At 67.4% G+C, this 40,769-nt stretch carries 25 protein-coding genes and 3 pseudogenes; 15 read left to right on the top strand and 13 right to left on the bottom strand.

What is annotated here, in order from left to right:
• The 3 genes from FV222_RS00005 to FV222_RS00015 all read right to left on the bottom strand — a co-directional run.
• On the bottom strand, nt 1-3,465 hold a 3,465-nt coding region (locus FV222_RS00005; protein ID WP_210248413.1), incomplete at its 3' end, for a cadherin-like domain-containing protein.
• Nucleotides 3,466-3,578: 113 nt separating this feature from the next.
• A complete protein-coding gene (locus tag FV222_RS00010; RefSeq protein ID WP_147812509.1) occupies nt 3,579-5,306 on the bottom strand; it encodes a type I secretion system permease/ATPase in 1,728 nt (575 codons plus the stop codon).
• Nucleotides 5,307-5,366: 60 nt separating this feature from the next.
• The gene (locus tag FV222_RS00015) at nt 5,367-14,837 is read right to left on the bottom strand and encodes a peroxidase family protein (RefSeq protein WP_147812510.1); all 9,471 of its coding nucleotides are present in this window, start codon (nt 14,835-14,837) and stop codon (nt 5,367-5,369) included.
• A gap of 653 nt (nt 14,838-15,490) precedes the next feature.
• On the opposite strand from FV222_RS00015, the gene FV222_RS00020 reads away from it, so the two are divergent.
• The 7 genes and pseudogenes from FV222_RS00020 to FV222_RS30855 form a co-directional block, all read left to right on the top strand.
• Nucleotides 15,491-16,501: an HWE histidine kinase domain-containing protein gene (locus FV222_RS00020; RefSeq protein WP_210248414.1), complete on the top strand. Its 1,011-nt coding sequence runs from the start codon at nt 15,491-15,493 to the stop codon at nt 16,499-16,501.
• Nucleotides 16,502-16,602: 101 nt separating this feature from the next.
• Nucleotides 16,603-18,546 carry a GAF domain-containing protein gene (locus FV222_RS00025; RefSeq protein WP_246685247.1) on the top strand — a complete coding sequence of 648 codons (1,944 nt, stop codon included), beginning with the start codon at nt 16,603-16,605 and terminating at the stop codon, nt 18,544-18,546.
• Between the two features lie 88 nt (nt 18,547-18,634).
• Nucleotides 18,635-18,952, top strand: a complete 318-nt coding sequence (locus tag FV222_RS00030) for a helix-turn-helix domain-containing protein (RefSeq protein ID WP_246685248.1) — start codon at nt 18,635-18,637, stop codon at nt 18,950-18,952.
• A gap of 40 nt (nt 18,953-18,992) precedes the next feature.
• Nucleotides 18,993-19,199: a hypothetical protein gene (locus FV222_RS00035; RefSeq protein WP_147812514.1), complete on the top strand. Its 207-nt coding sequence runs from the start codon at nt 18,993-18,995 to the stop codon at nt 19,197-19,199.
• 565 nt (nt 19,200-19,764) lie between these two features.
• Nucleotides 19,765-19,959, top strand: a complete 195-nt coding sequence (locus FV222_RS00040; protein ID WP_147812515.1) for a type II toxin-antitoxin system ParD family antitoxin — start codon at nt 19,765-19,767, stop codon at nt 19,957-19,959.
• Between the two features lie 4 nt (nt 19,960-19,963).
• A pseudogene (locus FV222_RS30850) lies at nt 19,964-20,800 on the top strand (PAS domain-containing protein); the annotation flags it as partial.
• Between the two features lie 42 nt (nt 20,801-20,842).
• Nucleotides 20,843-22,424: pseudogene (locus FV222_RS30855) on the top strand (ATP-binding protein); the annotation flags it as partial.
• Nucleotides 22,425-22,628: 204 nt separating this feature from the next.
• Here the strand turns inward: FV222_RS30855 and FV222_RS00050 are convergent.
• From FV222_RS00050 to FV222_RS00080, 7 genes are all read right to left on the bottom strand, one after another.
• Nucleotides 22,629-23,186 carry a hypothetical protein gene (locus tag FV222_RS00050; RefSeq protein ID WP_147812516.1) on the bottom strand — a complete coding sequence of 186 codons (558 nt, stop codon included), beginning with the start codon at nt 23,184-23,186 and terminating at the stop codon, nt 22,629-22,631.
• Nucleotides 23,187-23,616: 430 nt separating this feature from the next.
• Nucleotides 23,617-24,684, bottom strand: a complete 1,068-nt coding sequence (gene cax, locus FV222_RS00055) for a calcium/proton exchanger (protein WP_147812517.1) — start codon at nt 24,682-24,684, stop codon at nt 23,617-23,619.
• A 65-nt stretch (nt 24,685-24,749) separates the two neighbouring features.
• A complete protein-coding gene (locus tag FV222_RS00060; protein ID WP_147812518.1) occupies nt 24,750-26,003 on the bottom strand; it encodes a sodium:proton antiporter in 1,254 nt (417 codons plus the stop codon).
• 55 nt (nt 26,004-26,058) lie between these two features.
• The gene (locus FV222_RS00065; protein ID WP_147812519.1) at nt 26,059-27,126 is read right to left on the bottom strand and encodes an endonuclease/exonuclease/phosphatase family protein; all 1,068 of its coding nucleotides are present in this window, start codon (nt 27,124-27,126) and stop codon (nt 26,059-26,061) included.
• Nucleotides 27,123-27,659 (bottom strand): YetF domain-containing protein, encoded by a 537-nt coding sequence (locus tag FV222_RS00070; RefSeq protein ID WP_147812520.1) that lies wholly within the window; start codon nt 27,657-27,659, stop codon nt 27,123-27,125. Before FV222_RS00070 ends, FV222_RS00065 begins: the two co-directional genes overlap by 4 nt.
• Nucleotides 27,660-27,754: 95 nt before the next feature.
• Complete coding sequence (locus FV222_RS00075; protein ID WP_147812521.1) at nt 27,755-28,024, bottom strand: hypothetical protein; 270 nt, start codon at nt 28,022-28,024, stop codon at nt 27,755-27,757.
• Nucleotides 28,025-28,279: 255 nt separating this feature from the next.
• Nucleotides 28,280-28,831 carry a fasciclin domain-containing protein gene (locus tag FV222_RS00080; RefSeq protein WP_147812522.1) on the bottom strand — a complete coding sequence of 184 codons (552 nt, stop codon included), beginning with the start codon at nt 28,829-28,831 and terminating at the stop codon, nt 28,280-28,282.
• Nucleotides 28,832-29,212: 381 nt separating this feature from the next.
• On the opposite strand from FV222_RS00080, the gene FV222_RS00085 reads away from it, so the two are divergent.
• The 5 genes from FV222_RS00085 to FV222_RS00105 all read left to right on the top strand — a co-directional run bounded on the left by FV222_RS00085 (nt 29,213) and on the right by FV222_RS00105 (nt 32,651).
• Nucleotides 29,213-29,677 (top strand): PRC-barrel domain-containing protein, encoded by a 465-nt coding sequence (locus FV222_RS00085; RefSeq protein WP_238273200.1) that lies wholly within the window; start codon nt 29,213-29,215, stop codon nt 29,675-29,677.
• Between the two features lie 26 nt (nt 29,678-29,703).
• Entirely contained in the window at nt 29,704-29,955 is a 252-nt protein-coding gene (locus tag FV222_RS00090) for a hypothetical protein (protein ID WP_147812524.1), read from the top strand.
• A 109-nt stretch (nt 29,956-30,064) separates the two neighbouring features.
• Nucleotides 30,065-31,045: a mechanosensitive ion channel family protein gene (locus tag FV222_RS00095; protein WP_147812525.1), complete on the top strand. Its 981-nt coding sequence runs from the start codon at nt 30,065-30,067 to the stop codon at nt 31,043-31,045.
• Entirely contained in the window at nt 31,042-32,340 is a 1,299-nt protein-coding gene (locus tag FV222_RS00100; protein ID WP_147812526.1) for a DUF2254 domain-containing protein, read from the top strand. The genes FV222_RS00095 and FV222_RS00100 overlap by 4 nt, the downstream gene beginning before the upstream one ends.
• Nucleotides 32,341-32,399: 59 nt before the next feature.
• Nucleotides 32,400-32,651, top strand: coding sequence for a hypothetical protein (locus FV222_RS00105; protein WP_147812527.1), 252 nt, complete (start codon nt 32,400-32,402; stop codon nt 32,649-32,651).
• A 146-nt stretch (nt 32,652-32,797) separates the two neighbouring features.
• Here FV222_RS00105 and FV222_RS00110 read toward each other — a convergent pair whose 3' ends face one another.
• The 3 genes from FV222_RS00110 to FV222_RS00120 form a co-directional block, all read right to left on the bottom strand.
• Nucleotides 32,798-34,282: an SLC13 family permease gene (locus FV222_RS00110; protein ID WP_147812528.1), complete on the bottom strand. Its 1,485-nt coding sequence runs from the start codon at nt 34,280-34,282 to the stop codon at nt 32,798-32,800.
• Nucleotides 34,283-34,370: 88 nt separating this feature from the next.
• Nucleotides 34,371-34,676, bottom strand: a complete 306-nt coding sequence (locus FV222_RS00115; RefSeq protein WP_147812529.1) for a DUF3862 domain-containing protein — start codon at nt 34,674-34,676, stop codon at nt 34,371-34,373.
• Between the two features lie 73 nt (nt 34,677-34,749).
• On the bottom strand, nt 34,750-35,961 hold the full coding sequence (locus tag FV222_RS00120; protein WP_147812530.1) for an efflux RND transporter periplasmic adaptor subunit: 1,212 nt from the start codon (nt 35,959-35,961) through the stop codon (nt 34,750-34,752).
• A gap of 129 nt (nt 35,962-36,090) precedes the next feature.
• Here FV222_RS00120 and FV222_RS00125 point away from each other — a divergent pair, with 129 nt between their 5' ends.
• The 3 genes and pseudogenes from FV222_RS00125 to FV222_RS00135 form a co-directional block, all read left to right on the top strand.
• On the top strand, nt 36,091-39,249 hold the full coding sequence (locus tag FV222_RS00125) for an efflux RND transporter permease subunit (protein ID WP_147812531.1): 3,159 nt from the start codon (nt 36,091-36,093) through the stop codon (nt 39,247-39,249).
• A gap of 458 nt (nt 39,250-39,707) precedes the next feature.
• Entirely contained in the window at nt 39,708-40,439 is a 732-nt protein-coding gene (locus FV222_RS00130; protein ID WP_147812532.1) for a hypothetical protein, read from the top strand.
• An 18-nt stretch (nt 40,440-40,457) separates the two neighbouring features.
• Nucleotides 40,458-40,769, top strand: a pseudogene (locus FV222_RS00135) (transposase); the annotation flags it as partial.

Raw genomic sequence — 40,769 nt, forward strand, 5'->3', positions numbered from 1 at the left:
GGTGGGGGTCGATGCGGCTTGGTGGGACGGGACATCGATGAAGAGCAGGGTGTGTCGACCGTCGAGGACGATGGTCGTCTCGAACGAGTCGTCACGGTCGAGATCGGCAGAGATGACGGTCACGTCGCCTCCGTCGAGGACGGCCGACCTGTATCGGATGCCCGATACCGTGCCGTCATTGCGCTCCATCGCATCCGCCAGGGAATTGCCTGCGGTACCGGGGCCATCCTCGAAGAGCGACCAGTTCAGGAGGTCGACGTGGTCCCCGACCGAGAAATCGGTGATCTCGACCGCCCGCGTCGGTTCACGCGTCCCGGGCCGCATAAGGAACTCGTAGGCGTCGTTCCCGCCCCCGCCCGTGAGCACGACGTCGTCGTCCCCGATGACGAAGCGGTCGTGACCCGAACCAGTCACGATGCGCTCCACCGATTCAACCTGGTCCTCGCCGAGGTCGGTGCCCGACACCACCTCGTTGACGAGGTCTACGAGCAGGTCCGCGGTCGCGCCGCCGAGATCGAGGGTATCGGAGCCCTCCCCACCGTCGATCAGGTCGCCATCGCCGTCCATGGCAAGGACGATCCGGTCATCCCCCGCGCCGGAGCGGACGATATCGCGCCCGGTTCCGTCGAGGATCGTGTCCCGACCCGCTCCGCCTTCGAGGACGTCGTCCCCCGAACGCCCTACGAGGCGGTCGTCGCCGTCGCCTCCCGACAGGCTGACGCCACCAGTGCCGCCCGAGAGGTCATCGGCCCCGTGTCCGCCGACCACCGCCTCCACGCCCGAGACGTGATCCCGGCCCGTCTCGGCGCTGATTAAGGTGCCGAGGATGAGGTTGACGGTCACCCCGGCATGCGTCGCCGACAGGTCGAGCGTGTCCCGGCCCTCCCCACCGTCGAAGCGGTCGGCCTCGCCATCGGACGATGCCGTGATGACGTCGTCGCCGGCTCCGCCCAGCACGACGTCCGATCCGGCCCCGTCTGAGAGCGCATCGGCATCGCCGCCGCCGTCGAGGGCATCGTTTCCGGCTCCGCCCGCAATGTGATCCTGCCCGGCACCGCCGGAAAGGCCATCCGCCCCCGCGCCGCCGATGATGACGTCAGCGCCCGAGCCGCCTTGGATGGCCTCGACGGATGCCACGACGTCGTATCCGGTCTCGACCCCAACCGCGGTGCCGGCCGCGAGATCGACGACGACGCCTGCCGTCGTGGCGGTCAGGTCGAGGGTATCCTCGCCGGCGCCCCCATCGAAGCTGTCGGCCTCACCGTCGAGGGCGGCGGACAGGACGTCGTCGTCGGCGCCACCGAGAACGGCGTCCGAGCCGGTCCCGTCATAGAGAGCATCGGTGCCCGACCCGCCATCGAGGCGGTCGCCACCGGCACCGCCGGATATGCGGTCCTGCCCGACGCCGCCCACAAGCGAGTCCCCGCCGGAGCTTCCAGAGAGCACGTCGTCGCCCGAACCACCCAGCACCACCTCGACCGATGCGACGGCGTCCGTGCCGATGTCCCGCCCGACCGCGGTCCCGGCCATCAGGTCGACCGCGACGCCCGAGGTCATGGCGGTGAGGTCGAGGGTGTCTTCGCCGCCCCCCCCGTCGAAGCGGTCGGCCTCGGCATCGGACGCGACGACCAAGACGTCGTCGCCGCTGCCCCCCAGGACCATGTCGGACCCGGCGCCGTCCGACAGGGTGTCGGAATCGGCGCCGCCGTCGAGGAAATCGTTTCCGGCGCCTCCCGCAAGACGATCCCGCCCTGCGCCCCCGGAGAGGTCGTTGGGGCCGGCATCGCCGGTGATCACGTCCGCCCCCGATCCACCGCGCACTACCTCGACGGAAGCGAGTTGGTCACGCCCGATCTCCGAACCGACCGCAGTGCCGGCGGCCAGGTCGACCGTGACGCCCGAGGTCGTGGCGGTGAGATCGAGCGTATCCCGACCAGGCCCGCCATCGAAAAGGTCGTGCTCCCCGTCCAGCGCGGCGACGATGACGTCGTCCCCTTCCTGTCCCAGGACAAGGTCGCGCCCGGCCTCGTCCGAGAGGACGTCGTCGCCTTCCCCGCCTTCCAGGCGGTCGTCGCCGGCGCCTCCGGCCACCACGTCCCGACCAAGGCCGCCGAAAGCCAGGTCGTTGCCTTCGCCGCCATCGATCCGGTCGTTGCCGGCATCGCCGAAAATCATGTCGCTCCCGGTCGAGCTCGTCAGGATGTCGTTTCCGTCCCCACCTTCCAGGAGGTCGTCGCCGGCATCGCCGAAGAGGATGTCGTCGCCTTCCTCCCCGAAGATGCGGTCGTTTCCGGTCCCTCCGGAGACCACGTCCGCGCCCGAACCGGCGAAGATGACGTCGTCTCCGGCCCCGCCGAGGATGGTGTCGTCACCGGCGCCCCCGACGATGTGGTCGTCGCCCAGGCCACCATCGATCAGGTCTGAACCGGCACGGGCGTCGATGATGTCGTTGCCGGCACCCCCGTCGATTGCGTCCGCGCAGAGGGTGCCGAGGATGATGTCGTCGCCGCTCGAACCGGTCACCTGGTTGCGCTCGACGACGTTGAAGCTGGCCGTCTGGGTGATCGAGAGCTCGCCGTCCGTCACCTCGTAGGTAATGGTGACCGGACCGACCGCGTCGCCGTCGAAGACCCATCCGTCCCCGTCCGGGGACAGCGCCCCCGAGGAGACCGAGACGTTGCGGACCGACAGTACGTCGCCGTCCGGATCCCGGACGTTGCGGAGGAGGTCCGTCATCGCGATGGCGAGGAGGGCGCAACCCGTCGTGTTCGCCAGGAGAACGGGCCCCGACGAGATCGGGGCGCGGTTGCGTCGCCCGTCCGTTCCACCCGTTGCATCCTCCAGCGGCAGGTTGTCGTTGGGGGGAACGGTACCGCCACCACCCGTATTGCGGGGTTCGTCGGCAGGCCGGCCTACGCCACCGGCGGGATTCGCCGCATCTTCCCGGCCGGCATCCCGCCCAGGTCCGGTGGAATGCTCGGATGTGGGTGAGCCGACCCCCTCGGTGGACGATACGGGTGCGTCGACGCCGTTCTCCGAACGCGGACCGTCTTCGTCTTGCCCGGCATCCGATGGCCTTTCGTCCCGGCCGCCACCACCACCGCCACCGCCACCGCCACCGCCGGAGGCAGCGCCGCCGTTGTCGTTCTCCGGCGTCGGAATGACCGGGGATGCCTTGAAGTCGTTGAGGTTCGGTTGGGGATCGGGCTTGGCGAACTGCAGGGTCTTGGTGCGGAGGAAGGCCGGGGAGTCGTACTCCGAGGCCGGCGCCTCGGACCGGGGTGCCACCCCGGACGTTCCGGCGGGGCGGCCATCGGGCTCCCTGGCAGCCGGGTCCTGTTCCGAAGGTGTCAGGGCGACCAGCTTCGGGCCGGGCCTCGGCTGCGGGGCGACCTCCTCCGCCTCGGCCTCGGCATGTACCGGGGAGTTGAACAGCGACTTCAGGTACGCGGCCAGCGAGGCCACGGCGAGCGCCAGGTAGTACGGCGTCCCCGACTTCGCGTTGGCGCCTTGGGCATCGTATTTCGTGGCCTCGTCCGAACGGGATGTCCCGGTCTTCGTGCCCTTCGTCTCGATCATCATGCCGTCACCCGCTCCACGGAGGAGCGCTCCCTTGCAGCCTTGCCGAGGATGGCCTCCTTGGGCCCGAATGCGGTGAGCTTGCCGTCCTGGATGACCGCGACGACGTCGACGGCGGCGAGCACGCTCGGACGGTGGGCGATGACCACGGCGATGCCGCCCCGGGCGCGGACGCCGAGGATCGCGGCCGCCAGCGCCGCCTCGCCCTCGCCGTCGAGGTTGGAGTTCGGCTCGTCGAGCACGAGCAGGAAGGGATTGCCGTACAGGGCCCGGGCGAGGCCGATGCGCTGGCGCTGGCCGCCCGACAGCGAGGTGCCGAATGGGCCGAGCTCGGTACGGTAACCGTCGGGCATCCGCAGGATCATCTCGTGGACCCCCGCGGCGCGGGCGGCCGCCACCACGAGGGCGGGCTCGGGGTTCTCCGCCAGCCGGGAGATGTTCTCCTCGACCGTCGCGTCCATCAGGCAGACCTCCTGGGGAAGGTAGCCGATGATGCGGCCCAGGCTCTCCTCGTCCCATTGGGGCAGGTCGGCGCCGTCGAGGCGGACGCCGCCGCGCAGCACCGGCCAGATGCCGGTGAGCGCCCGGCTGAGGGTGGTCTTGCCGCCGCCGCTCGGGCCGATGACGCCGAGCGCCTGGCCGGCGTTGAGCTCGAAACCGACGTCGGACAGCAGCACCCGCCCCGATCCGGGCGCCGCGACGGTGACCGAATTGACCCGCAGGGACGATTGCGGCATCGGCAGCGGCATCGGCCGATCGACGCCTGAGAGGGCGACGAGCGTCTCCCTGAGCCGCCCGAAGGCGGTGCGGGCCACCGAGATGGCCTTCCAGTTGCCCACGGTCTGGTCGATGGGCGCCAGGGCGCGGGCCGAGGTGATCGAGGCCGCGATGATGGCGCCGGCCGAGAGCTCCCCGCCGATGACGAGGTAGGCGCCGAGCCCGAGCACGGCCGACTGCAGGATCATGCGCAGGACGCGGGAGATCGCGCCGAACGTGCCCGCGATATCCGTTGTCCGGGTCTGGAGTTCGAGGTGCTCGTTGTTGGCCAGGCGATACCGGTCCACCGCACGCTCCGAGAACCCCATCGCCTTCAGGACGTCGGCGTTGCGGGCGTTCGAGTCGCCGATGGCGTTGCGCGCCACCACGGCCTGCATCGTCGCCCCGGTCCACCGCCGGGTCATCAGTTCAGTCAGGATGGTGAGGAACGTGAGCAGGACGGCGCCGGCGATGGTCAGCATGCCGAGCCAGGGGTGCAGCATGTAGACGAAGACGAGGAAGACCGGCGTCCAGGGCAGGTCGAAGAGCGCCACTAAGCCCGGGCTTCCGAGGAAGCCGCGCACCGTATCGACGTCGCGGCTGCGTTCCATCGACTCGGCCGCCGAGAACCCGAAGCGCGGCATGTCGATGGAGACCCGCTGGGCGAGCGGGGCGATGCGGCGGTCGAGCTGCGCCCCGATCCGGACGAGGATCTGCTGGCGCAGGACGTCGAACATGCCCTGGAACAGATAGAGGCCGATGGCGAGCGTCGACAGGCCGACGAGGGTCGGCAGGCTGCCGCTCGGCAGGGCGCGGTCGTAGACCTGCAGCATGTAGAACGACCCGGTCAGCGCCAGGACGTTGATGATGCCCGACATCCCGAAGAGGAAGACGAACGGTAGCCCGAAATGCCGGGTGAGCCGCTCGGTGCTTCGCTTCTTGGCAAGTTGCTTCTGGTCCTTGGTGCGCATGTCGAGGTCCCCTGGCGGCCGGGTGGACGGATCGGGCCCCTACGCGGGGCCCGACCGACGTCAGAGCGCGAAGTCCGCCGCCGTGGCGGCCGGCGTCCCCTTGATCGCGAACTTGAACTCGGGTGCCGCATCGCCCCCCGTGTTCCCCGCGACGACGGTGTAGTCCCCGTCGGCCCGGCTCTCCTGGGTGACGAGCAACTGCCCGACCCCCGTGAAGGCCGCCCCGGTCGCGAGCGTGAACGCCTGGTTCCCGGCCGCGCCCTGGTTCGCGTCGATGCCGCTGAGATCGACCCTGTCGCCGGGCTGGAAGCTCGCGATGGTGTCGCCGTTGGCCGCGGCCGCCGACTGGAAGTGGTAGGTGTCGGCCCCGAGGCCACCATCCATCACGTTCGTCGCATCGCTCGCCGTGATGTGGTCGGCGCCCGATCCGGTCACGACGTTCTCGACGCCCCAGAGTGTATCGGACCCGGATTGGCCGCTGGCGACGCTGCCGCGCCCGGCTAGCCCGGTGCCGAGGTTGGCCGTGATGTTGGCGGTGATGGCCGACATGTCGAGCGTGTCGCTGCCGGTGCCGCCGCCGACCTCGTCGCCCCAGTAGCTGTCGTCGCCATCCCCGACCTCGGCGACGAACAGGTCGTTGCCGTCGCCGCCGATGACGGCATCGTTGCCGGCGCCCGCGGTCACGAGGTCGTTGCCGGCCCCGGCGAGGATGCGGTCCGCGCCGCCGTCGCCGTAGACCATGTCGTCGCCGCCGCCCGCGAGGATATCGTCCGCGCCCGCTCCGCCGAAGACCACGTCGCGGCCGCCGCCGGCGTCGACGAAGTCGTTCCCGTCGCCGCCCCGGACCACGTCAGCCCCCTCGCCGGACAGGACGTTGTCGTCGCCGCCGAGCCCGAGGACCGTGTCGGCTCCGTCGGTGCCGACCAGGACGTCGTCGTTGGCGGTGCCCGCAACGAGACGGGGGGTCGTCTCGGGAACGACCGGAGGGATCGTCCCGCCCCCCGTTCCATCCCCGCCCGCGGTCCCGCCTCCGGTCGTACCGCCTCCCGGCGTGACGGTGCCTTCGCCTTCGTCGTCACCGGAATCCTCCGTGCCGGTTGGGCCATCGTCGTCATTGTCTGCGACCGTGTCGTCGTCCTCGTCATCGCTGTCGTCGTCGCCGACGTCTGGCGTCCCTCCCGTCCCGGCTCCAGCCCCCGAGCCGGTGCCCGATCCACCCCCGGTCGTCCCACCGGAACCCGTCCCGGTCCCGCCGGTGCCGTTCCCCGTGCCGGACCGAGGACCATCGTCCACTTCCGCGTCCGCATCGCCCTCACCGTCATCGGTGTCGTCGCCGCCACCGGTCGGCGTCCCTCCCGTGCCGGTCCCCGCACCTGTCTCGTCATCGGTGTCGACGGAGCCCGTGGTATCGTCGTCGTCGTCTTCGCCGGCGTCGTCGTCATCGTCGACCGTATCGCCAGGAACGCCGCCGACCGTGCCGCCGTCGCCGCTTGCGTCGGGCTGGTCCTCGTCGCTGACCGCGAAGATGTCCTCCTGCAAGCCGGTCAGGCCTGTGTTGCGGGCGACGATGTCCGAGAAGTTCTGACCGTCCACGATGTTCTGGTAGAAATCGAAATTGTCGAACCGGTCGGTGTAATAGAACCGGTCGCCTTCCTGCAGTCGGTCGAACTGCTCGTGCAACACGACCCAGAAGGTCTGGCTCACCACTCCGCCGTTGACATGCTGCTCGGCCAAGCCGCCGACCCAGAGGTCGATGCGGTCGATGCCCGACACGTATTCCTTGCCGTCCGCCCGCTGGTGGATCTCGATATCCGGATTGGCGGCAACGAAGGCCGTGCGTTCCGTAGGCGTCACAAGCACGAGGTCAGGGTAGGCCTGCTTGAACTGTGCGATGACCGTGTCGCTCAGGCCATTTCGAGCCTGGAAGTCCGCCCAGGACGTGTAAGGGCTGAGGTCGCCGGCGAAGCCCACCGCCTCGTGGATGTAGGGATCGGCCGACGCCTGCAGGTCGGCCCGGACCTGGTTCAGGGTACCCAGTCCGACGTCGCGACCGCGCGCCACGTTGAAGGCGAAGAGGTCGGCGTTGATCCGCACCAGGTCGTTGCGCACGGCATCGACGATGTTGAAGTCGACCTCCTCGGCCGGCTGCGTCGCGACGCCCGCCAGGATGGCGTTGGCACCAAGCTGGGCGTAGCCCGGCTGCGGCACGTAACTGGGGGGTAGGGGCGCCGTGAAGACGTCCGGGGCATTCGAGGGATTGAGGAAGGCGTCGAACAGCGCGACCTGCCGCGGCTGACCGTCGGATCCGATGACCGTCAGGGTCTCGCCGATCAGCGAGTGCCCGACGCGATAAACCGCGGAGGCGAACTCGTGCGAGATCCGTGCGTCGACGTCCGGGTTGTAACCGCTGTGGCCGTGCGTGCCACCTCCCTTCATGCCGCCGATGAGCTGATCCGCGAACTCGTCGAAGACCACGCGCTGGTACTCGGCCTCGTTGATCATCTTGGCAGCCTGGAACACCTCCTCCGGCGTGCCCTGGAAGCCGGCCTCCACGAGGTTCTCGACGTGGAAGTTGTGGTTGCGCGCCCAGATCGTGTGCATGGCGGTCAGGGACACGTTCTCGTTCGCACGGCCATCGCCGGCCACGTAGTGGTCGAGCAGGCTGACGAAGGGGTTCGTGTCGAGCAGCAGTGCGTTGCCGCTTCCCATGAAGTTCGATGCGAAGGCGCTCACCGCCTCCGGGTCGTACGCGCCGGCCGCGTTGAACAGGGAGCCGGTCTTGGTGTCGGAGATGGGGAAATTCGAGAAGTAGGTGCGGAAGCTGACCGCTCCGCCCGGGAGCGAGGCATCGTGGAAGATCGTGTCCGCGTCCCAGTGGTGCTGGATGAGCTCCCGCAGCGTCGGCAGCAGGTTGAACGCGGGGTTCGACGGGTCGGGTACGCCTGCGAGGAGATGCACGCCGACGCCCTGGTTGCCGTCGCTCTCCCGCAGGAACTGGCCCACGAGGGCATGCGAGCCGTAGGCCTGGTTCTGGTCGACGTAGGGCGAGGTCTTGTTGAGGTGCTGGGGGACCCCGTCGACGATGGACGAGACCTCTCCCCGGGTCAGGTCGGCCGGGTTGTTGGTCCCGGGAGCGCGCCCGGAGCCGGGCTGATCGATCAGGACTGTCCCGTTGGTTGCGCTCTTAGGCAGGAAGTCGAGGCCATGGTCGAAATACTGCCCGAACGCCATGAAGAAGATGTTCGAACCGTTGGCCTCGTGCGGCAGGTCGGCCTCCTGCGTCCCAAGCACGTTGCTGATGGCGCGCGGATCGAGGCCGGCATAGAGCGGGTTCAAGGCGTTGTTGCCCGTGGCCGGATCATAGGCGCCGTAATGGGCGTCGGTGAGCCGGATGAAGGGCTGGTCGGCCGCCCCGAACTCAGGGTTATCGAGGTTGTTGCCGGCCCCTGACAGGCTGCGAACGCCAGCAGCGTCCTCGGTGTCGTCGTCGCCGTCGACCGCGGGCCGTCCCTGGACGAGGTTCTCGATCCCGGCGAGGTCCGCCGCGGTGAGCATGAACGCGCCGACCACGCCGGTCCCGCCTCCAGCCCCGCCTGCGGCAGGCGCGGGGACCGTCGCGAAGGTGGGCGTACCCGAGCTCGCGAAGGTGATGGCGTGGGTACCGTTCGACAGGGTCGTCATGCCGTTTACGGTTGTCGAGGCGTAATCCCCGACCGTCGCCCCCGGGGCGAGCTCGATGACGTCCTGCTCCCGCAGCGTCCCCACCACGGTGTCATTGCCGCCGTTGGAGCGGAACACGATGCGGTGGGCCGAGGTCAGCCCGGTGATGTCGACGGTGTCGTTCCCGGATGTACCCTCCACCGTGATGGTGCTCAGGGCCAGGCTGGTGCCGGTGAAGTCGCCATGGACCTCGACGATGTCCCCCGCAGGCGTGCTTCCGTTCGTCGGGGGCGTACCCTGGGTCAGGGGACGCAGGCCCACCACGAGTTCCTCGATGTCGCGTAGCTCCGCGATGACGCTGGTGCCATCGGCGAGGGTCGACCGGGTGACGACGATCTCCGTTGACGCGTTGAGCCCGCCGAGGCCGTTACCGGCCGCTCCCCAGGCCGCGCGGGTGTAGATCGCGAAGGTCTCCGTCACGCCCGCCTGGCCGTTGACGACGAACGTGTCCCCGCTCGCCCCGTCGAGGCCGCCGTCGACCACGTCGCGTCCATCCCCCGTATTCCAGATTACGGTGTCCGAGCCGCCGTTGCCGAAGACGAAGTCGTTGCCAGCCCCGCCCGCGAGCGACGTACCGTTGCCGTTGCCGATGACGATGTCGGCGTCAGCCGAGCCGTTGTTGCCGGTGAGGAGGTTGAGGATCGCGCCGCCGTCGTCCTGGAACAGCTCGACGTTCGTGACGATGTCGCGGCCGTCCCCTTCCAAACCGAGGTCGTCGGTGACAGTGATGGTGTTGGCCGTACGTACGAAATGATAGGAACCGACATCGCCGGAAGCCAACATGGCGTCGGCGACGCCCGCGCCACCGTCGATGATGTCGTCGCCGTGGCCACCCGAGAGTTCGTCGTCCCCGGCCCCGCCGTCGAGGGTGTTGTTCCCGGTCCGCCCGATCAGGATATCGGCTCCGGCGTTGCCGAACAGGGCATCGTCGCCCGCACCGCCGTCGAGGCGGTCGTCGCCGCCACCGCCGAGGAGGCGGTCGTTCCCGTTGTCGCCCGCAATGTCGTCGTCGCCGGCGCGTCCTACCATCACGTTCGATGACGTCGACCCGTCGATGTCCTCGTCATTCACGGTCCCGACGAACGCCGTCCTTACGGATGCCGTGGTCTGCTCGCTAGACCCGAGGGTACCGGTGGTCGTCCACTTCGCGAGTACACGGATCTCCGCACTTGCCGCGAGTGGATCCGGGGTGAAGGTGTTCCCGGTCGCATTCGGAACGTCCGACCACTCGCCGTTGGCGTCGAGGGTCTGCCACTGCAGCGTCACGGCGCGGTTGGGCGCCGGGTTCACCAGGGTTGCCAGCAACGTGCCGGAATTCCCGGTCGCGTCGCTCTCCGTGATGGTCAGCGCGTCGAAGGGCTGGTTGCGCACGAGCGCAACGCTGACCGGACCATCCGCGAACCTCAGCGTCTCGATGTTGCGTAGGGTGTCGGTGCCGTCGTCGACGGCTGGGTCCGTGAATGTGACGTGCTCCACCCTGAGGGCGTTGCCCACGCGGGTGATGCTGTAGTTCCCCCGTACGTCGTTGAAGACGGCCGTATCGACGTCGTCCGTCGCCGCGCCCGTGGTCACGACCTCGCGCACGATCTGCATCTGGTCGGGCCGGATGGTGCGTGCCACCATCAACTCGAAGAGGGACTTGCCCTCCCAGGCGGACGGGATGGGCTGGTCCTGCGAGTCGAGTTCTCCGGCCGCGAAGACGTGCTTCAGGCTGTCGACGGTCGCGATCTCCTGCCCGTTGCCGTTGGCCCCCCCACGGATGCTGATGCGGACGTTGAGCCAGCGGTCGCCGTCGAGGATGTCGTCGCCGCCGTTGCCCTGGAGCAGGTCGCTCCCGGCCCCACCGAGCAGGATGTTGCCCGCCTCGAACACGCCGTTCGCGCCGACGGAGACGATCTGGCCGAGGCCCGCGATCCGGTTAATGCCGGCCTGGTCGAGCCCGTCGTTGAAGAACACGCCCTCGTTGGCGGCCACGGTGGCCCCGCCCGGCTCCTCGGCCAGCCCGTCCGCCGCGGTACGGCTGTCGCCGATCAGCGTGTCGTCGTTCTCCCAGCCTGACAGCGCCTCGGTCGAGTCGAAGCGGTTGCGCAGGATGTCCGCCTCCTCGGTCGTGAAGATCGGGATGTTCATGTCGGCGTGCGCGTCGCGGGCGTTGCCCTTGAAGATGGCCCAGTCGAAGCCGAACATGCCCTCGTTGCGCATGACGCTCTCGCCCTGCACCATGATGTCGTCGCCGGACTCCCCGTCGAAGTCGTGCTCGTCGCCGCCGGCGAACATGACGTCGTGGCCCTTGATGGCGGAGTTGAAGAACAGCTCCGAGTTGTCGCCCGCCGTGGTGTCGAAGCCTCCGCCCGCCTCCAGCCAGTCGTCTCCCTCGTTGCCCATCAGCAGGTCGGTGCCGTCGCCGCCGAGCACGAAATCGTCTCCCGCCCCCGCGAACACCTCGGTGGCGTCCACGCCGACGAAGACGACGTCCTTGCCGGTGCCGCCCATCAGGATGTCGACGCCGTTGGAGTTGGCGATGACGTCGTTGCCGCCCTCGCCCTTGAGGAAGTCCCCGGTGTCGCCCGAGTCGGTGATGATGTCGTCGCCGTCCCCGCCGTTCACGAGGTCGACGCCCGCGCCGGATTCGATGCGGTCGTTCCCGGCATCGCCCCAGATCGCATCGTCGCCGAAGTCGGTGACGATGGTGTCGTTGCCGTTGGTGCCGCCCGCGAGGACGTGCTCGCCGCCGGTGAAGCGGAGGTAGTTCACCTCCGTGCCGGGCGTGCCCGGATCGCCGCGCATGACCTTGCCGAGGCCCATCGCCTCCAGCACTAGATCATTGCCCGTCGGGTCGATGCCGGCTGCACCTCCGTTCTGGTCGGCCTGGTTGGCGGCGTTGACCTCCAGCTCGAAGTCGTAGTCCGCGAAGGCGTCGATGCCGATGTGGCGCGTTACGATGTCGTCCCCCGTTCCGCGGATGCCGTCGGGTCCGGGCTGCGAGAGGCTGGTGTTGGCCAGCATCAGCTTCGAGAACGAGTTCTGCTCCAGCTGGACGAGGAAGTTCTGCCCCTGCGTACGCGTCAGGTAGTAGAACCGGTCCGCGTCCTGCAGGTTCTCCATCTGCGCCTCGAACACGGCGTTGAAGGTCGACCCGAGGAGGCCACCGAAGGGCATCTGCTTCTCGGCCAGGCCACCGACCCAAAGGTCGATGTTGTCGAGGCCGCCGTGGGAGTCGTCGCCCATTCCCCCGCCATCGGGGGCATAGGCTCCGGTCGCGTTGAGGAAGTCGAGGCGGTCATCGGGCGCCCCGACCCCGCCGAACACGAGCGCCATGGCCGCGTCGCGCCTGGCTTCGGACGTCTCGGCCCCCGTGATCGTCCCGTGGGTCCCGTAGGCGGCGATGAAGTTGACCACCGACATCGAGTTCTTGAGGTTGGCCGCTAACTCCACCCAGTTCGCGTACGGCGTGAGGAAGGTCGAGCCGGTGGCGGCGTAGAGTTGCTCGCGGGCCTCGTTAAGTGTGGGCGTGCCGGTGTCCCGGCCGCGCGCGATGTTGATCGCGGCGAGGTCGAGCGGCAGGCCCAGCAGGTTGTTGCGCACGGCGCCGACGATGAACTCGTCGATCTCGCTGCCGCGCTCGACCGTCATGCCCCGGATGATGGCGGCGGCGGCCTCGTCGTCGCTGAGGTCGGCCGCCCCCGCGGCGGCGTTGTCGCCGGGATCGGTGAAGAGAACGGGGTTGAGGAAGGCCTCGATCAGGCCGAGCTTGCCGTCGATCGCCTGCCCGTCGGCCCCGACGCGCGGCATGTTCTCCGTCAGCATCGAATGGCCGAAGCGGTAGACCGTGTTGGCGAACTCAGCGAAGATCGCCGGGTTGATCTCCGTCACGGAGTTGAACACGAACACGTCGATCTGAGGCTGGACCTTGCGGGCGAATTCCTCGAACACGAGGTGCTGGTACTGCATCTCGGTCGCAAAGCGCCCGGCCTGGAACAGGCGCTCGCCGTTCCAGTTCAGCTCGACGCCGGCGATGCCGGTCTGCGCGTTTCCGTCCTCAAGGCTGGCGACGACGGCGTCCTGGCCGATGACCGCATTCAGGCTGGCCTTGATCGAACCGAGCGTGGCCTCGGTGATGGGGGCGTCCAGCCACTGGTTCACGAAGGCGAGATCGCCGTCCCTCAGGATAGTCAGCTTGTGGGCGTCGACCTGCCGGTTGTGCTCCGAGTGGAAGATGTGGTGGACGGCCGTGAGGCCGATGTTCTCGTTGCCGCGCCCGTCACCGGTCGCATAGTGACGGTCGAGGAGTTCGTTGTCGTAGGCAAGGTTGCGGCCTGTCTGCTGGTTCACCCCGACCGCGTTGCCGGTATCCGTGTCCACGTCGGGCACGAGGACGCCGCCGGTGAGGACGGGCACGGCGTTATGGGCGATGTCGTCCAGGAACGCGTTGAAGGTGCGCGCCGCCCCGACCGTCTCGCCGGCCTCGATGGTGTTCGGCACGCCGCCCGCGCCCATGACCACCGTGCCGGGCGGCAGTTGGATGGCCGACAGCACGAGCGGCGCGGCCAGGGTGCCGCTCGCGTAGACCGGTGAGCCGTCGACGCCGATGCCGGCCATGACCTGCGGCAGGCCGTCGACGCCGGGCACGAACGCGCCGTAGGGGTCGGTGAGCAGTTGGGGGACGGCCGAGACGTCCGAATCCCGCAGGTCGATGCCGAGGATCGACCTTGCCTGCTCCTTGACGTCGGCCCAGGTGGCGAGGCCGTCGTTCGCTCCGCCGAGCAGCCGGCCTGTGGCGACGGGACGGCCGTCTTCCAACGCGTACTCGCGCAGGAACACCTGATGCGACGGGTTCGAGGTGTAGGTCTGGTTCTGATCGACGAAGGGTGTCGTCACGTTGCGCTGCGAGCCGTCGACGGGCGTCGAACGGGTCAGCACCATGAACTGCTGCTGCGGCCCGACCTCGTCGCCCGAGCCCGCGATCCCGTCTGCGCCATGGGTCACGAGCGGATCGTCGGCCGCAAGCGGGATGTAGACCGTGCCGTTCCCGCCCTTGGAGATCAGGTCGAGCCCGTGGTCGAAGAACTGCCCGAAGAACGTCATCCAGGCATTGAACGGCTTCGACAAGCCCTCGTCGGGGGCGACGTTCAGGTTGTCGATGGACCCGTCGGTGACGGTGATGCCCTTCAGGTCCAGCAGGGTGCCGAGTGCGGTCCGGCGGGTTGCCAACTCGACCGCCTGCTCCGGGGTCGGATCGGCAACCTCCACGGCTCTCAGAGCCTCGTAGGCCGCCGTGATGGCTCGCTGGTCGTCGATGACGGTCTCCGAGCCCGCGAGGCGCAGGGCCGCGGCGATGGCCGCCGGATTGCCGAGTGAGGCGTCGACGACGAGGTTCGAGATCAGGCGCGGATCGGCGTCGACGACGCTCTGGCCGGACCCATAGTCGTTGTTGTCAACGATGCCCCCTGGCCCGGGACCGTTCGCGTCGAAGGGTACGTCATCCCGTTCGTTGACGAAGGTCCGATCCAGGAGCTGCGGCATCGGCTGGCCGGCCGAGCCCCACGTCTCGCGGCCCGGCACGATGTTGTTGAAGGTGCCGTCCACCGTGCGCAGGCCGTAGGGCGTGTGCGGGTCCGGGATGGCTTGCGGTGCCGCAGGATCGCCCGTCCAGACGCCGCCGGCATCGTAGAGGTTGCGGTCCGACAGCAGGTTGCCGGTGGCGGGGTCGACGCGGAGTTCGGTCAGGTCGATCCCGCTGGCATGGGCCTCGGCGATCCGGATCTGCCTCAGGATGAAGCTCAGGTCCTGCTGATTGAGTTGAACCGCCATGACAGCCTCCGCTCGCGACTTCGGTGGCCGGGGCCATCCGTGGTCTGTAGTGAGGACCCCATGTTTTTGGGTGGCATCCCCGGCTGGCGCGAAGCTTTCATCAAAGTTCGGCCCGAGGAAGAGTTTAAAAACCCTTATGGACCTAGGAAATTCCCTTGTGCAAAGGTTTTACCCTCAGAGCAGCCCGATGATAGTAGTGGATCAGCGTATGAGGGGCCCAAACAGGGCCGACAGGAGCTGCTGGGATTTTCTGATATTTTTCAATAGCCTCGCCATTCGTTATGCCAAAAAATCGAACTGCCGGGTGTGAATCCTGGTGATTGAATGATGCCGCACTCATCGTACATGGCCGCGCAGCACCATGACAGAGAAGCGTTCATTTGGGTCGTAAATCACTACGACCTTCTGGAAAGCGGTGATTTGCGTCATTTATTCTTCTCGATGAATGATTGTTTGTAAAATATACACAGCCAAGTTATGGTTCGGTACTGATCCTCTTGCCGGACGAAGAGCGTGCGCCCGGGGGCGTCCCAGTGACGTTACGATTGGTTGGTCTCGACCTTTAAAACGGTCGCGGCATCGCTACGCCGTGCCGTGGCGACCGGTCGGACTGGCACGGCAACACGGCGGCGGAGCAAAGGACGTGCATGCCGATGTTCGTCGATACGCCCGATGCGTCCGCCGCCAAGAACTGGCTGGCCGCCATCGTCGAATCGTCCGACGACGCCATCGTTTCCAAGACCCTCGAAGGCCGCATCTCGACCTGGAACGCCGCCGCCGAGCGACTTTTCGGTTACAGCGGGCTGGAGGCGATGGGGCAGCCCATCGCGATGCTGGTGCCGGAGTGCCGACGGGATGAGATGCCACGCATCCTCGACCGCATCCGTCACGGTGACCGCGTCGAAGCCTACGATACCCAGCGCCGGCACAAGGACGGGCACGTCGTCGACATCCTCCTTCGCGTGTCGCCGATACGGGATGGCGACGGCAGGGTCATCGGCGCCTCCAAGATCGCACGCGACATCTCCGACCGCCGGGCGGCCGAGCGGCAACAACGGCGGCTCAAGGACGAGTTGAACCACCGGGTGAAGAACACCCTGATGACCGTGCAATCGCTCGTCAGCCAGACCCTGCGCAGCTCGCCCGACCCGGCCGCGTTCAAGGAAGCGTTCGAGACGCGGCTGATCGCGTTGTCGCGCGCGCATGACCTCCTGGAGCGGGGGCAATGGGAGGGGGTCGAGCTTCGCGACCTCATCGCGCGCAACCTGGCGCCCTTCGCCGAGCCCGACCGCATCGGGATGGGGGGACCGACGGTCCGGCTCGGCCCCGAGGCCACCGTGTCGCTTGGGCTCGCGTTCAACGAGCTGACCCTGAACGCGTTGACCGTCGGGGCGTTGGCCGGCATCGACGGTCGCCTCTCCGTCACCTGGGAGACGGCCGATTTCGGCGACGGGCGAGGCCCGTGCCTTCGGCTCGACTGGGTCGAGCGTCATGATCGCATGGTTGGGATACCGACCCGCAGGGGGTTCGGGCGCCGCTTCCTGGAGGATGCACTCGGGCGACAACTCGATGGCAGCGTCACGTTGGCCTTCGGTGCCGACGGCGTCCATTGCCATCTCGACCTGAGGCTGGCGGCGCTTCATGCCTCGGCGTTCACGCCATGAGCCCGCCGGCCGGAGATGGTTGCGGCCGGGACGTAAACGGGGAGTGCGTCGGACACGCCTCGGGACGGAACGGCTTCGACGATACCGAGCGCCTCGCCACGTTGGTCCGGTACGGCATCCTCGATACGCCCGGCGAGGAGGCCTTCGACGGTATCGTGCGCCTGGCGACCAAGCTCTGCGGCACGCCGGTCGGCATGATCACCCTCGTCACATCCAAGCGACAGTGGTTCAAGGCACGCGTCGGCCTCGAAGAGATGGAGACGCCGCTGGACCGGTCGATCTGCGTCCATGCCCTGCCCGAGCCCACCTTGTTCGTCATACCGGACCTGACCCGGGACGCGCGCACGATGGCGAACCCCGCCGTCACGGGCCCTTCCGCGATGCGCTTCTATGCGGCGGCGCCCCTGCGTACCGCTTCCGGCCATGGGCTCGGGACGCTGTGCGTCATCGACCGCGAGCCTCGCGAGACCGGTCTTACGCTGTCCCAGGCCGAGATCCTGACTGCCTTGGGCGACCAGGTCATGAGCCTGTTCGAGGCCCGCCGCGCCGCGCTCGCCGAGAAGGAGACCGCGTTGAGGCTTCGGTCGAGCGAGGCGTTGATCCAGGGCGTCCTGACCGCGTCGCCCGATTGCATCATGGTGCTCGACCTCGACGGCAACCTCGTCTTCATGAACGAACCGGGCATGAACCTCATGGGGATCGACGACTTCGCCGCCATCGCCGGGTCCCCCTGGCATCGGTCATGGACGGGGGCCGACGGCGCCAAGGCCCGTCAGGCGGTGTCGACGGCAAGGGCGGGAACCCCCGCCCGTTTCGAGGGGTGGGCCGACACCAAGCGCGGTGTATCCAAGTATTGGCACGTGATGGTCACCCCCATCGCCGGTTCGGACGGTCGGCCGGACCGACTGCTGGCCGTTTCCCGGGACCAGACGGAGGCGAGGCGGGATGCGGCGCGTCAGGTCGAGCTCACGACCCTGGGCGAACGTCTGTTAGGCATCGCCGACCCCTCGGAGGTCGGTGCCCGGGTCGCCGAGATGGCCGGGCGCGCCCTCGACCTGTCGCGGGCGGCTTACGGGACCATCGACCCGTCAGGAAGGATCATCGCCTTCGAGCGGGATTGGACGCGCCCCGGTCAGCGCAGCGTCGCAGGGCGTCATCCCTTCATGTGTTACGGCGCCTACGCCGACGACCTGCGCCGCGGCGAGGCCGTGGTCATCCCCGACGTCCGCACGGACCCCCGGACGGCGTCGAAGGCGACGGAACTCGGCCTTCACGGCATCGCCTCGCTCCTCGACGTGCCCGCAATGATGGAAGGGCGCCTCGTCGGCGTCCTGTGCCTGCACGACGCCGATCCGCGCGACTGGACGGACCGGGACATCGTCTTCGCGCGAGCCGCAGCGGAGCGAGGGCGCGCCGAACTGGCCCGGATCGCGGCGGAGGAGCAGCAACAGCTCCGGACACGCGAGGTCGGCCACCGCTTCAAGAACCTGCTCGCGATGGTCCAGGCCATCGCTACCCAGACGATGCGTTCGACCGACGACGTGAAGGTCGCGAGCGACATCCTCGCCGGGCGTCTCGCCGCGCTGGGCCAATCCCATGACCTACTCCTTGATGGTGGCATGGGAAGCGGTCCAATCCTCGACGTGGTGCGGCGCGCGCTCGACATGCATCTCGATGCGGCTGAGCGTTTCGACATCTCGGGGCCCGAGGTGCGGATCGGTGCCAAGGTCGCGCTGTCGCTGTCGCTGATGCTGCACGAACTCGCGACGAACGCCGTCAAGTACGGCGCGCTCTCGAACCTCTCCGGCCGGGTCACCCTCGGCTGGCAGGTCAGGGGCACCGTCGGAGAACCGAGGCTTCGCCTGACCTGGATCGAGGAGGGGGGCCCGCCGGTCGTCCCGCCGACGCGCAAGGGGTTCGGCAGCCGTCTGATCGAGCGCGGGCTCGCCGGCCAGGTCGGGGGCGTGGTCGAGCTGTCGTACCCGTCGACGGGGTTCGCATTCCTGATCGAGGCACCTCTGGCGGCATTCCAAGTCGAGATCTGACCGATACCCTCGATTCGACCGGAGCGTTCATGTGGTTCAAGGCAGGAAGTACGACACCGCGTCGGACGGTCGAATGCCGTGCCCGCTCATGGCGGAGCTGCATGAGCGGGCCGGCTACGAGCTTGATCTCGTCAACCACCACATGAACCTGCTCTCCTGTCTCACAGCGGAGGAGAAGGTCGCGGGCTTCCCGCTCGGCCTGCGCGGGCGCTACGCCCGCATAGGGCGGACCTCCGTGACCCTGGCTCTGCCGATGGGTCGCCATGACATCGCCGACCATCCCGGCCTCACGATCGAGACGGTCGGCCGGCTGCTGACGCGGCTCGACCGCGAAAGGGCGTTGCTGGTCGTGCCGGGCGGGGTGCGCCTGCTCGACTGCGACCGTCTGGAAGACCCAGCCGCCTAGTGCGAACTCGCCGGCTTTCCCTCGCAAGGACCGCGCAGACATGCCCACCCGCCACGACTTCCTCCTGAAGATAGCCGGCATCCTCGACTGCTCTGTGAAGGCGTTGCAGGGGGAGGAACCGCCCCCGGCCCACCTCGCGGACGCCGGGGAACTCATGAAGCTCTGGCACGCGTTGGAGCGGCCGGAGGATCGTGCCCTTCTGATCGCGGTCGCCCGGACAGTGGCCAGGCATCATCGGAACGCTTGAGGAGTTAAGGTACGCTGCGATCCCTCTCGTCGCCCTTACCCTCACGCAAGTGGCCCACCTCAGCGCAATTTGCCCTTGGTCAGGCAATCGGGTTCAGCGCCTCTACCGGATCGAGCCGAAACCCGGCGTTCCCCGCAACGGCTCAATTTCAGCCTCGATGAGGTGTAATTAGTAAACCTAGAGTTTTTTAAAACGGAACTTTGGTCCTCAAAGCGGATCATTGCACCGGAGAACACTGAGAACAGCAGCATGCGCCCTGAGTGGATGCTGCATTGTCGATCCCAATCAGAAACTTGATGTCGAGCTTGAGCGCCAACGGTCGCTGAATTTTTTGCATCTCATCAATCTTCGAAAAAGCGTCTGCTTTTCATATATTCCGGCCGAAAGCAGACAGGCAGGAATCCACCCCGAGCAGCCTTTCGGCTCGCGACTCATTCAAGGCGTCAGACTGACGTATCAGGTTCCAGGAGCCGTGTGGGATACCCTCCCTGGAACATCGACAGGCCGGTCCGCATGCGGAGAAGCCATGCTGTAAGCAGGTGTCATAGTCTGGTAGTAGTCGGAGATGGCCGTACGAAAAACCATCACCGTCTCGGTGACACCTGAGCAACACGCGTTTCTGGGCGAGCGCGTGCATTCCGGGCAATACGGCAGCGTGAGCGAGGTCGTCCGGGCGGCCTTGAGAATGCTCGAACGGAGCGAACCGGACTTCCTGCTGAAGGAACAGGCTCGCCTTGCCATCGGGCACAAGGTCCGCTGACCCTATGCCGATTGGACACGAAACCCATGGCGTCGGGGATGGCGACGCCCAAGCATCCGGCCAACCCGCGCCCGAGCACATTGAGATCGCCCGCGCGGCGACCCGGGCAAGCAAAGACCGCTTATCCCTTGCCGTCGACATCGCAAAGCTGGGCATCTTCGAGTGGGACACCGTCACCGGTGCGGTCGAGATGGATGCGAGGAGCCGTGAGATTTTCGGGCTCGCCGCGGACGGGCCGGTTCATCAGGACGAGGTGTTTACACGACTGGAAAAAATCGATGTTGAGCGCGCCTATGCGTTGACCGAGGTTGCCCGCGCGAACGGTACCGAGGTCGTGGCCGACTATCGGGTCACGCGCCCTGACGGCACGATCCGGATCGTGCGTAGCTCCAACAAGCCAATACAGGACGACGGCCACCTCCGGATGGTCGGCGTCTTCCACGACGTCACCGAGTTGAGGCAAGCCGAGGCCGACTTGCACGCCGTGAACGCAGACCTCGAACGCCGGGTCATCGAGCGCACACAGGTGCGGGGTCGGACCTGGGCCCTTTCCCCCGACCTCATGGGCGGACTGAACGAGCACGGCTACTTCGAGACGTCGAACCCGGCTTGGGAAACCCTGCTGGGATGGTCGGAATCCGAGGTCGCTCGTACGCCGATCTGGGATCTTCTGCATCCCGATGACCTCGAACGCACCCGAACCAATTTCCGGGAGGTCCTGCAGGAACAACGGCTCGCCAGGGAGGCGAACCGCTACCGGTGCAAGGACGGGTCCTATCGTTGGATCTCGTGGATCGGCGTGCCGGAGGATGGCCTCGTCTACTGCAGCGGACGCGACATTACGGCCGAGAAGCAGCGGGAGGCCGAACTCGCCTCCAGAACCGCTGAGCGCAACCTGCTCGCGACCATCGTCGAGAGTACCGACGTGATGATGATGGCCTGCGACCTCGACTACGGCATCCTCGCCCTGAACAAGGCCAACGCCGACGAGTTCGAGCGCGTCTACGGCATCCGGCCGAAGGTCGGCGACAACCTGCTGGCGTTGCTGGCCGACCAGCCGGAGCAACTCGAACAGGTCAAGCTAGGCTGGGGGCGTGGCCTCGCCGGGGAGGAAACTACCTTCGTCGAGGATTTCGGCGACCCGAACCGGGAGCGCCCGTACTACGAGGTCAGCTTCCGCACGTTGCAGAACCAGCATAGCGAGCGCATCGGCTGCTACCAGTTCGTAACGGACGTGACCGAGCGGCTGCGCGAGCAATCCATCCTTGCCAAGACGCAGGAGCACCTCCGGCAGTCGCAGAAGATGGAGGCTGTCGGCCAACTGACCGGCGGCGTTGCGCACGACTTCAACAACCTGCTGACCGTGATCAAGTCGTCCACCGACCTCCTGAAGCGACCGAACCTCCCGGAGGAGCGCCGCGTCCGGTACATCGGGGCGATCTCCGACACGGTCGCCCGGGCCGCGAAGCTCACCGGTCAGCTCCTCGCCTTCGCCCGTCGCCAAGCTCTCAAGCCGGAGGTCTTCGACGTCAGTCAGAGCGTCAAGGCCATCGCCGAGATGCTCGGAACGCTGATGGGCGCGCGCATCGCGATCACCACGGAGCTTCCCGACGAAGCCTGTCTCGCCGACGCCGACCCGAGCCAATTCGACACGGCGCTGGTGAACATGGCGGTCAATGCGCGCGATGCGATGGGCGGCGAGGGCCGTCTCGTCATCCGCATCCAGTCGGTCGACGCAATACCGGCCGGCGGATTGCGCCCCCCCCCTTCCTGGCCGGTTCGTCGCCGTTTCCGTCTCCGACACCGGCACGGGCATCCCGGCCGATCGCCTGGAGCAGATCTTCGAGCCGTTCTTCACCACGAAGGCCGTTGGCCAGGGAACGGGACTGGGGCTGTCGCAGGTGTTCGGCTTCGTCAAGCAAACCGGAGGCGAGGTTCTCGTCGACAGCGAGATAGGTCTCGGCACGACCTTCACCCTATACCTGCCGAGGGTGGACGGCGAAGCACGGGTCCCTGACACGGCGGAACCCGAGCCTCTGGTCGATGGTCATGGCACCCGCGTGCTCGTCGTCGAGGACAACATCGCGGTCGGATCCTTCGCCACCCAGACGCTGGCGGAGCTCGGGTACCTCACGGTCTGGGCTTCGGACGCGGAGCAGGCACTGGCCGAGCTGGGATCGGACGCCGACAGGTTCGACGTCGTGTTCTCTGACGTGGTCATGCCCGGCATGGACGGCATCGACCTCGCTCGCGAGATCCACAGACGGCATGGTGACCTGCCGGTGCTGTTGGCCTCCGGTTACAGCCACGTGCTCGCCGACAAGGGTACGAAGGGCTTCGAACTCCTTCACAAGCCGTACTCGGTCGAGGCACTTTCTCGCGCCCTCCGAAAGGTCGTGGCCCGGCGGCGCAGGAAACGGAAGCCTTCGAGGTTGGAAGAATCTGTGGCACCGCCTCCGCGTTAGGTCGTAGCCGCCATCCTTCATGCGTTCGAGGATTGACGCGCGAGTCCGGCGTCAGCTTTTTTGGCAATCGCATCCAAAGCAGACTGACAGAAATCCACCCGTTTCGGCCGTAGATCTCTGTCTTGACGAGCGGAACGCAAGCGGACGTTCCCGAAAAAGAAAGGGCCGCCCGAAGGCGACCCCAATATCAATTTGGTTTGGAGGTCAGTACCCGCAGCCGTAGGGCGAATACCCGTAGCCGCCGCCGTAGCCGTAGCCGACTGGCTGGCCGTAGCCATAGCCACCACCATAACCACCGCCGTAGCCGTAGCCGACCGGACGAGCGTAGCCGTATCCGCCGTAACCATATCCACCGTAGGCGTTCGATGCGATGGCACCCGCTGCGAGACCGGCGATGCCAAGCCCGATCACCGCACCCGGTCCGATACCCCGGCGCCCGTAGCCGCCACCGTAGTATCCGCGGCCATACCCACCGCGGTACCCGCCATAGCCACGACCATAACCGCCGCCGAAGCCGACGCCCCTGTATCCGCCGAAACCGCGACCGAACCCTCCGCGTCCGAAACCGACTCCCCTGTACCCGCCGCCGAAGCCACGACCGAACCCGCCGTGACCGAACCCACCACGGCCAAAACCGCCACCGTGACCGAACCCACCGTGGCCGAAGCCACCACCATGACCGAAGCCACGAGCCTCAGCGGATGGCGATGCTAATACGCCAAGGCCCAAGGCTGCCGTCGCAACAAGAGCAATCTTATTCATGCGCAAAGAATTTCCGGAGATGTTTTGCATAATTTAAGAACGGCGTTGGAACTACGACAGTTCCATATTCGTCGGGCTAAAACACTACGTAACAGACCATGCAGTCACTGCCCTCGGTTTGTACCGGTATAGAATGACTACGCGAAGCACGATGCTTGAGGTGAACGCATTACGCATTCAGACGGCGGGTCGTGATGCGGATACGCGGCCTAACGACCGTGGAGACGGCTTGACAGGGCGGCATCAACTACGGTGGCGGAGCGCATCGGCGATGGCCAGGATCACGGGCGCACGCTGTCGCCGGCATCCCGACGCCGCGTAGGCAGCACTCCATTCGCCGGCAAGGCCACCAGCGCCGTCATGGGAATGGTGACGCCGGTCGACCTTGCGCCCCCCTCGCTACCTTGGATGGCGCGGTGCCATACTGGGGTCAGGCCGGGCTCGCGAAGAAGAAGGCCAGGCCGAACAGGACGTAGACCCCGAGCAGCAGGAGGCCTTCGAACCACGTGGTTTCGCCGTCGCGAGCGATGGCGTTGACGATGAAGGCGGTGCTCGCGATGCCGAAGAGGTGCAGCGGGTTCGAGAACACCAGCGACATCGGGTGGCCGAGCGCCCATGAGATGATCACGAGCAGCGGTGCCAGCACCAGCGCCACCTGGATGGCCGAACCGATGCAGATGTTTAGCACGAGGCCCATGCGATCCTCATGGGCGAACCACGCCGCCGCGAACAGGTCGCCGGCCGTGCCGACCAGGGCCAGCACGATCACGCCGAGAAACATAGGCGAGAGGTGCAGGCTCCCGGCAGCCTCAGTGATCGTCCCCGAGAGCATCTCGGACTCGAAGGCGATGGCGACCGTCGCGGCGATCAGGACCCCGATGGCGAACGACAGGCTCCAGTCCGCCTCACCGCTACCCTTGTCGTTCGAGAACACGTCGCGGTGGGTGACCAGCGTGAACGCGAGGTTGGCGAGGTAGAGCAGCAGCAGAACGACTGAGACGCCGAGGCTGACCTCCTCGTCGGTGATGCTCAGCGTTTTGCCCTGGCCGGACATGCGTCCGCTCAAGTCGAACACGGCCGGCAGCAGCAGGGCGATGACGACAAGGATCAGCAGGGTCGACAGCAAGCCGGCGCGCTCCGCGCTGAACTTCTGCCGCTCCCGCGTCGCCCCGCCGACGATGATGGCGAGACCGAGCCCGAACAGGCTGGTCCCCATGATCGAGCCGGCGATCTGCGCCTGCACCACCGCGGCCTCGCCGCGCAGGAGCACGAACAGAGCGAGGACGAGCTCGGCGATGCTGCCAAAGCTGACGGTGAGCAGGCCGCCGATGGCAGGCCCGACCCGGTCGGCAAGCTGGTCGGTGGCGCGTCGGACCCACTCCGCCAGGACGGCGATGGCCAGCGCGCTGGAGGCGAACACCAAGAGCGGCGAGGCCCCGACGAGGTACTTCAGCGCCGCCGAGATCGGGATGAGGACGAGGAGGACGGTGAAGACCATGTGGGGTTACGATATCCGATGGAGGTGTACCGGCCGACGCGGGCCGGTGCCGTAGGCGTCGTCTCTCAGCCGACGCGCAGCGTGCGCCGTGCCACAATGCCGAGCGTCGAGCCCTGGACGATGATGGTGAAGAGCACCACCGCGTAGGTCGCCGCCAGGATCGCGGGCTTTGCGTCGCTCTCCGGGATGGAAAGCACCAGCGCCACCGAGATGCCGCCGCGCACCCCCGCCCAAGTGAGGAACGGCACGTTGCGCGGCGAGAGGTTGCCGCCCCAGCGGAACATGAGAAGCGGGGTCGAGACGGCCACCAGCCGGGCGACGAGGACGATGGGCACCGCACAGGCTGCGAGCGCCAGCCCACCGAGCTCGAAGCGCAGCACCAGCACCTCCAGCCCGATCAGCAGGAACAAGACCGAGTTCAGCACCTCGTCGATCAGCGTCCAAAGCGCCGAGACGTAGCCCTGCGTCCGCTCGCTCATCGCGTCGCGCGGGGCCCGGTCGCCGACAAGGAGCCCTGCGGCGACCACCGCGAGGGGGCCGCTGAAGTGGAGCTTCTGGGCGAGCGCGTAGGTCCCGGCGACCAGCGCCAGGGTTATCAGTACCTCGACCGGGAAGTCGTCGATGGCGCGCATCGCCCGGTAGGCGACGTAGCCGGTGACCACCCCGAGGACGAGGCCGCCGCCGGCCTCCTGCACGAGCAGCTTGGCCACGCCACCGGCGCTCGTGGTCTCCCCGCCCGAGCCCGCGGCGAAGGCCACCAGCACCGTGAACAGCACGATGCCGATGCCGTCGTTGAACAGGGCCTCGCCCTGCATCTCGACCTCCAATGCCTCGGGGACCTTCACGTTCTTGAGCGTGGCCAGCACCGCGACCGGATCGGTCGGGCTGATCAGCGATCCGAAGACGAAAGCCCAGGCGAGCGGGACCGGCCTGCCGATGAGGTCAGCGGCCAGCCAGAACGCGCCGCCGACGATGGCCGTGGAGATCAGGGTGCCGACCAGCGCCAACGTCGCGACGGCCCAGGCTCGGTCGCGGAGCATGCGCAGGTCGAGGCTCATGGCGCCGGCAAACAGCAGGAACGCCAGCATGCCGTTCATCACCACGTCGGTGAAGTCGACCTGGCCGAGCACCTGGGTGAGGTCCGCGTAGAGGTGCTGGGCCGGGAAGGCGAGGTCGAGGCCGACGAGCGAGAGCGAGGCGAGCAGCCCCATCACCAGCAGACCGATGGTGTGCGGCATCCGTAGGAAGCGGCGGTTCAGCCAGCCGAACAGGGCCGAGAGGGTCAGCAGCATCGCCGCCAGGTCGAAGATCGAGATCATGGGTGTCTCCGACCCGCTTCGAGGCGGGCTGCGAGGCCGTTTGCGGCACGTAGGTTCATCGGGACTGCAGTCGTTCGGTCGTCCCCGCCGCTGCAAGCACCGCGTTGGCCTTGGCGACGTCCTCGGCGCTCTGCTGAACAGGTGTCATCGGGGTTTTGCCGGTCCGGCGGCATAGACGCACGAGGTAGGGGAAGTGATCCGAGCCGAAGGCGTCGAGGCGTTCGACGGAAACCGTCGCGAAGCCGCCCTCGTGTAAGACCTGGTCGAGCGGCCAGCGCAGCCAGGACGAGTGCGCGTTCCAGGTCGCGACGTAGCCGTAGCCGCGGCGCGGGTCGATGAGCCCGGACAGCCTGGCCATGCGCTCCACCGCGATCTCCCACGGCGTGGCGTTGAGGTCCCCGGCGAGGACGCCGGGCTCGGCCCGTTGGCGCAGCACAGACGCCGCTGCGTAGAGCTGGGCGTCCCGTCCGCGAGCGGATTGCCAGGGCTGCGGCGGCTTCGGGTGAAGACCGATGAAGTCGATGACCTCGCCGCTGCGCAGGGTGACGCCGGTCACGACAGCCGGAGTGTCCTGCCCTCCGAGATGCCGGATGCCGCCGTTCACCAGGGGCAGCCGCGAGAAGAAGTGGATGCCGTAGTACGAACCCGTGATCCTTTGCAGGGCATGGGGCATCGACGCGAGCACGGGCTTCAAGGCCTCGTCCCACCACGCGTCGGTCTCCATCGCGAGGAACAGGTCGGGCTCCTCCCGCGCCACGGCTTCGACCAGGGGCGTGGCATTTCGATTCCCAAATTGTACGTTTGCGATCAGCACCGAGAGCCGGCGCTCGACCGGGCATGCGTCGACCCGCATGCCGCCCGTGGGCCGATAAGGCCACAGGATCCAGGCGTTGACCGCAAGCGCGAGGGTTGCGAGCGCAAGAGCCGGAAGGGTCGACCTCGGAGATCCCTTGAGGAAGGGGAACAAGGCCAGACCGACGACCGACGAGCCGACGGCGAAGGGTAGGCGCGGGAAGTCGAGCAGCCGCACCGCCCACCACTCGGTGGGGATCAACGGGATCAGGCTGGCGGCGGCGAGAACAGCGGAAAGTAGGATGAGGGTATAACGGACGAAGGACTTCACGAGAGGCGCTCGGCAGGTTGGAACTCCTCCGGCAGAGAGACGCCGGTCAGGCCGTCCACGCGGTCGGACAGCGTCTTGAGCACGCTGATCGAGCCGTCTGTCTCAAGCACGACCGCGGCGGCCTGCGAGAGGTCATCGAGGCCCTCCGAACGCAGGGCCGAGAGCACGTCGTCTTGGGTCATGCGCTGGCGGCGCATCGCGCCTTCGACCAGTTGCCCTTGGTGGGCGAGCAACGTCGGCTCGGCCTTGACCAGCGACCTGACCCGCGCCGAGCGGACGCTCGACCAGGTGATCAGGTACTGCAGCCCGATGAGGGTCGCGAGGGCGAGCACCCCTTCCAGCAGCGCGACAGATTTGGTCAGGACGATGGAGGATAGGGTCGAGCCGAGCGCCACGGTCACGACGAGGTCGAACGCGTTCAGCTTGGTCAGGGTGCGCTTGCCCGAGATCCTAAGGAACAGGATCAGTGCGACGTAGGCCAAGGGCCCGACCACGACGACCCTGAGCAGGCCGGACCAGCTATCGAAGAACATCCTGGGCGATCTCCGGGTGTGTTCCCCGGAGGGATGGTTCTCGACATGCGGGCTTCCCGGCGGGGAGGTCCGCGGACGTTCCGCTCAATCGCCGGTCAGCGCATGTCCTTGGGCAGGTGCTTGATCGGGTCCGTCCTGCTGCCCTGGGTCTTGCCCTGGACCGAACTCTCGGACCGCATGACGTCGGTCGAGGACTGGATCGCGCTCGGCGGCGCGACCTGACCGTTGCCCTCGTGGCGCGCGTTCCCGGCGCCCTTCGTCGTCGAGGTTCCGGAGGGCAGCGTCCCGGGCGTCGGCTGGTCGATGGAACTGGCGGCCGACTGGGCGACCACCGGGCCTGCAAGCGCCACGCCGGAGGCGATCATGACGGTTCCGACGATGCGCCTCACGACGGGACCGGACGCATGCCGGACAAAGTTGGGCGAGCTCATGCGGAAGGTCCTGTCGGTTCGGCGGTCATCGGGGGTGTCGATCTGAAGCTCCGCCGAACCCGTTAGTTCCTGTTCCGGCCGTGAAACCGACGATGCGAGACGATCCGCTTTCGGGTGGTGTCCGACATTCCAAGCAGTCACCGATGCCGGCCAACCCCGTGAGAGGGGTAGGCCGGCCGTGGTGTCGGGTTACTTCGGCATCAGGACGCTGTCGATGACGTGCACGACGCCGTTCGACTGGAACACGTCGGCCTGCTCGACGAAGGCGCCGCCGCCCTTCTGATCGATCAGCGCCAGCCGGTCGCCGTCCATCTTCACGGTCAGCACCTGGCCTTCGACCGTCTTCAGGTTGGCCTCAGTACCGCCCATCTTCGCCTTGGCCATCAGGTCCTTAGCGTCGAGCTTGCCCGGGACGACGTGGTAGGTGAGCACGCCCGTCAACGTCTTCTTCATGTCGGGCTTCAGCAGCGTGTCGACGGTGCCGGCCGGCAGCTTCGCGAAGGCCGCGTTGGTCGGGGCGAACACCGTGAAAGGGCCCTTGCCGCTCAGGGTGTCTGCGAGCCCGGCGGCCTTCACGGCGGCGACCAGGGTCGTGAGGTTGCTGGCCTTGGACGCGTTCTCCACGATGGTCTTGTCGGCCATCATCGGAGCTCCGCCGACCATGGGTGCGGTCTCGGCGAAGGCCGGCGCCGCGAAGGCCAGGCCGGAGGCGAGGAGGGCGGCGGTCAGGGTCGTACGCATCATTGAAAGTCCTGTTGACGTCATAACGGCTCGATCATCGAGGCTCGTGACGACGTTACGGACCCATGTGCCTCTCCGTTTCACGGATTAGATCACAAGAATTTCATCGACGGCACGCAAGAGAAGAGGGATTAAATTTTCTCCATCTCGAATGGACCAAGCGCTTACTGCGGGAAATTGGATTTTCCACTCAGATCCAGCATTTCTACCGGGCCGTTTCTGGGGAAATCATGACCAAACATTTATGCGCGGCCTCTTTTTTCTGAACGTTTCCTGAACGCGGACGTTAGGGCCCCGAACCGTGCAGCCGGGGTGGGTAAGAGCCCGGTCCAGATGGGACGATCCCGGTTGCATCTTCGAAACGATAATCGGGAGAACGTCTTGTCCTATCGCACGATCACCGCCGCCCTCGCGCTCGCATGCCTGTCCGTCCCGGCCCTGGCCCAGACGACCCCGGCACCGGGCACGGCCATGCCCGCGTCCTCCGACATGACGTCCTCCGGCATGGGGATGAAGATGGCCGACACCGCGACGGTGAAGCTCAAGTACGTCACCGTGAAGCCGGCCGACGTAATGTCGTCCAAGCTCGTGGGCACCACCGTCTACAACAACAAGAACGAGACCGTCGGCGAGGTCGAGGATCTCGTCATCGAGAACGGCAAGACGCTGACCGGCGTCGTCGTCAGCGTCGGCGGCTTCCTCGGCATGGGCGAGAGCTACGTCGTGCTCGACCCGTCAACGCTGGCCATCAGCGACAAGGACGGCAAGTGGATGGTCCACGCCGACACCGACAAGGACACGCTGAAGAACGCTCCGAAGTTCACCTACTCGAAGATGAAGAAGTGATCGGCCGCACAAAAGGAGAGACGACCATGAAGCACACCATCCTCGCCTCGGCGCTCCTGGCCGGCCTCGGTCTCGGTGCCTCCACGATGCCGTCAGCGGCCCTGCCGGTGAACGTGACTGGCGTCGCCCCGGCCGCGAACGCGGACCTTATGCAGGTGCGCATGCACCGGCGCCACCGCATGCGGCAGGGCTCGGCGAGCCGCGGCAACGCCAGCATGCCCTCGCGTGGTGCCCGCGGCCAACAGTATGGCGGAACGACCGGCGGCCCGCGTCGCTGATCCGTTTGGAGCGTGACCCGCGGGGGCCTGCCGCCCTCGCGGACGACCAACGAGCGCCGTCGGTTGGCACATCTGCCACCGGCGGCTTTCGCATGAATCGGGACACCGCATGATCTTTTCGGAAGCGCTGGGACGTCTCGAAGGGCTTGGCCGCTCGGCCGCCGCCCTCGTGCCGGGGCTCGTCATCGCGCTCGTCCTGTTCGGGATCGGGTTGCTGGTGGCCCGAGGCGTTCGCGCCGCCGTGCGCCGTGCCGCCGAGATGCGGGAAGCCTCGCCCGGCTCGGCCGCGGTGCTCGGGCGCATCGCCGGCGGCATGACCATCCTGGTGTCGTTCCTAGTCGCGGCCTCGGTAGCCTTCCCGTCGGTCTCCGCAGCCGACCTGTTCAACCTGCTCGGCATCGGCGGCGTCGCCATCGGCTTCGCCTTCCGGGACGTGCTGCAGAACCTGCTGGCCGGCATCCTCATCCTGCTGACCCGCCCCTTCGTCATCGGCGACCAGATCCGGGCCGGCTCGCACGAGGGCACGGTCGAGGACGTCTGGGTCAGGGCGACGGTGCTGCGGACCTACGACAACCAGCGCATCCTGATCCCCAACGCGACGCTGTTCGTCGACAAGATCACGATCATGACCGCGCACGACAAGCGCCGGCTCGCCTTCCCGCTCACCATCGGCAACGGCGACGACATGAAGGAGGCCCGCCGCGTCATTGTCGAGGCCTTGCGCGGGACCGAAGGCGTGCTCGCCGACCCGGTGCCGGAGGCGCTGGTCACGGGACTCGGGGCCGCCGGCGTCGACATGACCGCGCGGTTCTGGATCGACCCGCCCCGGAGGCGCGACGCGGTGGACGCGCTCGACCACGCGATCTCGAACGTCAAGGACGCGCTCACGGCCGCCGGCATCGATTTGCCGTACCCGACGAGCCAGGTCCTCCTGCACGACCAGACCGAGGCGGCCGACGGCGACCGCACCCGCCAGCGCGAGGGCTGGCCGGCCGGCAGCAGCCCGCCGCGAGCCCGCTGGCAGGTGCTTCGCGAGGATCGTGACGACCTCGAACGCAAAGACGACGCAGGAAAGCAGGAGCGGGTATGAAGGCGCGTCTCCAGGCCTGGATCGAGTTCCTGGGCGACCTGTTCTGGCTCCGGCCGGCCCTGATCGTGCTCGGCTGCATCGCGCTGGCACAACTCGGGATCTGGCTGGAGACGGCCCACCTCGCCGGCTACGACGCCTCCTCGCCGAACCAGAACTGGGGCTATTCCGGCGGGGCCGAGGGGGCTCGGGCCCTACTCAGCGCCGTGGCGTCTTCAACCATCGGGGTCGCCGGCACGACCTTCTCCATCACCATCGCGGCCCTGACGCTGGCCTCCGGCCAGATGGGCCCGCGGCTCCTGCGCAACTTTACCCGCGACGCCCGCAACCAGATTGTCCTGGGCATCTTCCTCGGCACCTTCGCCTACGCGCTGATGGTCCTGCGCACGGTACGCACCGTGCAGGAGAGCCCGTTCGTCCCACACCTCGCGATCACCGGGGCGATGGTGCTGGCGCTGCTCTCGCTCGCCACCCTGGTCTGGTTCGTCCACCACATCGCCGCCAGCATCAACGTCGAGACGGTGGTCGACGCGGTCCATCGCGACCTCCTCTCCGCCGTCGGGGCTCGCACTCGCGAAACCGCAGGTATGACGCTCCCGGCCCGGCTACCGACCGGTGGTGGGGTCTCCACCGATGGCAGCGGTTACCTGCAAGCCGTCGACGAGGATGGGTTGGCCGACTGGGCCCACGAGCACCGTGTCACCGTCGCTTTGCGCGTGCGCCCGGGCGACTACGTGCCGAGCGGGTTCCCGGTCGCGTTCCTCTCCGCCGGGGTCGAGGGCGCGGGGCCGGCCATTCGCCGGGCGCTGACGTTCGGGCGACGCCCGGCCGCCCTTCAGGACCTGGAATACTCGATCCGGCAGCTCGTCGAGATCGCGGTCCGGGCGCTCTCGCCGGGCATCAACGACCCCTTCACCGCCGGCAGCGTCGTCGACCACCTCGGGGACGCCCTGTGCCGCGTGGCGTCGCGGCATCTGCCGACCGGAGCGGTCGCGCGCGAAGGCGAGGTCGTGGTCGTCGTGCCGGTGACCGACTACGACGGCCTGTGCGATTCCATGTTCCACATGATACGCCAGAACGCCGCCGGCTCGGTGCACGTGCTCGCCCGGATGCTCGACGTGCTCACCCGCATCGCCGAGGTAGAGCGGCTGACGAACCGGACCGCAGAGCTCGCCCGCCATGCGGATCTCGTCATCGCCGCGGCCAGGCGTGACGTGGCCGATCCGCACGACCTTGCCGACCTGGAAGCAAGACATGCCCGCTTCGTGAGAATGCGCGACGGCGACCAGCCCGCGTAAGGTCGCACGACATTCCCCGGTGCCACATCCTCGTCTCCGATCCATCGAAGGACGGCCGAATGATCCGTTTCACGCTGATGCTCCTCGTTGCGGCATTTCCCTCGCTGGCGATTGCCGCATCCGTCGCCGAGCAACCGAAGGATGACGGCGTCCGGACCGATGGGATGGGCGTCGGGACCCGCCCCAGCGGTGAGGTCACGCGACCGGGCACGCACATGACGACCGCAGGGTCGGGCGCCGGGGAAGGGAAGCCTGGCGCGAAGGCCGGCACGCTCGGATCAACCACCAAGGAAGCGCCGAGACCGCGTTAATCGTACGCGTCGGTCAAGTCGCTTGCGGTCGTATCGTCGTCGGCCCCCGACGTCCGCGCCCTCGCGGGCGCGCGGAAGCAGGAGCGTCCGTTGGGTTCATCCCCGTCAGGTTCGCGGCGCCATTGGCAGGGCTGGCTGACCCGACGTCACAGGGCCAGGCCGACGTGCGACCAGAAGAGATAGTAGGCAGCGACCATCAGCGCCGCGTAGGCGGGCGCTAGGAACGCGCTAAGCTTGAGGAGGTCCGACGAGCTCCAGGTCGGTCGCTCGTCGCCCTGGAAAATCAGCAAAGCCTTCGAGGAGACCGGCAGGGTGAGGCAGTAATCCATCCCGGCATTGGCCAGGAAAGCGACCGCGACCGGGTTGAGGCCGAGCCTGTCCGACAGCAGGATAAGCGGTGGCAGCAGCGCCACGACCCGCGCGGTGTGTGACACCATGTAGAGATGCGCCGTCAGGCCGATCCCCGTCAGTCCGAGCAAGATCAGGACGGTCGGGCTGTCACCGTGCAGACCACTCGCCGACAGCGCCGAGCCGATCAGCCATTTTGCGGCGCCCGTCGAGATTAGCGCGCGGCCGAGAACCAGGGAGGCGGCGATGAAGAGCACGAGCCCCCAGTTCACGGCCTTCACGCCATCGTCCCAGTCGAGCACGCCGACGACGGGCATCGTCAGGATCACAGCGCCCACGACCGCAACGGTGGCGATGCCGAACGGGTGATACCCCTCCGTCAGCCAGAGCCCCAGCATGGCGAGCACCACCGCTCCTGTCCGCCACTCCTCGGCGGAGAGCGGACCGGACGGGGCCTCGATCTCCGCCACCCGCCGCGTTCGCGTCTCTGCATCGAGGAACAGACGGCCGACTAGGAAGGTCGTGATCAGGCATGCGGCCAGCCCGAACGGCAGGCCCCAGAGCATCCATTGCCCGAAGCCGATGCTGCGGTCGGAGAGTCGTTCCAGCAGGTCGACGGTGACGAGGTGCGAGCCGGCGCCGGTGAGGCTGCAGATCGTCGAGATGACGATAAGGGCTGGGATCAGCAGGCCAGTGGCCTTGGCGAGACGGGGGTCGTCGTCGGACTCGGTTAGACTGCGATGCAATGGCAGGAGCACCGTCGCCCGCCCGGACGTCGATGGGATCAGGAAGGCGAGCGGGACGATGCCGAACGTCAGGCGCCACATCAGGCCTCCGACCGTGGTTCCCCGCCCCGCTATCAGGGCGGTAAGCCGGCCCGCGAGCCCACTTTTCTCCACGGCTGCGCCCAGGACGAAGGTGCCGATCACGAGCCAAACCACCTTCGAGCCCAGGCCCTCGATCAGCGCCCGTTGCTCCACGGCCCGGACCGCCACGAGGGACACGGCCGCGGCGACGGCGACGTAGGCCGCGCTCAGGTCGGTCAAGATCCAGAGGATGGCAGCCCCACCGAACGCCAGCAGCGCGGCCCGCGCCGGCCAATCGAGCCCATCCGGCAGGAACACCGCCACGCAGAGTGCCGCCAGCGCGCAAGATGCCGCCAAAGCCTGCGCGGGTAGCCTGCTCATACCTGGCCGGCCGCGGCCCGAGTGCAACTTAGCGCGACGCCCGTCAGGAAGGTTCGCATCATCTGCTCCGAATTGCCTCCAGCTGACCTGGGACATTTTGCATGGCGCCCCATAGGAACTGAAATTTCCAGAAGCAGCTGTTCGGGCGAGCAGCGTTCCTCGGCGGCTGGTCGCCCAGGTGCCGTCAGTTCACACCGAGCTGCGATTTGCTCGTCAGGCGGCCGTTGCGGAACGAGACGGTGAGGTTGGCGCCGTAGCTGCCAGTACCGCGCCACGTATAGGTCGTCCGCTCGGTCCGGCCGATCGTCATGTGGGTCACCCGCCGGCCGGGGCATCCGAGGCGCTCGACCGCCCGATGGTAGCTCATGCCACGCTTCAGGGCGGCGTAGGCCGCTTGCGTGGCCCGGCAGCCGGAGGGTTTTGCGACCGCCGACCCGCAGGGGAGGACGAGGAGGGCGGCGAGGGCTGGCGCGAGACGGAGGATCGACATGGCGTTCCGGTGGCGTGACGATTTGAGTGACGACGGCGTGAGGATGAGGTGCGGCGGCTCGCGCAAATCCCGCTTAGCCCGGCTCCGCGGCGGCCGGCGTGCCGGTCTCCGCGGGGCTGGCGTCCGGCGCGACTTCGCCCACCGGCCGCACCACGACCTTGAGGTCCTGGCGCATCTCCTGGAGGTGATCGACCACGACCTGGTCGCCGTCGGAGAGCCCGTCGAGGATCGCGGTGTTTTCGCCGTAGGCGTCGCCGGTGGTGACGGGCTTCTGCTGGACCTTCCCCTCGGCGTCGACCACGTAGACGATCTGCTGGGCGAGCTGCGCGTCGAGAGAGGCTGTCGGCACCAGCAGCCGGTCCTTCGTGCCGGTGCGGATGCTGGCGCGGACGAACTGGCCCGGCAGGAAGCGCTCGTCGGCGTTCGGCATCAGGGCGCGAACCAGGCGTCGGGCGGTCCGTGGGTCGAACCGGTTGTCGAGCTGGTAGATCTTGGCCTCGCGCACCGGCTTGCCCTTCGCGTCGAGCACCGCGACCGTGACGCCGCCCTTCGTCATGGCCGCGCGGATCGTCTCGGAATCCTCGCTCGACAGCGCCATCTGCACGTCGATGGGATCGAGCTGGACCACGGAGACGAGCTGCGTCTGGTTCTCGATGACGAGGTCGCCGGGGTTGATGGTCGAGAGGCTGGCGCGCCCGTCGAAGGGCGCGTTCACCACCGCGTAGTCGAGGTTGAGGTTCTGCCGGGCGATCGCGGCCTCGGCGCCCTGGACCTGCGCGACGGCAGATGTGCGGTTCGATTGCAACTGCTGGAAGCGCTGTTCCGTGGCGTAGCCCTTGTCGGCCAGGGATTCGGTGCGGTCCACCTCAGCCTGCGCGAAGGTGAGCTGGGCCTGGGCCTGGGCCTGCTGCGACTTGGCGGTCTGCAACGCCACCTCGAACGGGCGCGGGTCGATGCGGAACAGCACCTGCCCCTTCTTCACGTGGCCGCCCGGCTCGAACGGCCGTTCCATCACGTTGCCGGTCACCCGCGCCTGCAGCGTCGCGTCCTGCTGGGCGATGATCGTGCCGGTGTAGGTGAAGCGGATCGGGACCGGCACCTTGCGCGCCGTCACGACCCGGACCTCCAGCGGCGCCTCGTCCGGCTCGGCGGCGGGCTTGGCCGTGGTGAACGGCAGGGCGGCGAGCATCCGGTGCGGCGTCGGGCGCCCGGCCGCGTACCAGCCGCCCGCGCCTGCCAGGACGACGATCCCGGCCCCGAGGCCATACTTGAATGCTGCCCGCACCGACGACGCTCCCGATCTCCCCGGGTCCGGTCACCGCGACCGCCCAGCGGCAGAGGAACACGCACGCGGGCCGGACGTTGCAACGCGGGCTCCACGAAGGTGTCCTAGGACCGGAAGCCACGATCCCGCATGTTCGCCCGCTTCGTCGACCGGCCGGTGCTCGCCGGCGTCATCTCCGTGCTGATCACACTGATCGGCGCCGTCGCCGGCCTGACGCTGCCGATCGCGCAGTTCCCCGAGATCGCGCCGCCAATCATCAACATCCAGGCGACCTATCCCGGCGCCAGCGCCGAGCAGGCCTACGAGGCGATCGCGATCCCGCTTGAGCAGGAGATCAACGGCGCGCAGAACCTGCTCTACATCAGTTCCACCAGCAACACCGACGGCAGCGTCAGCATGGACGCGACCTTCGAGGTCGGGTCGAACCTTGACGCGGCGGCGGCGGAGGTGCTGACGCGCGCCAACCGGGCCGAAGCCAAGCTGCCGCCCTCGGTCAACGCGCAAGGGCTTGAGATCACCAAAAGCTCGCGCCAGCGCCTCGGCAATATCGTCCTCTACGCGGAGGACGGCGCCCCCTACGATGAGCTGTTCCTCGCCAACTGGGCCGAGACGCAGGTGATCAAGCCTCTGCGCCGCGTCCAGGGCATGGGGCGCATCGTCAATTTCTCGAACAAGCGCTACGCGATGCGGGTGTGGCTCGACCCGCTGAAGATGGAGGCGCTCGGCATTAGCCCAGGGGCGGTCTCCACCGCCATCAGCCAGCAGAACGCGCAGATCACCACCGGCACCCTCGGCAAGCCCCCCGTGGACCAGGCCACCGCGTTCGAGCTGCAGCTCGTGACCCAGGGGCGCCTGCGCCGGCCCGAGGAGTTCGCTAACATCCTCCTGCGCGCCAACCCGGACGGCTCGGTGGTCCGCATCCGCGACGTCGCCCGGGTCGAACTCGGCTCCGAGCAGTACGGCGTCCGGTCGAGCTTCGACGGGTCTCCGTCGGCGACCCTCGGGCTCTATCAGAACCCCGACGCCAACGCCGTCCAGGTCATGGACGGCGCCCGCGCCACCATGAAGGACCTCGCCAAACGCTTCCCGCCCGGGCTCAAGTACAAGATCGCCCTCGATCGGACCGAGTTCGTCAAGGAGGCGATCTTCGAGGTGGTCCGGACCCTGTTCGAGGCGCTCGCCCTCGTGGTCGTGGTCACCTACCTGTTCCTGCAGAACTGGCGCGCGACGCTGATTCCGGCCATCGCGGTGCCGGTGGCGTTGGTCGGCACCTTCGGGCCGATGGCGCTGCTCGGCTTCTCGTTCAACACTCTGAGCCTGCTCGGCATGGTGCTGGCGGTGGGGCTCGTGGTCGACGACGCCATCATCGTCGTCGAGAATACCGAGCGCCTGATGGACGAGGGTATGGCCCCGCGCAAAGCCTCCCGCGAGGCCGTCACGGAGGTCGCCGGGCCGGTGATCGCCACCACCCTGGTGCTCGCCGCTCTGTTCGTGCCGGTGGCCTTCATCCCCGGGCTGACCGGCAAGCTCTACAACCAGTTCGCGCTCACCATCGCGATCTCGGTGATGATCTCCGCGGTCGTCTCGCTGACCCTCACCCCGGCTTTGTGCGGGCTGATCCTCAAGCACCGCGCGGCGGACGCCAAGGACGAGAGCCGCTGGCGCGCCCCCTTGCGCGCCTTCAACCGGGTGCTGGAGGGCGCGAGCCGCCGCCTCGTCGCGGCGATCGGATGGCTCACCGGGCACGTCGCCCTCGTCGGCGTCGCCTTCCTGGCGTTTGCCGCCCTCACGGTGTGGATGACCGTCGCGCGCCCGTCCGGCTTCGTGCCGGACGAGGACCAGGGCTACTTCTTCGCCGACGTAGTCCTGCCCAAGGGCGCGTCGGTCGCCCGCACCAACGCGGTGGTCGATCGCCTCGGCGACGCGCTGCGCGAGATTCCGAGCGTCGAGCACACCATCGGCGTCACCGGGCGCAGCATCCTCGCCGACGCGATCGCGCCGTTCTACGGCTTCCAGATCCCGACGCTGAAGCCGTGGGGCGAGCGGACCCAGAGCGTCGACGACGTGATCACCGCGGTGAAGACGCGATTCAAGCACGATCCCGACGGGCAGGTCCGCGTGGTGAACCCCTCGCCGCTGCCCGGCCTCGGATCGCGCAGCGGCCTGACGCTAGAGCTTCAGGACCGCAGCGGCACCGGCGGCCTCAAGCTCGCCCAGGCCGCCGACCGCTTCATCGCCGAAATGGAAAAGCTGCCCTCCGTCGGCCGCGCCATCCCCACCACCAGCTACGGCGTCCCGCAGATGCGGTTGGAGATCGACCGCGCCAAGGCCGAGCAACTCGGCGTGCCACTGCAGAACCTGTTCGACGCGCTCGGCACCTATGTCGGCTCGAGCTTCGTCAACCTCTTCAACCGCTTCGGCTACGTCTACCAAGTCTACGTGCAGAGCGAGGCCTCGGGCCGCCGCACGATCGAGGACGTCGAGGCGCTGACGGTTCTGAACAACCGTGGCGAGCCGGTCCGGGTCGGCTCGCTGATCCAGACCCACTTCGTCACCGGGCCGACGGCGGTCCTCTCCTACAATACCTACCCGACCATCGAGATCGCGGTGGACACGGCGGCCGACGCCAGCTCGGGCACCGCCATCGCGGCGATCGAGGCGCTCGCCGAGGCCAAGCTCCCCTCGACCTACGCGGTGGAATGGACCGACGTCGCCTACCAGGAGAAGATCGCCGGCGGCTATGCGCCGCTCATCTTCGGGCTCGGCACGCTGATGATCTTCCTGCTCCTCGCCGGACAGTACGAATCCCTGCGCCTGCCCTTCGTGATCCTGCTCGGCACCCCGATCGCGATCTTCGGCGCCGTGGGCTTCCTGGCGATCCGCGGGCTCGCCCTCGACATCTTCGGGCAGGTCGGGCTCCTGCTCCTGGTCGGGTTGGCCGCGAAGAACTCGATCCTCCTCGTCGCCTTCGCCGAGGACCTGCGCAAGCAGGGCGAGGACGTGCTGAAGGCCGCCCAGGACGCGGCGCGCCTGCGCATGCGCCCAATCCTGATGACGTCGTTCGCCTTCATCATGGGCTCGGTGCCGCTCGCCATCGCCAGCGGCGCCGGCGCGAACGCCCGGGTCTCGATGGGCACGGTGGTGATCGGCGGCCTGCTGGTGGCGACCTTCATCACCCTGTTCGTGACCCCGACCTTCTACGTCGCCTCCGAGCGGCTGCTGGGAAGGCCGGAGGCCTCGCCTAATCCGGCCGAACGCGCCGAAGGCACGCCGCAACCGGCAGAATGATCGGGCGGACCGAGGCGCAAGCCTCTTTGTGCGGGGTACGCTCGTGCTGCCGCATTCTGGCTCGGCTGCTTAAACGCAGCGTTGCTCCAGAGCAGTCAGACTGCTTTCCACCCAACCTGGTCGTTGACCTCTGCCTCGTCAGCCTGGGAGCGGACCTTCCGAGGGTCTGAGAAGGGTCAACAGCGTGGCTTGGAGGTGCGCGGGTCGAACGTCCGAGAGGGGCAGGAAGCAGCAGCTTGGACAGGCGAGTCGGTCGAATTCAGATTCTGGGGCCTAAATCGAATATCCCACATCGTATGGCTATCAATGAGCAGGGGATAGGCGATCTTCAATGCATCGGCCGAGTTGGTTGCGGTTCGCGTGACGACGCGACCCGCGGTTCTTTCCGCGCAGGTGCTTCAATGAGCTATGATCCTACTAAGACAACACCACTAACACAATCAACTCCGCTCCCTGAGTTGAAGGACGGTCTGCTCGGTTCAACAGCGTCGGTTCCGTCCTTTGATCACGGTGGGACGGAACCTCAAATCATCGAGGCTGCGGCTGATGCGAACGCCGTGATCGAAATGAACGAACCTGCCGACCTTCAACAGCAGCCGGTCGTTTTAAAAACGGGTCGGGTTGCAGCCGATCAACCAGGCCGGCGCGGTCTCGAAGCCAAAGCCGCGACAACGGCAGCGCTTGCGGATGAACCGGATGAGCGGCCCGCTGGCGCTCCCGATCTGACTTTGTTGTTTCCGTCGCTGCCGCCCGTGCCGCCGTTTCCGCTCGACGCCCTGCCTCCGGGCCTGCGGAAAACGATCGACCAACTACTGAAGGTCCGCCTGACCGATCCGGCTTTCGTCGCCACCGCAGCCTTCGCCACGATTGCCGGCGCCCTGGGAACGGCCGTCTACCTGCAGGTCAGTCCGGCCGAGCGGGAGCCCTGCAGCATCTATGGAATCAACATCGGTGCGACCCACACCGGCAAGACCGTCGCTTACGATTTCACAGCTGGCGAACTTGAACGGTTAGACATGGAGACTGCACTCCAATCGCGGGTCCCGGCAGGACGTCAACGCATCGCAAAAGTTGTCGAACAGGAACGAGATCGGTGCCTGCGCCAGGCAATCCGTCAAGGCATCAAGGTGGGAGAGACAGACTTTGGTCCGCCCCCATTGAAGTGGTCCGCCCTTTGGTATGGCTTTTGAGCCTGGAGGACGGACGAGATGGCAAAGCACCCGAAGCCCGAGGAGATCGTCGCGAAGCTACGTCAGGCGGACGTTCTGATCTCCCAGGGCCAGAGCGTGGCCGATGCAATCCGCGCGCTCGGTGTGAGTTCGGTGACGTACTACCGGTGGCGGCGTGAGTTTGGCGGCCTGAAGTCGGATCAGGTTCGACGGATGAAGAGTCTTGAGACCGAGAATGCTCGGCTTCGAAAGGCAATCGCCGATCTCACCCTCGACAAGCTGATCCTGCAGGAGGCGTCCCGGGGAAACTTCTGAGCCCCGCGCGCCGACGCGCCTGTGTCGAGCACATCC

It is taken from the genome of Methylobacterium sp. WL103 (assembly GCF_008039885.1).
Taxonomy (GTDB): Bacteria; Pseudomonadota; Alphaproteobacteria; order Rhizobiales; family Beijerinckiaceae; genus Methylobacterium; species Methylobacterium cerastii.

What these genes read in the sequence shown, in the direction of transcription:
- FV222_RS00115 (WP_147812529.1), bottom strand. Translation starts at nt 34,676, where the DNA reads ATGTCGATCCTCCGTCTCGCGCCAGCCCTCGCCGCCCTCCTCGTCCTC.
- FV222_RS00050 (WP_147812516.1), bottom strand. Translation starts at nt 23,186, where the DNA reads ATGAATAAGATTGCTCTTGTTGCGACGGCAGCCTTGGGCCTTGGCGTA.
- FV222_RS00125 (WP_147812531.1), top strand. Translation starts at nt 36,091, where the DNA reads ATGTTCGCCCGCTTCGTCGACCGGCCGGTGCTCGCCGGCGTCATCTCC.
- FV222_RS00075 (WP_147812521.1), bottom strand. Translation starts at nt 28,024, where the DNA reads ATGATCGCCTCCGGCGTGGCGCTTGCAGGCCCGGTGGTCGCCCAGTCG.
- FV222_RS00060 (WP_147812518.1), bottom strand. Translation starts at nt 26,003, where the DNA reads ATGATCTCGATCTTCGACCTGGCGGCGATGCTGCTGACCCTCTCGGCC.
- FV222_RS00070 (WP_147812520.1), bottom strand. Translation starts at nt 27,659, where the DNA reads ATGTTCTTCGATAGCTGGTCCGGCCTGCTCAGGGTCGTCGTGGTCGGG.
- FV222_RS00010 (WP_147812509.1), bottom strand. Translation starts at nt 5,306, where the DNA reads ATGCGCACCAAGGACCAGAAGCAACTTGCCAAGAAGCGAAGCACCGAG.
- FV222_RS00040 (WP_147812515.1), top strand. Translation starts at nt 19,765, where the DNA reads ATGGCCGTACGAAAAACCATCACCGTCTCGGTGACACCTGAGCAACAC.
- FV222_RS00110 (WP_147812528.1), bottom strand. Translation starts at nt 34,282, where the DNA reads ATGTCCCAGGTCAGCTGGAGGCAATTCGGAGCAGATGATGCGAACCTT.
- FV222_RS00015 (WP_147812510.1), bottom strand. Translation starts at nt 14,837, where the DNA reads ATGGCGGTTCAACTCAATCAGCAGGACCTGAGCTTCATCCTGAGGCAG.
- cax (WP_147812517.1), bottom strand. Translation starts at nt 24,684, where the DNA reads ATGGTCTTCACCGTCCTCCTCGTCCTCATCCCGATCTCGGCGGCGCTG.
- FV222_RS00100 (WP_147812526.1), top strand. Translation starts at nt 31,042, where the DNA reads ATGAAGGCGCGTCTCCAGGCCTGGATCGAGTTCCTGGGCGACCTGTTC.
- FV222_RS00105 (WP_147812527.1), top strand. Translation starts at nt 32,400, where the DNA reads ATGATCCGTTTCACGCTGATGCTCCTCGTTGCGGCATTTCCCTCGCTG.
- FV222_RS00030 (WP_246685248.1), top strand. Translation starts at nt 18,635, where the DNA reads ATGGCGGAGCTGCATGAGCGGGCCGGCTACGAGCTTGATCTCGTCAAC.
- FV222_RS00095 (WP_147812525.1), top strand. Translation starts at nt 30,065, where the DNA reads ATGATCTTTTCGGAAGCGCTGGGACGTCTCGAAGGGCTTGGCCGCTCG.
- FV222_RS00090 (WP_147812524.1), top strand. Translation starts at nt 29,704, where the DNA reads ATGAAGCACACCATCCTCGCCTCGGCGCTCCTGGCCGGCCTCGGTCTC.
- FV222_RS00020 (WP_210248414.1), top strand. Translation starts at nt 15,491, where the DNA reads ATGTTCGTCGATACGCCCGATGCGTCCGCCGCCAAGAACTGGCTGGCC.
- FV222_RS00080 (WP_147812522.1), bottom strand. Translation starts at nt 28,831, where the DNA reads ATGCGTACGACCCTGACCGCCGCCCTCCTCGCCTCCGGCCTGGCCTTC.
- FV222_RS00035 (WP_147812514.1), top strand. Translation starts at nt 18,993, where the DNA reads ATGCCCACCCGCCACGACTTCCTCCTGAAGATAGCCGGCATCCTCGAC.